General features: G+C 68.1%; 60 protein-coding genes and 3 pseudogenes (1 of these 63 running past the window's edge). 54 read left to right on the top strand and 9 right to left on the bottom strand.

Annotated elements, in window-relative coordinates; translation table 11 throughout:
• From rplV to FGL15_RS14490, 39 genes and pseudogenes are all read left to right on the top strand, one after another.
• Positions 1 to 108 carry the 3' end of a 50S ribosomal protein L22 gene (gene rplV / locus FGL15_RS14305; protein ID WP_056008137.1) on the top strand. The gene continues 285 nt to the left of window position 1, outside the view, so only the last 108 of its 393 coding nucleotides appear in the window; the start codon falls outside the window, past its left edge; its stop codon occupies positions 106 to 108.
• Positions 108 to 896, top strand: a complete 789-nt coding sequence (rpsC, locus tag FGL15_RS14310; RefSeq protein ID WP_064296699.1) for a 30S ribosomal protein S3 — start codon at positions 108 to 110, stop codon at positions 894 to 896. Before rplV ends, rpsC begins: the two co-directional genes overlap by 1 nt.
• Before the next feature lie 2 nt (positions 897 to 898).
• Positions 899 to 1,318 carry a 50S ribosomal protein L16 gene (gene rplP, locus FGL15_RS14315; protein WP_056008131.1) on the top strand — a complete coding sequence of 140 codons (420 nt, stop codon included), beginning with the start codon at positions 899 to 901 and terminating at the stop codon, positions 1,316 to 1,318.
• Positions 1,318 to 1,653 (top strand): 50S ribosomal protein L29, encoded by a 336-nt coding sequence (gene rpmC / locus FGL15_RS21355; protein WP_079705264.1) that lies wholly within the window; start codon positions 1,318 to 1,320, stop codon positions 1,651 to 1,653. Before rplP ends, rpmC begins: the two co-directional genes overlap by 1 nt.
• 2 nt (positions 1,654 to 1,655) lie before the next feature.
• Complete coding sequence (gene rpsQ, locus FGL15_RS14325) at positions 1,656 to 1,976, top strand: 30S ribosomal protein S17 (RefSeq protein ID WP_056008125.1); 321 nt, start codon at positions 1,656 to 1,658, stop codon at positions 1,974 to 1,976.
• 31 nt (positions 1,977 to 2,007) lie between these two features.
• Positions 2,008 to 2,376 (top strand): 50S ribosomal protein L14, encoded by a 369-nt coding sequence (gene rplN, locus FGL15_RS14330; protein WP_064296696.1) that lies wholly within the window; start codon positions 2,008 to 2,010, stop codon positions 2,374 to 2,376.
• A gap of 3 nt (positions 2,377 to 2,379) precedes the next feature.
• A complete protein-coding gene (rplX, locus tag FGL15_RS14335) occupies positions 2,380 to 2,739 on the top strand; it encodes a 50S ribosomal protein L24 (protein ID WP_056008121.1) in 360 nt (119 codons plus the stop codon).
• Positions 2,739 to 3,323: a 50S ribosomal protein L5 gene (gene rplE, locus FGL15_RS14340; protein ID WP_056008119.1), complete on the top strand. Its 585-nt coding sequence runs from the start codon at positions 2,739 to 2,741 to the stop codon at positions 3,321 to 3,323. The genes rplX and rplE overlap by 1 nt, the downstream gene beginning before the upstream one ends.
• Before the next feature lie 145 nt (positions 3,324 to 3,468).
• Positions 3,469 to 3,867, top strand: coding sequence for a 30S ribosomal protein S8 (gene rpsH / locus FGL15_RS14345; RefSeq protein ID WP_064296695.1), 399 nt, complete (start codon positions 3,469 to 3,471; stop codon positions 3,865 to 3,867).
• A 6-nt stretch (positions 3,868 to 3,873) separates the two neighbouring features.
• Entirely contained in the window at positions 3,874 to 4,410 is a 537-nt protein-coding gene (gene rplF / locus FGL15_RS14350; protein WP_064296694.1) for a 50S ribosomal protein L6, read from the top strand.
• Positions 4,411 to 4,412: 2 nt separating this feature from the next.
• Positions 4,413 to 4,772, top strand: a complete 360-nt coding sequence (gene rplR / locus FGL15_RS14355) for a 50S ribosomal protein L18 (protein WP_064296693.1) — start codon at positions 4,413 to 4,415, stop codon at positions 4,770 to 4,772.
• Positions 4,773 to 4,810: 38 nt separating this feature from the next.
• Entirely contained in the window at positions 4,811 to 5,479 is a 669-nt protein-coding gene (gene rpsE, locus FGL15_RS14360) for a 30S ribosomal protein S5 (protein WP_229939737.1), read from the top strand.
• A complete protein-coding gene (gene rpmD / locus FGL15_RS14365; protein WP_079001710.1) occupies positions 5,479 to 5,661 on the top strand; it encodes a 50S ribosomal protein L30 in 183 nt (60 codons plus the stop codon). Before rpsE ends, rpmD begins: the two co-directional genes overlap by 1 nt.
• The gene (gene rplO, locus FGL15_RS14370; protein WP_079705265.1) at positions 5,661 to 6,257 is read left to right on the top strand and encodes a 50S ribosomal protein L15; all 597 of its coding nucleotides are present in this window, start codon (positions 5,661 to 5,663) and stop codon (positions 6,255 to 6,257) included. Before rpmD ends, rplO begins: the two co-directional genes overlap by 1 nt.
• A gap of 93 nt (positions 6,258 to 6,350) precedes the next feature.
• The gene (gene secY, locus FGL15_RS14375; RefSeq protein ID WP_064296691.1) at positions 6,351 to 7,679 is read left to right on the top strand and encodes a preprotein translocase subunit SecY; all 1,329 of its coding nucleotides are present in this window, start codon (positions 6,351 to 6,353) and stop codon (positions 7,677 to 7,679) included.
• Complete coding sequence (locus FGL15_RS14380) at positions 7,676 to 8,284, top strand: adenylate kinase (protein WP_240773554.1); 609 nt, start codon at positions 7,676 to 7,678, stop codon at positions 8,282 to 8,284. The genes secY and FGL15_RS14380 overlap by 4 nt, the downstream gene beginning before the upstream one ends.
• Before the next feature lie 21 nt (positions 8,285 to 8,305).
• Complete coding sequence (map, locus tag FGL15_RS14385) at positions 8,306 to 9,145, top strand: type I methionyl aminopeptidase (protein ID WP_138946524.1); 840 nt, start codon at positions 8,306 to 8,308, stop codon at positions 9,143 to 9,145.
• A 57-nt stretch (positions 9,146 to 9,202) separates the two neighbouring features.
• Complete coding sequence (locus tag FGL15_RS21055; RefSeq protein ID WP_240773555.1) at positions 9,203 to 9,415, top strand: hypothetical protein; 213 nt, start codon at positions 9,203 to 9,205, stop codon at positions 9,413 to 9,415.
• Complete coding sequence (locus FGL15_RS14390) at positions 9,361 to 10,086, top strand: aminotransferase class IV (protein ID WP_240773967.1); 726 nt, start codon at positions 9,361 to 9,363, stop codon at positions 10,084 to 10,086. The genes FGL15_RS21055 and FGL15_RS14390 overlap by 55 nt, the downstream gene beginning before the upstream one ends.
• Before the next feature lie 149 nt (positions 10,087 to 10,235).
• On the top strand, positions 10,236 to 10,457 hold the full coding sequence (gene infA / locus FGL15_RS14395) for a translation initiation factor IF-1 (RefSeq protein ID WP_017885304.1): 222 nt from the start codon (positions 10,236 to 10,238) through the stop codon (positions 10,455 to 10,457).
• 80 nt (positions 10,458 to 10,537) lie between these two features.
• Positions 10,538 to 10,651 (top strand): 50S ribosomal protein L36, encoded by a 114-nt coding sequence (gene rpmJ, locus FGL15_RS14400; protein ID WP_021759549.1) that lies wholly within the window; start codon positions 10,538 to 10,540, stop codon positions 10,649 to 10,651.
• A 162-nt stretch (positions 10,652 to 10,813) separates the two neighbouring features.
• Positions 10,814 to 11,188: a 30S ribosomal protein S13 gene (gene rpsM / locus FGL15_RS14405; protein WP_064296688.1), complete on the top strand. Its 375-nt coding sequence runs from the start codon at positions 10,814 to 10,816 to the stop codon at positions 11,186 to 11,188.
• A gap of 41 nt (positions 11,189 to 11,229) precedes the next feature.
• Positions 11,230 to 11,627: pseudogene (gene rpsK / locus FGL15_RS14410) on the top strand (30S ribosomal protein S11).
• 157 nt (positions 11,628 to 11,784) lie between these two features.
• Complete coding sequence (locus FGL15_RS14415; RefSeq protein WP_056008091.1) at positions 11,785 to 12,777, top strand: DNA-directed RNA polymerase subunit alpha; 993 nt, start codon at positions 11,785 to 11,787, stop codon at positions 12,775 to 12,777.
• A gap of 44 nt (positions 12,778 to 12,821) precedes the next feature.
• A complete protein-coding gene (rplQ, locus tag FGL15_RS14420; protein ID WP_085510253.1) occupies positions 12,822 to 13,379 on the top strand; it encodes a 50S ribosomal protein L17 in 558 nt (185 codons plus the stop codon).
• Positions 13,380 to 13,473: 94 nt separating this feature from the next.
• A complete protein-coding gene (locus FGL15_RS14425) occupies positions 13,474 to 14,487 on the top strand; it encodes a GNAT family N-acetyltransferase (RefSeq protein WP_138946526.1) in 1,014 nt (337 codons plus the stop codon).
• On the top strand, positions 14,477 to 15,421 hold the full coding sequence (truA, locus tag FGL15_RS14430) for a tRNA pseudouridine(38-40) synthase TruA (protein WP_138946527.1): 945 nt from the start codon (positions 14,477 to 14,479) through the stop codon (positions 15,419 to 15,421). Before FGL15_RS14425 ends, truA begins: the two co-directional genes overlap by 11 nt.
• A gap of 176 nt (positions 15,422 to 15,597) precedes the next feature.
• Positions 15,598 to 16,043: pseudogene (rplM, locus tag FGL15_RS14435) on the top strand (50S ribosomal protein L13).
• A 28-nt stretch (positions 16,044 to 16,071) separates the two neighbouring features.
• Positions 16,072 to 16,557 carry a 30S ribosomal protein S9 gene (rpsI, locus tag FGL15_RS14440; RefSeq protein ID WP_064296683.1) on the top strand — a complete coding sequence of 162 codons (486 nt, stop codon included), beginning with the start codon at positions 16,072 to 16,074 and terminating at the stop codon, positions 16,555 to 16,557.
• A 25-nt stretch (positions 16,558 to 16,582) separates the two neighbouring features.
• The gene (gene glmM, locus FGL15_RS14445; protein ID WP_138946528.1) at positions 16,583 to 17,944 is read left to right on the top strand and encodes a phosphoglucosamine mutase; all 1,362 of its coding nucleotides are present in this window, start codon (positions 16,583 to 16,585) and stop codon (positions 17,942 to 17,944) included.
• Between the two features lie 46 nt (positions 17,945 to 17,990).
• Entirely contained in the window at positions 17,991 to 18,944 is a 954-nt protein-coding gene (coaA, locus tag FGL15_RS14450) for a type I pantothenate kinase (RefSeq protein WP_064296681.1), read from the top strand.
• Between the two features lie 126 nt (positions 18,945 to 19,070).
• Positions 19,071 to 20,918: a glutamine--fructose-6-phosphate transaminase (isomerizing) gene (glmS, locus tag FGL15_RS14455; protein ID WP_138946529.1), complete on the top strand. Its 1,848-nt coding sequence runs from the start codon at positions 19,071 to 19,073 to the stop codon at positions 20,916 to 20,918.
• 74 nt (positions 20,919 to 20,992) lie between these two features.
• Positions 20,993 to 21,349 (top strand): holo-ACP synthase, encoded by a 357-nt coding sequence (locus tag FGL15_RS14460; RefSeq protein WP_064296680.1) that lies wholly within the window; start codon positions 20,993 to 20,995, stop codon positions 21,347 to 21,349.
• The gene (gene alr, locus FGL15_RS14465) at positions 21,346 to 22,506 is read left to right on the top strand and encodes an alanine racemase (RefSeq protein ID WP_138946530.1); all 1,161 of its coding nucleotides are present in this window, start codon (positions 21,346 to 21,348) and stop codon (positions 22,504 to 22,506) included. Before FGL15_RS14460 ends, alr begins: the two co-directional genes overlap by 4 nt.
• Entirely contained in the window at positions 22,503 to 23,003 is a 501-nt protein-coding gene (tsaE, locus tag FGL15_RS14470; protein ID WP_124768828.1) for a tRNA (adenosine(37)-N6)-threonylcarbamoyltransferase complex ATPase subunit type 1 TsaE, read from the top strand. Before alr ends, tsaE begins: the two co-directional genes overlap by 4 nt.
• A gap of 10 nt (positions 23,004 to 23,013) precedes the next feature.
• Positions 23,014 to 23,643, top strand: a complete 630-nt coding sequence (tsaB, locus tag FGL15_RS14475; RefSeq protein WP_138946531.1) for a tRNA (adenosine(37)-N6)-threonylcarbamoyltransferase complex dimerization subunit type 1 TsaB — start codon at positions 23,014 to 23,016, stop codon at positions 23,641 to 23,643.
• A complete protein-coding gene (rimI, locus tag FGL15_RS14480; RefSeq protein WP_168223410.1) occupies positions 23,640 to 24,176 on the top strand; it encodes a ribosomal protein S18-alanine N-acetyltransferase in 537 nt (178 codons plus the stop codon). Before tsaB ends, rimI begins: the two co-directional genes overlap by 4 nt.
• A complete protein-coding gene (gene tsaD / locus FGL15_RS14485) occupies positions 24,173 to 25,231 on the top strand; it encodes a tRNA (adenosine(37)-N6)-threonylcarbamoyltransferase complex transferase subunit TsaD (RefSeq protein WP_138946532.1) in 1,059 nt (352 codons plus the stop codon). The genes rimI and tsaD overlap by 4 nt, the downstream gene beginning before the upstream one ends.
• Positions 25,232 to 25,325: 94 nt before the next feature.
• A complete protein-coding gene (locus FGL15_RS14490) occupies positions 25,326 to 26,096 on the top strand; it encodes a DUF4190 domain-containing protein (protein ID WP_138946533.1) in 771 nt (256 codons plus the stop codon).
• 39 nt (positions 26,097 to 26,135) lie between these two features.
• Here FGL15_RS14490 and FGL15_RS14495 read toward each other — a convergent pair whose 3' ends face one another.
• A complete protein-coding gene (locus FGL15_RS14495; RefSeq protein ID WP_138946534.1) occupies positions 26,136 to 27,341 on the bottom strand; it encodes a class I SAM-dependent methyltransferase in 1,206 nt (401 codons plus the stop codon).
• Positions 27,342 to 27,499: 158 nt separating this feature from the next.
• On the opposite strand from FGL15_RS14495, the gene groES reads away from it, so the two are divergent.
• The 3 genes from groES (at position 27,500) to FGL15_RS14510 (ending at position 30,394) form a co-directional block, all read left to right on the top strand.
• A complete protein-coding gene (gene groES / locus FGL15_RS14500) occupies positions 27,500 to 27,796 on the top strand; it encodes a co-chaperone GroES (RefSeq protein WP_056008047.1) in 297 nt (98 codons plus the stop codon).
• Between the two features lie 201 nt (positions 27,797 to 27,997).
• On the top strand, positions 27,998 to 28,993 hold the full coding sequence (gene rarD / locus FGL15_RS14505) for an EamA family transporter RarD (RefSeq protein WP_138947327.1): 996 nt from the start codon (positions 27,998 to 28,000) through the stop codon (positions 28,991 to 28,993).
• Between the two features lie 516 nt (positions 28,994 to 29,509).
• A complete protein-coding gene (locus FGL15_RS14510) occupies positions 29,510 to 30,394 on the top strand; it encodes an ABC transporter substrate-binding protein (RefSeq protein ID WP_370281768.1) in 885 nt (294 codons plus the stop codon).
• Positions 30,395 to 30,739: 345 nt separating this feature from the next.
• On the opposite strand, the gene FGL15_RS14515 is transcribed toward FGL15_RS14510, so the two are convergent.
• From FGL15_RS14515 to FGL15_RS14535, 5 genes are all read right to left on the bottom strand, one after another.
• Positions 30,740 to 31,684, bottom strand: coding sequence for a hypothetical protein (locus FGL15_RS14515; RefSeq protein WP_138946535.1), 945 nt, complete (start codon positions 31,682 to 31,684; stop codon positions 30,740 to 30,742).
• 477 nt (positions 31,685 to 32,161) lie between these two features.
• Entirely contained in the window at positions 32,162 to 32,938 is a 777-nt protein-coding gene (locus FGL15_RS14520) for an ABC transporter ATP-binding protein (protein WP_138946536.1), read from the bottom strand.
• Entirely contained in the window at positions 32,935 to 33,906 is a 972-nt protein-coding gene (locus tag FGL15_RS14525) for an ABC transporter ATP-binding protein (RefSeq protein WP_138946537.1), read from the bottom strand. Before FGL15_RS14525 ends, FGL15_RS14520 begins: the two co-directional genes overlap by 4 nt.
• On the bottom strand, positions 33,896 to 34,876 hold the full coding sequence (locus tag FGL15_RS14530) for a branched-chain amino acid ABC transporter permease (protein ID WP_086474449.1): 981 nt from the start codon (positions 34,874 to 34,876) through the stop codon (positions 33,896 to 33,898). The genes FGL15_RS14525 and FGL15_RS14530 overlap by 11 nt, the downstream gene beginning before the upstream one ends.
• Positions 34,877 to 34,886: 10 nt before the next feature.
• A complete protein-coding gene (locus FGL15_RS14535) occupies positions 34,887 to 36,104 on the bottom strand; it encodes a branched-chain amino acid ABC transporter permease (RefSeq protein ID WP_138947328.1) in 1,218 nt (405 codons plus the stop codon).
• A gap of 315 nt (positions 36,105 to 36,419) precedes the next feature.
• On the opposite strand from FGL15_RS14535, the gene guaB reads away from it, so the two are divergent.
• The gene (gene guaB / locus FGL15_RS14540; protein ID WP_079705279.1) at positions 36,420 to 37,922 is read left to right on the top strand and encodes an IMP dehydrogenase; all 1,503 of its coding nucleotides are present in this window, start codon (positions 36,420 to 36,422) and stop codon (positions 37,920 to 37,922) included.
• Positions 37,923 to 38,201: 279 nt separating this feature from the next.
• Here guaB and FGL15_RS14545 read toward each other — a convergent pair whose 3' ends face one another.
• Positions 38,202 to 38,747, bottom strand: coding sequence for a hypothetical protein (locus FGL15_RS14545; RefSeq protein ID WP_138946538.1), 546 nt, complete (start codon positions 38,745 to 38,747; stop codon positions 38,202 to 38,204).
• 140 nt (positions 38,748 to 38,887) lie between these two features.
• On the opposite strand from FGL15_RS14545, the gene FGL15_RS14550 reads away from it, so the two are divergent.
• The 7 genes from FGL15_RS14550 to guaA all read left to right on the top strand — a co-directional run bounded on the left by FGL15_RS14550 (position 38,888) and on the right by guaA (position 46,818).
• A complete protein-coding gene (locus FGL15_RS14550) occupies positions 38,888 to 40,006 on the top strand; it encodes a GuaB3 family IMP dehydrogenase-related protein (RefSeq protein ID WP_064296664.1) in 1,119 nt (372 codons plus the stop codon).
• Positions 40,007 to 40,146: 140 nt separating this feature from the next.
• Entirely contained in the window at positions 40,147 to 41,880 is a 1,734-nt protein-coding gene (locus tag FGL15_RS14555) for a glycerol-3-phosphate dehydrogenase/oxidase (RefSeq protein WP_191940639.1), read from the top strand.
• A gap of 109 nt (positions 41,881 to 41,989) precedes the next feature.
• On the top strand, positions 41,990 to 42,517 hold the full coding sequence (locus tag FGL15_RS14560) for a cation:proton antiporter regulatory subunit (protein ID WP_056008027.1): 528 nt from the start codon (positions 41,990 to 41,992) through the stop codon (positions 42,515 to 42,517).
• Between the two features lie 43 nt (positions 42,518 to 42,560).
• Positions 42,561 to 43,895 carry a cation:proton antiporter gene (locus FGL15_RS14565; protein WP_138946539.1) on the top strand — a complete coding sequence of 445 codons (1,335 nt, stop codon included), beginning with the start codon at positions 42,561 to 42,563 and terminating at the stop codon, positions 43,893 to 43,895.
• Between the two features lie 64 nt (positions 43,896 to 43,959).
• On the top strand, positions 43,960 to 44,736 hold the full coding sequence (locus FGL15_RS14570) for an SURF1 family protein (RefSeq protein ID WP_138946540.1): 777 nt from the start codon (positions 43,960 to 43,962) through the stop codon (positions 44,734 to 44,736).
• A gap of 37 nt (positions 44,737 to 44,773) precedes the next feature.
• Positions 44,774 to 45,217, top strand: coding sequence for a DUF3817 domain-containing protein (locus FGL15_RS14575; protein ID WP_056778703.1), 444 nt, complete (start codon positions 44,774 to 44,776; stop codon positions 45,215 to 45,217).
• The gene (gene guaA / locus FGL15_RS14580) at positions 45,214 to 46,818 is read left to right on the top strand and encodes a glutamine-hydrolyzing GMP synthase (protein WP_138946541.1); all 1,605 of its coding nucleotides are present in this window, start codon (positions 45,214 to 45,216) and stop codon (positions 46,816 to 46,818) included. The genes FGL15_RS14575 and guaA overlap by 4 nt, the downstream gene beginning before the upstream one ends.
• A 180-nt stretch (positions 46,819 to 46,998) precedes the next feature.
• Here the strand turns inward: guaA and FGL15_RS14585 are convergent, their stop codons facing one another.
• Positions 46,999 to 47,856, bottom strand: a complete 858-nt coding sequence (locus FGL15_RS14585; RefSeq protein WP_064296659.1) for a Bax inhibitor-1/YccA family protein — start codon at positions 47,854 to 47,856, stop codon at positions 46,999 to 47,001.
• A 194-nt stretch (positions 47,857 to 48,050) separates the two neighbouring features.
• Here FGL15_RS14585 and FGL15_RS14590 point away from each other — a divergent pair, with 194 nt between their 5' ends.
• The 3 genes from FGL15_RS14590 (at position 48,051) to FGL15_RS14600 (ending at position 52,678) form a co-directional block, all read left to right on the top strand.
• Positions 48,051 to 49,130, top strand: a complete 1,080-nt coding sequence (locus tag FGL15_RS14590; protein ID WP_138947329.1) for a glycerophosphodiester phosphodiesterase family protein — start codon at positions 48,051 to 48,053, stop codon at positions 49,128 to 49,130.
• 13 nt (positions 49,131 to 49,143) lie between these two features.
• Entirely contained in the window at positions 49,144 to 51,612 is a 2,469-nt protein-coding gene (locus FGL15_RS14595) for an ATP-dependent helicase (protein WP_138946542.1), read from the top strand.
• A gap of 70 nt (positions 51,613 to 51,682) precedes the next feature.
• Entirely contained in the window at positions 51,683 to 52,678 is a 996-nt protein-coding gene (locus FGL15_RS14600; RefSeq protein WP_168223411.1) for an SseB family protein, read from the top strand.
• A 1,602-nt stretch (positions 52,679 to 54,280) separates the two neighbouring features.
• Here the strand turns inward: FGL15_RS14600 and FGL15_RS14605 are convergent.
• Positions 54,281 to 55,081, bottom strand: coding sequence for an oxygenase MpaB family protein (locus tag FGL15_RS14605; RefSeq protein ID WP_138946544.1), 801 nt, complete (start codon positions 55,079 to 55,081; stop codon positions 54,281 to 54,283).
• A gap of 160 nt (positions 55,082 to 55,241) precedes the next feature.
• Here FGL15_RS14605 and sucC point away from each other — a divergent pair.
• Positions 55,242 to 56,404 (top strand): annotated as a pseudogene (sucC, locus tag FGL15_RS14610) (ADP-forming succinate--CoA ligase subunit beta).
• The last annotated feature ends 5 nt before the right edge of the window (positions 56,405 to 56,409 follow it).

Genomic DNA, 56,409 nt, shown 5'->3' on the forward strand with positions numbered 1-56,409 from the left:
CAGGGCCGCGCGTTCCGCATCCTCAAGCGCACCAGCCACATCACCGTCGAGCTCTCGACGCCTGATGAGACTGCCGGCGCTGCCAAGGCCAAGAAGGTGAGCAAGTAATGGGTCAGAAAGTCAATCCATACGGCTTCCGTCTGGGAATCACGACCGACCACGTGTCGCGTTGGTTCTCCGACAGCACGAAGAAGGGTCAGCGTTACAGCGACTTCGTCGCGGAAGACGTCAAGATCCGCCGTCTGCTGGCGACTTCGCTCGACCGCGCTGGTGTCAGCCGCATCGAGATCGAGCGCACCCGTGACCGCGTCCGCGTCGACATCCACACCGCCCGTCCGGGCATCGTGATCGGTCGCCGTGGCGCCGAGGCCGAGCGCATCCGCGCCGACCTCGAGAAGCTCACGAAGAAGCAGATCCAGCTGAACATCCTCGAGGTCAAGAACCCCGAGGCCGACGCTCAGCTCGTCGCGCAGGGCATCGCCGAGCAGCTCTCCGCACGTGTGGCCTTCCGCCGCGCGATGCGTAAGGGCCTGCAGGGCGCTCAGCGCACGTCCACCGTCAAGGGTGTCCGCATCCAGGTGTCCGGCCGCCTCGGCGGCGCCGAGATGAGCCGTTCCGAGTTCTACCGCGAAGGCCGTGTGCCGCTGCACACGCTCCGCGCGAACATCGACTACGGCTTCTACGAGGCGAAGACCACGTTCGGCCGCATCGGCGTGAAGGTCTGGATCTACAAGGGCGACATCACCAACAAGGAGCTTGCTCGCGAGCAGGCCAACCAGAAGTCGACGCGTCCGGAACGTCGCGACGGTGGCGACCGCCCCCGTCGGAACGCCGGTCCGAGCAGCGCCCCCAAGGCAGCTGCTGAGGCGCCCGCCGCCGCAGGAGTTGAGGCATAACCATGTTGATCCCACGCAAAGTCAAGCACCGGAAGCAGCACCACCCCGGCCGTTCCGGCCAGGCGACCGGTGGCACCAAGGTGTCGTTCGGTGAGTACGGTATCCAGGCCCTGACGCCCGCTTACGTGACCAACCGTCAGATCGAGTCCGCTCGTATCGCCATGACGCGTCACATCAAGCGTGGCGGAAAGGTGTGGATCAACATCTACCCCGACCGTCCGCTGACCAAGAAGCCCGCTGAAACCCGCATGGGTTCCGGTAAGGGTTCGCCCGAGTGGTGGGTCGCGAACGTCAAGCCGGGTCGTGTGCTGTTCGAGGTCGCCGGAGTCGATGAGACCCTGGCCCGCGAGGCGCTGACCCGTGCAATCCACAAGCTGCCCCTCAAGGCACGCATCATCAAGCGCGAGGAGGGCGACGCATAATGGCGATCGGATCCAAGGAGCTCACCCCCGTCGAGCTCGACACCTTTGAAGACCAGCGCCTCCTCGAGGAGCTCCGCAAGGCCAAGGAAGAGCTGTTCAACCTGCGCTTCCAGTCGGCCACGGGGCAGCTCGAGAACCACGGCCGCCTGCGCGCCGTGAAGCGCGACATCGCTCGCATCTACACGGTCATCCGTGAGCGCGAGCTCGGCATCCGGGCCACGCCGACCGTCGAGGTCGTCGAGGCCAAGGCTGAGAAGAAGACCAAGAAGGCCAAGGCCGCACCGAAGTCCGAGGACACCGCTGCAGCCGACGCCGAGACCACGAAGGAGGCCTAGACATGGCTACCGCTACTGACAAGGCCCCCGAGGGTCACGAGTCGGCCGAGCACGACGTCAAGGACGCCGCTGCTCGTGGCTACCGCAAGACCCGCCGTGGTCTGGTGACCAGCGACAAGATGGAGAAGACCATCGTCGTCGAGGTCGAGGACCGCGTGAAGCACCCGCTCTACGGCAAGGTCATCCGCCGCACCTCCAAGGTCAAGGCTCACGACGAGGCGAACTCCGCCGGCATCGGCGACCTCGTCCTGATCAGCGAGACCCGCCCCACCAGCGCCACCAAGCGCTGGCGTCTGGTCGAGATTCTCGAGAAGGCCAAGTAGGCCTCGCGGCTTACTGAGAGGAAAGCGAACAATGCTTCAGCAAGAATCACGAGTCAAGGTCGCCGACAACACCGGCGCCAAGGAGCTCCTGACCATTCGCGTGCTCGGTGGCTCCGGCCGCCGCTACGCGGGCCTCGGTGACACCATCGTCGCGACCGTCAAGGACGCGATCCCCGGTGGCAACGTCAAGAAGGGCGACGTCGTCAAGGCGGTCATCGTCCGCACCCGCAAGCAGACCCGTCGTTCCGACGGTTCGTACATCAAGTTCGACGAGAACGCCGCTGTCATCCTGAAGGCTGACGGGGACCCCCGTGGTACCCGCATCTTCGGACCGGTCGGTCGCGAGCTTCGTGACAAGAAGTTCATGAAGATCGTCTCGTTGGCGCCGGAGGTTATCTAAGTCATGGCAAAGATCAAGAAGGGCGACCTGGTTCAGGTCGTCTCCGGCCCGAAGCAGGACCGCGGTGGTTACCGCGGCAAGCAGGGTCGCGTCATCGAGGTCCTGGCGGACAAGAACCGGGTGATCGTGGAGGGCGTCAACTACGTCACGAAGCACTCCCGTGTCGGCCAGACCCAGCGTGGAACGAAGACCGGCGGCATCGAGACCGTCGAGGCTTCGATCCACATCTCCAACGTCGCGCTCGTCGACCCGGAGACCAAGGGCCCGACCAAGGTCGGCCACCGCAACGAGGAAGTCACGAAGGACGGCGTCACCAAGACGGTCCGCGTTCGTTACGCCAAGAAGTCAGGTAAGGACCTGTAATGACCGACACAGAAGTGGCGACTGGCAAAATCCAGCCCCGTCTCAAGCAGAAGTACCGCGCTGAGATCCTTCCGCAGCTGCAGAAGGACTTCGGCTTCACGAACGTGCACCAGGTGCCCGGACTCGTGAAGGTCGTCGTCAACACCGGTGTGGGCGAGGCCGCTCGCGACAGCAAGGTCATCGACGGCGCTGTTTCGGACCTCACCAAGATCACCGGCCAGAAGCCGCAGGTCACCAAGGCACGCAAGTCCATCGCGCAGTTCAAGCTGCGCGAGGGTCAGCCCATCGGCGCCCACGTCACGCTTCGTGGCGACCGCGCTTGGGAGTTCCTCGACCGCCTGCTGAGCCTCGCTCTTCCGCGTATCCGCGACTTCCGCGGTCTCTCGGACAAGCAGTTCGACGGCAACGGCAACTACACCTTCGGTCTCCAGGAGCAGTCCATGTTCCACGAGATCGACCAGGACAAGATCGATCGTGTCCGCGGCTTCGACATCACCGTCGTGACCACGGCCAAGAACGACGACGAGGGTCGCGCGCTGCTCAAGGCGCTCGGCTTCCCGTTCAAGGCGGCTGAGTCCAAGTAGGCTGAGCTTCTGCCCGGTCCTCGGTGTATGTCGAGGACCGGGCTTCCGCCCGTTCGGGGCACTCCTGCCCAGAACGGTTCAACCACCACAGGTCGGCACCCTTGCACAGGATGTCGAAACCTGGTGAACAAAGGAAACACTCGATATGACCATGACAGATCCGGTCGCAGACATGCTGACCAGACTGCGCAATGCGAACTCGGCGCACCACGACACCGTGTCGATGCCGCACTCCAAGCTCAAGGTGAACATCGCCGAGATCCTCAAGTCCGAGGGCTACATCTCCGGCTGGGAGGTCGCTGACGCGGCCGTCGGACAGACGCTCTCGCTGAGCCTCAAGTTCGGCCCGAACCGCGAGCGCTCCATCGCCGGCATCAAGCGCGTCTCGAAGCCCGGCCTCCGCGTCTACGCGAAGTCGAACGAGATCCCCAAGGTCCTCGGCGGCCTCGGCGTCGTCATCCTGTCCACCTCCAGCGGCCTCCTCACGGACCGCCAGGCCGAGAAGAAGGGCGTGGGTGGGGAAGTCCTCGCCTACGTGTGGTAGCCAGTCATGTCTCGTATTGGAAGACTCCCCATCGACATCCCGGCAGGCGTCACCATCGACGTCGCCGGTCAGAACGTCACCGTCAAGGGCCCGAAGGGTGAGCTCCAGCTCACCGTCGCAAGCCCCATCGAGGTCAAGCTCGAAGACGCACAGCTGCTCGTCACGCGTCCCGACGACGAGCGCAACTCGCGCTCGCTCCACGGCCTGACCCGCACGCTCATCGCGAACCAGATCATCGGCGTCACCCAGGGCTACACCAAGGGCCTCGAGGTCGTCGGTACCGGTTACCGCGTCGCTCAGAAGGGCAGCGCCGTCGAGTTCGCGCTCGGCTTCTCGCACCCCGTCACCGTCGAGCCGCCGGTCGGCATCACGCTGACCGTCGAGGGCAACAACAAGCTCACGGTCGCCGGTATCGACAAGCAGGCCGTCGGCGAGGTCGCCGCCAACATCCGTAAGATCCGCAAGCCCGAGCCGTACAAGGGCAAGGGTGTGCGCTACGCCGGCGAGATCGTGCGTCGCAAGGCCGGAAAGGCTGGTAAGTAATCATGGCTCGTCCAACGAAGACTGCCGCACGTGGCCGTCGCCACACGCGTCTGCGCAAGAAGGTCGAGGGCACCGCGGTCCGTCCGCGCCTCGTCGTCAACCGTTCAGCCCGTCACGTGTTCGTGCAGGTTGTCGATGACACGAAGGGTCACACCCTCGTCTCCGCCTCGACCATGGAGGACACCCTCCGGACGTTCGACGGCGACAAGACCGCCAAGTCGCGCAAGGTCGGCGAACTCATCGCCGAGCGTGCCAAGGCAGCCGGCATCGACGATGTCGTATTTGACCGTGGAGGCAACCGCTACGCAGGTCGCGTGGCAGCAATTGCCGATGGTGCTCGAGAGGGCGGATTGAACCTGTGAGCGAAGACAACAAGCAGCAGCAAGAGCCTGTGGCGACCGTGGCCGAGGCCCCGGTCGAGACCGCGGCATCGACCGCGCCCACCGGCGACCGCGAGCCGCGCGAAGCGCGCCGCGGAGGCCGCGAGCGCAACCCCAACCGCGACCGCGGCAGCCGTGACAGCGACAAGAGCCAGTTCCTGGAGCGCGTCGTGACCATCAACCGTGTCTCGAAGGTCGTGAAGGGTGGTCGTCGCTTCAGCTTCACCGCCCTCGTGGTCGTCGGCGACGGCAACGGCATGGTCGGTGTCGGCTACGGCAAGGCTCGCGAAGTCCCGCTCGCGATCGCGAAGGGCGTCGAAGAGGCGAAGAAGAACTTCTTCCGCGTCCCGCGCGTCGGCTCGACCATCCCGCACCCCACCCAGGGTGAGGCAGCAGCCGGTGTGGTGCTCCTGCGCCCCGCCGCCGCTGGTACCGGTGTCATCGCCGGTGGTCCCGTCCGCGCCGTCCTCGAGTGCGCCGGCATCCACGACGTGCTGAGCAAGTCGCTCGGTTCGTCCAACACGATCAACATCGTCCACGCGACCGTCACGGCGCTGAAGCAGCTCGAGGAACCTCGTGCCGTCGCAGCCCGTCGTGGTCTCGAGTTCGACCAGGTCGCTCCGGCCCGCCTGCTCCGTGCAGAGGCAGAGGCCGTTCAGGCGGCCGCTGCTGCGAAGGTAGGTGCCTGATGGCCCAGCTGAGGATCACCCAGATCAAGGGCAGAATTAGTGAGAAGCAGAACCAGCGCGACACGCTTCGCAGCCTGGGTCTCCGTCGCATCGGTGCTGTCGTCGTCCGCCCGGACAACGCGCAGAACCGCGGCTACGTGAACACTGTTGCTCACCTCGTACAGGTTGAGGAGATCGACTAATGGCTGAGAAGAACGAAACCACTGAGGAGAAGGCCCCCAAGGCCGCTGCCAAGGCAGCTCCGAAGACGGCTGCCGCGAAGGCCGAGCCCAAGGCGAAGGCGGCCCCCAAGGCTGCTGCAGCCAAGAAGCCCGCGAAGGACGAGCCCGCTGAGAAGCGCGAGCAGGTCCTGAAGGTGCACCACCTGCGTCCGGCCGCCGGGGCCAAGAAGTCCCGGATGCGCGTCGGTCGTGGTGAGGCGTCCAAGGGTAAGACCGCGGGTCGCGGTACCAAGGGTACGAAGGCCCGTTACAACGTCAAGGTCGGCTTCGAGGGTGGGCAGATGCCGCTGCACATGCGCACCCCGAAGCTCCGTGGCTTCAAGAACCCCTTCCGCGTCGAGTACCAGGTCGTGAACCTGGAGAAGCTCGCCGAGCTGTACCCGAAGGGTGGCGACGTCACCACGGTGGACCTCGTCGCCAAGGGTGCCGTCCGGAAGAACGAGAAGGTCAAGGTTCTCGGAAACGGTGACATCTCGGTTAAGCTGAATGTCGCGGTTGACAAGGTCTCCGGCTCAGCTGAGCAGAAGATCGTGGCAGCCGGGGGCAGCGTCAAGTAGCCCTCGGCCGGCTCCGCACAGGAGCTCACTCGGGTGGCCGGCATCATGCCGGTCACCCGGGCCGACCCCGCAACATCTCACAGGAGGCCCCTTTTGTTCAGCGCCATCGGCCGGATCTTCCGGACCCCGGATCTTCGTCGCAAGATCGGGTTCACGCTCGGGATCATCGCCATCTACCGGCTGGGGTCCTTCATCCCCGCTCCGTTCGTGAACTTCCCGAACGTGCAGCAGTGCCTCGCGAACCAGCAGGCCGCCGGCGCATCAGGCCTCTACGAGCTCGTCAACCTCTTCAGTGGTGGCGCGCTCCTCCAACTCTCCATTTTCGCGCTGGGCATCATGCCCTACATCACCGCGTCGATCATCGTCCAGCTCCTCCGCGTGGTCATCCCGCACTTCGAGACGCTGCACAAAGAAGGCCAGGCCGGCCAGGGCAAGCTGACCCAGTACACGCGGTACCTCACGATCTTCCTCGGCATCCTCCAGTCGACGACGCTCATCACGGTCGCCAAGAGCGGTGCGCTGTTCGGCAACCAGGGCGGCGTCTGCGCCGACCTCATCACCGCCCAGGGCGGCACCTGGTACGGCATGCTCCTCATGGTCGTCACCATGACCGCAGGCACCGGCCTCGTCATGTGGATGGCCGAGCTCGTCACCGAGCGCGGTGTCGGCAACGGCATGTCGCTCCTCATCTTCACCTCGATCGCAGCCACCTTCCCGGGCTCGCTGGCCGCCATCTGGACCGCGAAGGGCCCGGAGGTCTTCCTCCTCGTGCTCGCCGTCGGCCTCGTGATCGTCGGACTCGTCGTCTTCGTCGAGCAGTCGCAACGTCGCATCCCGGTGCAGTACGCGAAACGGATGGTCGGACGCCGGACGTACGGCGGCAACAACACCTACATCCCCATCAAGGTCAACATGGCCGGTGTGGTGCCCGTCATCTTCGCGTCGTCGATCCTGTACCTGCCGGCCCTCATCGCGCAGTTCAACCAGCCGACGACCGGCACCCCGGCGCCCTGGGTCCTGTGGATCCAGCAGTACCTCACCAAGGGTGACCACCCGTTGTACATGCTCATGTACTTCCTGCTCATCGTCGGCTTCACCTACTTCTACGTCGCGATCACCTTCAACCCTGAAGAGGTCGCCGACAACATGAAGAAGTACGGCGGGTTCATCCCCGGCATCCGTGCCGGACGCCCGACCGCCGAGTACCTCGACTACGTGCTGACCCGCGTGACCCTGCCCGGATCGATCTATCTGGGGTTGATCGCGCTGCTGCCGCTCATCGCCCTGGCGCTGGTCGGCGCGAACGCCAACTTCCCGTTCGGTGGCGCATCGATCCTCATCATCGTGGGCGTCGGGCTCGAGACGGTCAAGCAGATCGACTCGCAGCTCCAGCAGCGCCACTACGAAGGGCTCCTGCGTTGAGCGCGGCGGCAGGTAAGCCCCGTCTGCTCATCGTCGGTCCTCCGGGATCCGGCAAGGGCACGCAGGCGGCCTTCCTCGCGGAGCGCTTCGGCATCCCCGCGATCTCGACGGGCGACATCTTCCGCGCGAACATCAAGGAGGGTACGGCGCTGGGTAAGCAGGTCCAGGCGATCGTGAGCGAGGGCGGGTACGTCCCCGACTCTTTGACGAACGAGATCGTCCGAGATCGGCTCCACCAGCCGGACGCAGTCGACGGGTTCCTGCTCGACGGGTATCCGCGGACCACGGACCAGGTCGTCGCGCTCGACGCCCTGCTCGCCGAGAGTGATGCACGCCTCGACGCCGTCGTGCAACTGCAGGCCGACACCGAGGAGGTCGTCGCACGACTCCTCAAGCGTGCCGCCGAGCAGGGCCGCACCGACGACACGGAAGAGGTCATCCGTCACCGGCTGGAGCTCTACGCGCAGGAGACCGCCCCGCTGATCGAGGTCTTCACCGCCCGGGGGCTCGTCGTGGCCGTCGACGGTCTCGGCGAGGTCGACGAGGTCACCGCGCGGATCGACGCCGCCCTCGCTGCCCGCGGCATCGTCGTCCCGGCCGTCTGACGCACCGACACATCCACCACGGTGTTCCGGAAGTCGATCTACAAGACCCCTGACCAGATCCGCGCCATGATCGCGCCGGGGCTGGCCACCGCGGCATCGCTCGATGCGGTTCGCGCGCTCGTCGCTCCCGGGGTGACGACGCTGCAACTCGACGCGGCTGCCGAGGCGGCCATCGTCGCGGCCGGCGGGCACTCCAACTTCAAGCTCGTGCCCGGCTATCGCCACACGGTCTGCACCTCGGTCAACGAGGACGTGGTCCACGGCATCCCCGGGTCTCGCGTGCTGCAGGCGGGCGACATCGTGTCGATCGACAGCGGCGCCGAGATCGACGGCTGGAACGGCGACTCCGCGATGACCATCGTGCTGCCCGATCCCTCGCGCCCGGAGCTCGTCACCGAGCGCGAGCGCCTCTCGGCGGTGACGGAGGGCTCGCTGTGGGCCGGGATCGCCGAGCTCGCGACCGCCCGACACCTCAACCAGGTCGGCGCCGCGATCGAGGAGTACGTCGAGGACCACTCACCCGAGGGGAAGCCCTACGGGATCCTCACCGACTACGTCGGGCACGGCATCGGACGCACGATGCACGAGGCGCCACCGGTGTTCAATTACCGGGTCCGCCAGCGTGGCCCCGAAGTGAAGCCCGGACTCGTGGTGGCCATCGAACCGATGGTGGTCGCCGGGAGCCCCGACACCTTCGTCCGCGACGACGAATGGACCGTCGCCACGCTCGACGGTGGCTCGGCGGCGCACTGGGAACACAGCGTCGCCGTGCACCGCGACGGCATCTGGGTCCTGACCGCTCACGACGGCGGCGCTGAGGCTCTCGCCGCGTTCGGCGTCACTCCCGTCCGTCCGGCCTGACCGAGCGGCCGCCCGGTCGCCGTCCGGACCTCGCACGTCCCGGTAGAGTTGCTCGGCATGAGCGTGCCGATCGTGTTCCTTCTCGACGTCCTCCCCGCAGACACCGTCATCGACGACGCCGACCTCACGGCAACGATCACGCCGGCCGGCGACGGGTCCGGCGTCTTGAGCGTCTTCGACCTCGGCCCCGCGCGGGGGACGGGATCTTCGAGACGATCGGTGTCGTCCGCCGGCACCCGCAGTCGGTCGAGGCGCACCTCGATCGACTGACCGAGTCGGCGGCGATCCTCGATCTGCCCGCGCCGAACTACGCTCAGTGGCGGCTCGCGATCGCGCGCGCGGTCGCGGAACTCCCCGATGTCGATCAGAGCGCCGTCCGACTCGTCTTGACGCGGGGGAGTGGCGGACGCCCGACCGGGTGGATCTCGGCGACGCCGGCGGACGGCTTCCCCGAGCGCGAGAACGGCATCGAGGTCGTCCTGCTCGACCGAGGCCTCCCGAGCGACGTGCAGGCGCGTTCGCCGTGGCTGCTCGCCGGTGCCAAGACGCTGTCGTACGCGGTCAACATGGCCGCGCTCCGTGAGGCGCACCGACGTGGAGCGGACGACGTGCTCTTCGTCAGCAGCGACGGCTTCGTCCTCGAGGGCCCGACCTCCACCGTGGTCGTGCGGATCGGCGGAACATTCGTGACGCCGCCACCGTCGAGCGGCATCCTGCCCGGCACCACGCAGCTCGCGCTCTGGGCCCACCTCGAGGAGCAGGGGCTCGCGCACGAGTACCGGATGCTGACACCGGAGGACATGCTCGACGCGGAAGCGGCGTGGTTGCTCTCCAGCGTCCGACTGGCCGCGCCGGTGCGTGCCGTGGACGGACGTCCGCTGCCGATGGACGCCGGTCTCACGGCGCGGATCAACGACGCGCTGCTCTCCCGCACCGACTGACGGGCCCTGGCCGACGTTGAGTTGGCGAAACCCGGAAACATAGCATAGAATCGATCTTTGGTGCTTTCTGCATGCCTTCGGCGAGCCGACATCCGCACCGCAATCCATCCGCACGACCAGTGCGACTCAACCTGAGCGACAGTGAGGCTATGGCCAAAAAAGACGGCGTCATCGAGATCGAGGGCCAAGTGGTCGAGGCTCTGCCCAACGCGATGTTCCGCGTTGAGCTGACCAACGGACACAAGGTACTTGCCCACATTTCGGGCAAAATGCGTCAGCACTACATCCGCATCCTCCCAGAGGACCGCGTGATCGTGGAACTGACCCCCTACGACCTGACCCGTGGTCGGATCGTCTACCGCTACAAGTAGGTCGCGCTGTAAGTAACGGCCGGACGCGCCGCCACCATCCGGTGGTGGGCCCGGCACGATGACAGCGAAAAGAGAGAACTATGAAGGTCAAGCCCAGCGTCAAGAAGATCTGCGACAAGTGCAAGGTCATCCGTCGCAACGGCCGCGTCATGGTCATCTGCGAGAACCCGCGCCACAAGCAGCGCCAGGGTTGATCTCAGAGGATCTGCAGCACGCAGCCCTGAGCACCACAGCACCACCCCTCTAACGGCAGTTCCAGATCCCGCAGCACATCGTGCACCGCGGGTGACACCTCGGGTCGGAGGCCCGAGCACCGGAACTGCTCCACACCTCCACAACTCCTAGGAGAAGCCACCATGGCACGTCTCGCCGGCGTAGACATCCCACGCGACAAGCGCGTGGAAGTTGCACTGACGTACATCTACGGTGTTGGCCGCACGCGGTCACTCAAGACCCTCGCCGACACCGGCATCAGCGGAGACATCCGCGTGAAGGATCTCACCGATGACCAGCTGATCGCCCTGCGCGATTACATCGAGGGCACCTTCAAGGTCGAGGGTGACCTCCGCCGTGAGGTCGCCGCCGACATCCGCCGCAAGGTGGAGATCGGGTCCTACCAGGGCATCCGTCACCGTCGTGGACTTCCGGTCCGCGGCCAGCGCACCAAGACCAACGCGCGCACCCGCAAGGGCCCGAAGCGCACCGTCGCCGGCAAGAAGAAGGCTCGCTAGGCCCCGCCTAGTCGCCTCGTCATAGGACTCAGGAGATATTCATGGCAGCACCAAAGTCGGCCGTTCGGAAGCCGCGTAAGAAGGAAAAGAAGAACATCGCCGTGGGCCAGGCTCACATCAAGTCGACGTTCAACAACACGATCGTCTCGATCACCGACCCCTCGGGCGCGGTCATCAGCTGGGCTTCGTCCGGTGGCGTCGGCTTCAAGGGTTCGCGTAAGTCGACCCCGTTCGCCGCACAGCTCGCCGCCGAGTCGGCTGCGCGTCAGGCGCAGGAGCACGGCATGAAGAAGGTCGACGTCTTCGTCAAGGGACCTGGCTCCGGCCGCGAGACCGCGATCCGTTCCCTCCAGGCCGCAGGCCTCGAGGTCGGCTCGATCAACGACGTCACGCCTCAGGCACACAACGGCTGCCGCCCCCGAAGCGTCGCCGCGTCTAATTCCTTCGGTTCACCGGCCGTGATCCGTCCGTAGCGATCGTCTGATCGCCGCGGACGGATCACGGCATGGTCCTGGTGACCAGGGCCAGCGAACACCATTCACTACCTCGCCAACGCAAGTGTCATATAGCGGACACTTAGCCGAAAGGAATCCATAGTGCTCATCGCACAGCGCCCTACGCTCACCGAAGAATCCATCTCGGAGTTCCGCAGCCGGTTCATCATCGAGCCGCTCGAGCCAGGCTTCGGGTACACCCTCGGGAACTCGCTCCGTCGCACCCTGCTGTCGTCCATCCCGGGTGCAGCTGTCACCAGCATCCGCATCGACGGCGTGCTGCACGAGTTCAGCACGATCCCCGGTGTCAAGGAAGACGTCACCGAGATCATCCTGAACATCAAGGGCCTCGTCGTCTCCAGCGAGCACGACGAGCCGATCACGGCGTACCTCCGCAAGACCGGCGCAGGCCAGGTCACCGCAGCCGACATCTCGGCTCCGGCCGGCGTCGAGGTCCACAACCCGGACCTCGTCATCGCGACCCTCAACGACAAGGCGAAGTTCGAGCTCGAGCTCACGATCGAGCGTGGCCGCGGCTACGTGTCGGCCACGCAGAACCGCAACGAGTTCAGCGAAGCCGGTCAGATCCCCGTCGACTCGATCTACTCGCCCGTCCTCAAGGTGACCTACCGCGTCGAGGCGACTCGTGCCGGTGAGCGCACCGACTTCGACCGCCTGGTCGTCGACGTCGAGTCGAAGCCGGCCATCACGCCGCGCGACGCCATCGCGTCGGCCGGTCGCACGCTGACCGAGCTGTTCGGTCTGGCTCGCGAGCTCAACACCGCCGCAGAGGGCATCGAGATCGGCCCCGCGCCGGTCGACGCCGTGCTGCCGGGCGAGCTCTCGATCCCGATCGAGGACCTCGACCTCTCCGTGCGCTCGTACAACTGCCTCAAGCGCGAGGGCATCAACAACGTCAGCGAGCTCGTCGCGCTGTCGGAGACGCAGCTCATGAACATCCGCAACTTCGGACAGAAGTCGGTGGATGAAGTTCGCGACAAGCTCACCGAAATGGGCCTCTCCCTGAAGGACTCGGTTCCCGGGTTCGACGGCGCCCACTTCTACAGCGGCTACGACGACGAGACCGTCTCCTAGCACGCGATCCACCTGACGACTTTCCAACCTGAAGAGAGACAAGAATGCCTACTCCCACCAAGGGACCCCGCCTCGGAGGCGGACCTGCCCACGAGCGTCTCCTGCTCGCCAACCTCGCTGCTGCGCTGTTCACCCACAAGCGCATCCAGACCACCGAGACCAAGGCGAAGCGCCTGCGTCCGCTCGCTGAGCGCCTGATCACCTTCGCGAAGCGCGGCGACCTGCACGCCCGCCGTCGGGTGCTCGCGACCATCACCGACAAGAGCGTCGTCCACGAGCTCTTCACGGAGATCGCGCCCCTCGTCGCCGACCGTCAGGGTGGCTACACGCGCATCATCAAGACCGGTTACCGCAAGGGCGACAACGCTCCGATGGCCGTGATCGAGCTCGTCCTCGAGCCCGTCACGCCGAAGGCGAAGCCGGCCAAGCAGTCCGCGAAGCACGCCGCAGCGCCGGTCGACGAGGCTCCGGCCGAGGAGACCCCCGCCGAGACCTCGGCCGACGCCGAGGCGACGGAAGCCGTCGAGGCGACCGAGACCGACGGCGAGTCCGTCGACGCCGGCGAGACCACCGACGAGGCTCCCGCGAAGGACGCCAAGTAGGTTCAGCGACACACGAACGGAACCCCGCTCTCCACCTGGAGGGCGGGGTTTCGTCGTTCCTGGCGGCGCTGCGACGGTGTCCTAGGCTGGAGACATGAGTACCACTCCCGCCGTTCCGGCCGGCCAGCCGGCCCTGCCACAGCACCCCGATGTCGTCCAGTGGCGTCCGGCGGTCCGCGCGGACATCGACGACATCGTGGCGCTGTGCCGCGCCATGGATCCGTTCGACAACCCCCACCGGGTGACGAGCCGTGACGAGATCGCGGACCAGTTCGACCACGCGTGGATCGACATGGCTGCGGACAGCCTGCTGGCGATCGCCGCCGACGGCACGCTGGTCGCCTACGCGATGGTGATCCTGTCGCCCTCACGAGACGTGTCCGTGTACTCGTACGTCTTCGGCGGCGTGCATCCCTCATGGCGTGAGCGTGGGATCGGCCGAGCGCTGCTCGCGTGGTCGCTGGAACGGTCCGAGCAGCAGCTGGCCTCCGTCGAGACGGGTGCTCCGGCTTCGTCCCGTGCCTATGTCGACGAACGGAACCCGGGGGCGGCGCGCCTGTTGGAACGGTTCGGCTTCGCCGTGGCGAGGTACTTCACGATCATGGAACGCGATCTCTCCGCACCCGTCGACGAGATCGACGTGCCCGACGGTGTCCGACTCGAGGCGTACCACCCGGACGTGGCCGAACGCACGAGGGAGGCTCGGAACGACTCGTTCCGGGATCACTGGGGCAGCCTGGAGACGGTCCCGGCGATGTGGGCGCAGTTCGTCGGCGGATCCCACTTCCGCGACGACCTCTCGGTGGTGGCGATCGACGGCGACGGACGGGTCGTCGGCTTCACGCTGGCCGAGGTGGACGAGGACAGCTGGTCCGCGCAGGGGTTCACCAGCGCGTACATCGCCCTCGTCGGGACCGTGCGCGACTGGCGTGGCCGACGACTCGCGCCGGCTCTGCTGGCCACCGCGCTTCGTCGGATCCAATCAGCCGGCCTCGAGCGGGCGACCCTGGAGGTCGACACGGCCAGTCCCACGGGTGCGCTCGGGCTGTACGAACGACAGGGCTTCGTCGCGACGACGCGTGATCTGGCGTACGTCCGTGAGCGCTGAGCAGGTCGCGGCAGCGGACGTCCTCCCGACCCGGCGGTTCCGGCTTGCGATCGCGTACGACGGCACGGACTTCGCCGGATGGGCGAAGCAACCGGGGCTCCGCACGGTCGAAGGGGTCCTGGAGGAGGCGCTCTACCGCGTGCTCGGGAAGACCGTCCCGCCCATGCCACGGTTCGTGGTGGCCGGACGGACGGATGCCGGGGTGCACGCGGCCGGTCAGGTGGCCCACCTCGATCTCACCGAGCCACAGCTCGCGAAGATCATGCGATTGCAGGGGCGCCACGCCGAGTTCCACGACGGGACGCCGCGGAACGAGACCGCGAGCTCCCTCCTCGTGCGTCGACTGAACGGCGTGCTCGGGATGGACCGCGACGTCGTGATCCACACGGCGGAACCGGCGCCCGAGGGTTTCGACGCGCGCTTCTCGGCGGTCTGGCGTCACTACCGCTACCGCCTCGCGGACGCCGACGTCCGCAAGGACCCGATCCTCCGGCGGACGACGAGCTGGACGACGGCGTCGCTCGACGTCGAGCTGCTCCACCGGGCGGCCACCTCGCTCGTCGGGCTCCACGACTTCCAGGCGTACTGCAAACCGAGACCGCGCGCGACGACCATCCGGACCCTGCAGTCCTTCAGCTGGGAGCGGGACGAGGCGGGCGTGCTCGTGGCGAGACTCACCGCCGACGCGTTCTGCCACAGCATGGTGCGGGCGCTCGTCGGCGCCTGCGTCGCCGTGGGGGAGGGGCGCATGTCGCTCGACGAGGTCGTCCGGCTCCGCGACGGCGGGCGGCGGGAGATCGACTTCCGGGTGATGCCGGCGCGCGGGCTCACCCTCGTCGAGGTCGGGTACCCCGAGCCGGGGCTGCTGCACGCGCGGGCCGCCGAGACCCGACAGCGGCGGAGCCACGAGCACGTGGAAGCGAGCGCCGAGTGAGGTTCCCGGTGGGAATTGACCGCCGGGACGTCGTCGCGTAGACTCTCCCGTTGGTGCCTGCGCCTTCTGCGGCGCGGTACCCGAAGTTGAGCCCTCCACCTCGGGCGTTCCGTTCGGAACACCCAACAGGAGCGGGATTCACGAACGACCAACTCCGACCAGAAAGCAGCACTATTGTGACGCGCACGTATTCCCCGAAGGCCAGTGAGATCACGCACGACTGGGTCGTCATCGACGCCACCGACGTGGTCCTCGGCCGCCTGGCCAGCCACGCTGCAGCGCTCCTGCGCGGCAAGCACAAGGCGACCTTCTCCCCCACATGGACGGTGGCGACTTCGTCATCATCATCAACGCCGACAAGGTGGCCCTCACCGGCGCCAAGCTCCTGCAGAAGAAGGCCTACCGCCACTCCGGTTACCCGGGCGGGCTCTCGGCCGTCACCTACGCCGAGCTCCTCGAGAAGAACCCGATCCGCGCCGTCGAGAAGGCGATCCGCGGCATGCTGCCGAAGAACACGCTCGGCCGCGACCAGCTGAAGAAGCTCAAGGTCTACACGGGCAGCGAGCACCCGCACGCCGCTCAGCAGCCCAAGCCGTTCACGCTCGACCAGGTCGCCCAGTAAGCACCGGACAAGAAAAAAGGATTACACAGTGGCGAACATCGCAGATTCCATCGAAGAGACCCCGCAGAGCTACTCCACCGAGTCGGCTCCTGAAGCAGCAGTCACCGCGCCTCGCGCCGTGCTGAGCGTCCCCGGCGCAGCCGTCGGCCGTCGCAAGCAGGCCATCGCCCGCGTGCGCCTCGTCCCCGGCAGCGGCACCATCACGGTCAACGGCCGCACGCTCGAGGACTACTTCCCGAACAAGCTGCACCAGCAGCTCATCAACGACCCGTTCACCGTCCTCGACCTGGCCGGCGGCTACGACGTCATCGCACGCATCTCCGGTGGTGGCCCTTCGGGCCAGGCCGGCGCGCTGCGCCTCGGCATCGCTCGCTCGCTGAACCAGATCGACGAGGAGAACAACCGCGCGACCCTGAAGAAGGCCGGCTTCCTCTCCCGCGACGCTCGCGTCAAGGAGCGCAAGAAGGCCGGACTCAAGAAGGCCCGTAAGGCTCCGCAGTTCTCGAAGCGCTAAGCGCTCTCAAGACAAGCGAAGCTCGATGCCTCAGCTGTTTGGTACCGACGGCGTACGCGGACTCGCGAACGCCGACCTGACGGCAGACCTCGCTCTCGGCCTTGCCCAAGCCACCGCAGTGGTGCTTGGGCAAGGCCGTAGTGCTGAGGCCCGCCGTGCCGCCGGGAAGCGCCCGGTCGCCGTGCTCGCACGCGACCCGCGTATCTCCGGCGAGTTCCTGTCCGCCGCCGTCGCGGCGGGCCTGGCGTCCTCGGGCGTCGACGTGCTCGAGGCCGGCGTGCTGCCCACGCCCGCGACGGCGTTCCTCATCGCCGACATCGACGCCGACTTCGGCGTGATGATCTCCGCCTCGCACAACCCCGCGCCCGACAACGGCATCAAGATCTTCGCCCGCGGCGGCACGAAGCTGCCCGACGCCGTGGAACGCCGGATCGAGGAGTACCTCGACCGCCCCAAGCTCAGCCCGACCGGCGCAGACGTCGGCCGGATCATCCGCTTCGCCGACGCCGAGGACCGCTACGTCCTCCACCTGCTCGGCAGCCTCCCGAACCGCCTGGACGGCATCCACGTCGTCCTCGACTGCGCACACGGCGCGGCCGCGGGTGTGTCGCCGGAGACCTTCCGCGACGCCGGGGCCAAGGTCACGATCATCGGCAACGACCCCGACGGCATGAACATCAACGACGGCGTCGGCTCCACGCACCTCGACCTCCTGTCCAAGGCGGTCCTCGAGCACGGTGCCGACCTCGGCATCGCACACGACGGCGACGCCGACCGCTGCCTCGCGGTCGACGCTGCGGGCAAGATCGTCGACGGCGACCAGATCATGGCCATCCTCGCGGTCTCGATGCAGGAGCGCGGCAAGCTCAAGGACGACACGCTCGTCGCCACGGTGATGAGCAACCTCGGCCTGCACGTCGCAATGCGCGAGCACGGCATCAACGTCGTCCAGACCGGGGTCGGCGACCGCTACGTCCTCGAGGCGATGAACGCGAACGCCTATTCGCTCGGCGGTGAGCAGTCGGGCCACGTGATCATGGCCGACTACGCGACCACCGGCGACGGCATCCTGACCGGTCTGCACATCGTGGCCGAGATGGCCCGCACCGGGAAGACGCTCGCGGAGCTCGCCGCCGTGATGCAGGTCTACCCGCAGATCCTCATCAACGTGACGGGTGTCGACCGCACGCGCCTCGCCGGCGACGAGGTCGTCGACGCTGCCGTGCAGGCTGCCGAAGCCGAGCTCGGAGACGACGGCCGCGTGCTGTTGCGGCCGTCCGGCACCGAGCAGCTCGTCCGAGTCATGGTCGAGGCGGCCGACCAGCCGACCGCCGATCGCCTGGCGCACCGCCTCGCCGACGTCGTCCGCGAGCGCCTCGCCATCTGAGTCGTCCGGCGGCGGGTCGGTACCTCAGCTGTGGAAGAGTGATCGCATGACTTCGACGACGACGGGCGGTGCCTCCGGGCAGCCGACGCCCTACGTGGAGATCGACCGTGCCGAATGGGCGCGACTCGCTCCAGAGACGGCCACACCGCTCAGCGAGACCGAGGTCGTGCAGATCCGTGGCCTCGGCGACCGCCTCGACATGCGGGAGGTCGAGGAGGTCTACGTGCCGCTCAGCAGGCTGCTGAGCCTCTACGCCAAGGGCACCCAGGACCTCGGGCGCGCGACCAGCCGGTTCCTCGGCGACCAGGCGCTCCGGACGCCGTTCGTGATCGGCGTGGCGGGTTCCGTGGCCGTCGGCAAGTCGACGATCGCGCGACTGCTGCGCGAACTGCTGTCGCGCTGGCCGGACACCCCGCACGTCGAACTCGTGACGACCGACGGCTTCCTCTATCCGAACGAGGAGCTCCAGCGGCGCGGCATCATGGATCGCAAGGGCTTCCCCGAGTCCTACGACCGGCGCGCGCTCCTGCGGTTCATCACCGCGGTGAAGAGCGGTGCCGCCGAGGTGCGGGCACCGTTCTACTCGCACCTGCGCTACGACATCATCCCGACGGCGCAGGTCGTCGTCCGGCGCCCCGACGTCCTGATCGTCGAGGGCTTGAACGTGCTGCAACCGGCTGCGACGGCGAGCGGACTCGCGATCAGCGACCTGTTCGACTTCAGCATCTACGTCGACGCACGGACGCGCGACATCGAGTCCTGGTACGTCGACCGCTTCATGGCGCTCAAGCGGGGCGCGTTCTCGAACCCGAACTCCTTCTTCAACGTGTTCGCCGAGCTCTCCGACGAGGAGGCGGCCGATCAGGCGCGCGGGTTCTGGCGCTCGATCAACGAACCGAACCTCATCGACAACATCCGCCCGACCCGCTCACGCGCGAAGCTCGTGCTGCGGAAGGACTCCGATCACACGGTGTCCTCGGTGCTGCTCCGCAAGCTCTGAGCAGCGGCAGGGGAAGGGCCCGGGAACCCGAGGATCCCGACAGGATCCTCCCGCTGTCGGGCTGAGCGGCGGCGCCTCGAGGTTGGTGCAGGATCCTCGCAAACTCGCGCGATTATGCTGCTCTACATGTGTGGAATCGTAGGGTACGTCGGGAACGACAAGACGGTGGACGTCCTCATGGGCGGACTCAAGCGGCTCGAGTACCGGGGGTACGACTCCGCCGGGATCGCCGTGCTCGACGCGACCGGTTCGCTGAACACCCGGAAGCGCGCCGGGAAGCTGGCCGTCCTCACCGAGGACCTCGCCGCGAACCCCATCGCGCCGGGCTCGACCGGTATCGGACACACCCGGTGGGCGACCCACGGTGGACCGACGGACCGCAACGCGCACCCGCACCTCGGTGACGAAGGACGCCTCGCGCTCATCCACAACGGCATCATCGAGAACTTCGCCGAACTGCGCGCGGAGCTCCTCGCGGACGGCTTCACCTTCGAGAGCGACACCGACACCGAGATCGCCGCCGTGCTCATCGGCCGCGAGTACCGTTCCACCGGCGACCTCACCGAAGCCTTCCGTCGCGTCGTCGCTCGCCTGGACGGCGCCTTCACGCTGCTCGCCATGCACCAGGACCTGCCCGGTGTCGTCATCGGTGCGCGTCGGAACTCGCCGCTCGTCATCGGGCTCGGCGACGGCGAGAACTTCCTCGGGTCGGACGTCGCCGCGTTCGTGCAGTACACCCAGCGCGCGGTCGCGATCGGTCAGGACCAGATGGTCGTCATCACGCCCGACGACGTGACGGTCACCGACTTCTCCGGCAACCACGTCGTGACCGAGCCGTTCGAGATCCAGTGGGATGCCTCGGCGGCCGACAAGGGTGGCTGGTCGAGCTTCATGGCGAAGGAGATCAGCGAGGAGCCCGACGCGGTCGCGAACACGATCCGCGGGCGGGTCGAGGGCGGCCAGGTCGTCATCCCCGAACTCGCCGGTCTCGATGAGCTCTTCCTCGACATCAACCGCATCGTGATCATCGCGTGTGGCACCGCCGCCTACGCGGGCACGGTCGGCACCTACGCGATCGAGCGCTGGGCCGGGATCCCGGTCACCGTCGAGCTGAGCCACGAGTTCCGCTACCGCGACCCGGTCATCGACGCGCGCACGCTCGTCATCTCGGTGAGCCAGTCGGGCGAGACCATGGACACGCTCATGGCGGTGCGTTTCGCGAGCGAGTCCGGCGCGAAGACCCTGTCGATCTGCAACACCCAGGGCGCCACGATCGCGCGCGAGTCGGACGCCGTGGTGTACACCCACGCGGGACCCGAGGTCGCGGTCGCGTCCACGAAGGCGTTCACCGCTCAGATCACCGCGCTGTACCTGTTCGGGCTGCACCTCGCGCGAGTCCGCGGCACCCAGACGCCGGCGTTCCTGGCGTCGCAGGTCGAGGAGCTGCAGGCCGTCCCCGACAAGATCGCCAGCATCCTCGGCGCCTCCGACAAGATCGCGCAGCTCGCCCACTGGATGGCTGACTCCCGCGCGGTGCTCTTCCTCGGCCGCCACGTGGGGTACCCGATCGCGCTCGAGGGTGCGCTGAAGCTCAAGGAGCTCGCGTACATCCACGCTGAAGGCTTCGCCGGTGGCGAGCTCAAGCACGGCCCGATCGCCCTGATCGAGCCGGGCCAGCCCGTCTTCGTCGTCGTCCCGAGCCCACGTGGCTCGGCGATCCTGCACCCGAAGGTCATCTCGACCATCGAGGAGATCCGCGCACGTGGTGCCCGGGTCATCGCGATCGCGGAGCAGGGCGACGCCGCCGTCCTGCCCTCGGCCGACGAGGTCATCCCGATCCCGCTCGCCGGTCCGCTGTTCGAGCCCCTGCTCGCCGTCATCCCGCTGCACATCTTCGCGATGGAGCTCGCGACGGCGAAGGGCCTCGACGTCGACCAGCCGCGGAACCTCGCGAAGTCCGTCACGGTCGAGTAGGGGCGGTCCGCGGGGTCCGAGGTGGCCCGTCGAGCGGGCCTCCGGGCCGCACACGACGGCCGTAGAGTAGAGGGATGATCATCGGCATCGGGGTGGACCTGGTCGACCTCGCACGGTTCGAACGGGCGATCACGCGCACCCCGAACCTGCTGGCCAGGCTCTTCGTCCCGTCGGAACGCGACCTCCCGCTGCGGTCGCTCGCCGGACGGTTCGCCGCCAAGGAGGCCCTCATCAAAGCGCTGGGTTCCTCTGACGGTATCCGGTGGCAGGAGATGGCGATCGTGAACGGCCCGGAGGGGAAGCCCGACTTCGCGCTGTCCGGCGTCACGGCGGGTGTCGTGGCCGAGCGGGGGATCACGAGCATGCACCTGACCATGACGCACGACGCCGGGGTCGCCGTCGCGTTCGTCGTCGCGGAGCGGGAGGGATGACGCCCGTGTCCGAGCACGACGAGCGACCGACCCGCGAGGCGATCATCGACCTCGACGCCCTGCGCCACAACGTCCGTCGCCTGCGCGAGCTGACCGGCGTCGGTGAACTCATCGTCGTCGTCAAGGCCGACGCCTACGGGCACGGTGCCGAGACGATCGCCCGCGCGGCGGTCGAGGCCGGGGCCGATCGCCTGGGTGTCGCCGACATCACGGAGGGCGTCGCGCTGCGCGCCGCCGGGATCACGGCACCGATCCTCGCCTGGCTGCACGGCCCGCAGGCTGCCTTCGGCGCCGCACTCGACGCCGGGATCGAGCTCGGTCTGTCGTCGATGGAGCAGCTCGACCGCGTGATCGAGGCCGCTCGGCATCGGCCGTCCGTCGTGCCGGTCGTCCAGTTCAAACTCGAGACCGGGCTCAGCCGGAACGGTGCGGCGGAAGCCGACTGGCCGGAACTCTTCCGGGCCGCCGCAGCCGCCGAGGCCGCCGGGCTCGTCCGGGTCGACGGGCTGTTCTCGCACGTCTCGAACACCTCCACCGACGACGACCGGGCGGCCGCCGTCCGCTTCGAACGCGGTGTGGCCCTCGCCACGGAAGCCGGTCTCGCTCCGCGGAGTCTGCACCTCGCCGCGTCGGCGGCAGCGCTCGGCGAGCCGTCCCTCCGCTACGACGCCGTCCGTCTCGGACTCGCCGTGTACGGCCTCTCGCCCTTCGAACCCACCGAAGACGCCGGCCGCTCGGCCGACGCCTTCGGCCTCCGGCCCGTCATGTCCCTCCGGGCGACGGTCGCAGCCGTGCGTCGGGTCGAGCCGGGCGCCGGGGTGTCCTACGACTACAGCTACCGCACCAGCACGGCGACGACGCTCGCCCTTATCCCGCTCGGATACGCCGACGGTGTGCCGCGGAGCGCCTCGAACGCCGGTCCGGTCGTGATCAACGGACGCCGCTACCGGGTGTGCGGGCGGATCGCGATGGACCAGTTCGTCGTCGACGTCGGCGACGACATGGTCGCCGTGGGTGACGACGCCGTGCTCTTCGGCGATCCGGCGTCCGGCGCGCCGCGCGTCGAGGAGTGGGCGGAGGCCGCCGGCACCATCAACTACGAACTCGTCACCCGGATCGGACCGCGCGTGGTCCGGACGACCAGGGAGCGGTCATGACCGATCACGTCCTCACCCCGGGCACCGTCGAGGTGGCGACGCCCGAAGAGATGCACGCGTACGGCGTCCGACTCGGCACGGAACTGCGTGCAGGGCAGCTCCTGGTCCTGACCGGGCCGCTCGGAGCGGGCAAGACGACCCTCACGCGAGGGATCGGCGAGGGACTCGGGGTCCGCGGCCCCGTCACCAGCCCCACCTTCGTACTCGCCAGGACGCACCCGAGCCTCGTCGGCGGTCCGCCGCTCGTCCACGTGGACGCCTACCGGCTCGGCTCGGCGCTCGAACTCGACGACCTCGACATCGACTTCGCCCGATCCGTCGTCGTCGTGGAGTGGGGAGCCGGATTGCTCGACGGCGTGGTCCCCACCTGGTTCGAGCTCGTCATCGAGCGTCCGACCGGAGCCGGCGACGAACCCGCGACGGACGATGCCGGCGAAGAGCCGATCGAGCGCCGGACCCTCACGCTCTCGCGGCACCCCGCCATCGACGCCGGGTAGGCTGGACGGCGTGCTGTTGGCGATCGATACATCCGCGGGTTCGAGCGTCGCCGTCGTCACCCTGGGTGGCGAGGTGCTGGCCGAACGGTCCTCCGACGACCCGATGCGGCACGCCGAGGTCATCGGCACGCTCATCGCCGGATCCCTCGACGACGCCGGCATCGAGGTCGCCGCGCTCGCCGGGCTGGTCGCGGGCATGGGCCCTGGACCGTTCACCGGACTCCGGATCGGGATCGCCGCGGCCCGCAGCTTCGGGATCGGCGCAGGCCTCCCGGTGCACCCCGTCGTGAGCCACGACGCGATCGCGCTCGACGCCTACCGTTCCGGTTCCGCCGCACCCGACGCCACGCTCCTCGTGGTCACCGACGCCCGCCGTCGCGAACGCTACTGGACGAGCTACGCCGGACTCGATGCAGCCGGCCTCCCGGTCCGCGTGCAGGGGCCGGCGCTCGCGAAACCCGACGACCTCCCGACCTCCGAATCCGTGCGCCTCGACGCGCTGGTCGTCCCCGCCGGGGCGTTGGGACAGGTCGCCGCCGCACTCCTCGCCACCGATGGCGCGTTCGCGGGGGAGGAGCCGTTGTACCTCCGCTCGCCCGACGTCACGATGTCCGCAGGCGCGAAGCGGGTGACGGCGTGAGCTGGTCGCTGCGCCGCGCCGGTGTCGCCGACCTCGACGCGATCATGGAGCTCGAGCACACCGTCTTCGTGAACGACGCCTGGTCGGCGGACATGATGAGCGCCGAACTGTCGTCGCCGCACGGGTACTACCTCGTCGCGACGGAGGTCGACGCCGACGACGCGGCACTCGCGGGCTACGGCGGTCTCTTCGCGCCTTCCCGGTCCGACGACGCCGACATCCAGACCATCGCCGTCGCCGGGCACGCCAGAGGACGAGGGCTCGGACGACTCCTCATGCAGGCGCTCATCGAGCAGGCCCGGCAGCAGGACGTCGCCCAGGTCTTCCTCGAGGTCAGGGCCGACAACCCCGTGGCGATCGCGCTGTACCGGAGCCTTGGCTTCGAGGAACTCGGCGTCCGCCCCGGGTACTACCAGCCGGACGACGTCGACGCCATCGTCATGCGACTCACGGTCCAGCCGAGGCCGCCCATGCCCGCCCACGGCCAGTCCCCGCTCGAACAGACCGATCAGCACCCCGGGAGCATTGCGTGAACCGTGCAGAACCGCTCGTCCTCGGCATCGAGACGAGCTGCGACGAGACCGGGATCGGCATCGTCCGCGGACACCACCTGTTGGCGAACACCATCGCTTCGAGCATGGACGAACACGCACGGTACGGCGGCGTCGTCCCGGAGGTCGCCGCACGAGCCCACCTCGAGGCGCTCGAGCCGACGCTCACGGCGGCGCTCGCCGAGGCCGGCATCGCGTTGGCCGACCTCGACGCGGTCGCGGTGACGAGTGGCCCCGGCCTGTCCGGTGCGCTCATGGTCGGCGTCGGCGCAGCGAAGGCGCTCGCCGTGTCCCTCGGCAAACCGCTGTACGCCGTGAACCACCTCGTCGGTCACGTCGGCGCGGACGTCCTCGACTCCGAAGACGGGATGATCGAGTATCCGACGATCGCGTTGCTCGTGTCCGGCGGGCACACCTCGCTGCTGCTCGTGCGGGATCTCGTGTCGGACGTCGAACTGCTCGGCGAGACCATCGACGATGCAGCGGGAGAGGCCTTCGACAAGGTCGCGCGCATCCTGGGCCTGCCCTACCCGGGCGGGCCGCAGATCGATCGGGCGGCCGTCGGCGGCGACCCGACGGCGATCCGGTTCCCCCGAGGGCTCAGCCTGCCGAAGGACATGGAGCGGCATCGCTACGACTTCTCCTTCTCCGGCCTGAAGACGGCCGTGGCACGCTGGGTCGAGGCGAAGCAGGACGCTGGGGAGCCGGTCCCCGTCGCGGACGTCGCCGCCAGCTTCCGCGAGGCCGTCGTCGACGTGCTCGTCTCGAAGGCGGTCAAGGCGTGCACCGAGCTCGGTGTGCCCCGCCTGCTGCTGGGGGGCGGTGTCATCGCGAACGCGCGGCTCCGCGAGGTGGCCGCCGAACGCACCGCCTCGGCCGGGATCGAACTCCGCATCCCGCCGTTGCAGCTGTGCACCGACAATGGCGCTATGATCGCCGCGCTCGCCGCGCAGCTCATCTCCGCCGGACACGAGCCGTCCTCGCTCGACTTCGGCGCCGACTCGACCCTGCCGGTCACCGAGATCCAGGTGCACTGACCGCTCGACGAGCCGTCTCCCGGCCGTCGACCGGGTGCGCGGACGTCGGCGCATAGGATGGGCCGGTACCCGGTCACGGATCGAAGGAGCGGCGATGGATCAGCACGAGCACCCCGACGGACGACCTCAGCACCAGGACGGTGCGGTGGACGGGCAGTCGCGCCCGCCGCAGGCTGAGCAGCCGAACGGGCAGCCGCAGCAGCCGTGGGGGCAGCAGCCTCCGCACCAGCCCCAGCAGCCGTGGGGGCAGCAGCCTCCGCACCAGCCCCAGCAGCCCTGGTCGCCGTACCAGCCGCCACAGCCCTCCCAGCAGGCCGGCGTCGGGCCGCAGGGTCAGCAGCAGCCGTATCAGCCTCAGCCCCAGGGCCAGCAGCCGTACCAGCCTCAGGGTCAGGCATCCCCGCCGCCCACGGACTGGCAGCGCGGCGCCGGCGCGCCCGTCACACCGCCGACGCGCCCTGCCCAGCAGGGGGCGTCCCCCTCGGCGCCTCCGGCGGGTTGGCAGGGCGATCACGCGACCTATCTCCAGACGGTGCCGACGGCGGTCTACCAGGCACCGAGCCAGGGAGGCTACGCCGCATACCAGCAGTCGCAGACGCAGACCCCTGCCGCTTCGACCGGGACCTCGCGGAGCACCTGGTCGCTCATCACCGGTGTCGTCGGGCTCGTCGTGTCGGTCTTTGTCGGTTGGGGCTTCCCTCTGTCGATCGCCGCGATCGTGCTCGGGTTCGGAGCCAGGCGTCGCGAGCCGCAGGGCCGAGGTCGCGCCCTCACCGGCCTCGTGACCGGGTTCGTCGGCCTCGCCTGCTCGGTCGGCTGGCTCGTCTACAGCGTCGTCGTGATCATCGGCTACGTCTCGACCTGATCCTCCTCGGGGCGCTGCGGCGCGGCGGACGCCGTCGGGTCAGGCGTCGGTGGCCGGCGTCACCCGTTCGACGAGCAGCGCACTGTGTTTGCCGGCGATCCTCGTGAGGATGATCGTGGCCGAGCCGTCGCCCTTCAGCGCGAGGCGCTTCCGGAACGCCGCGGGGTCGACGTCGACGCCGCGTTTCTTGATCTCGAGGACGCCGATCCCGCGATCACGCATCGTGCGCTTGAGGACCTTCTCGTCCATCGGCAGCCGTTCGAGCACCCGGAAGGTCGTGGCGAACGGCGAGCTCGTCGCCGTGTCGGAGGTCAGGTAGGCGATGCCCTGGCCGAGCATGCCGGCCTCCAACCGGATGGCGAGGTCTCCGATGAGTCGGGCCCGGATCACGGATCCGTCGGGTTCGTGCACGTAGTCGCCGAGCTCCCGCACGGGGGCGTCGTCGGCGTCGGCCTCGGCGTGCAACTCGTGGTGCACGCCGTCCGCGAGGAGGAGCGCGGACCGTCGGACGTCCGGACGGGCCAGCGGGCCGAACCAGAGCGCCATCTCGACGAGCTGTCCGTCGACCGACACCCACTGCGCCTCGGCGTCGTCGGGGATGAGGGAGCGGTCGAATCCGGGCCCGAGCTTGACGCCTGTGGGAAGGCGGGCCGCTGCACCGAAGACCAGGTCGAGGGACGGGGTGTAGTCGGCGGCACTCGACAGCCGCGCGGTGTCGGCGTGTCCTGCGGTGCGCCGCGCGGGATCGAACCAGACCGCGTCGAAGTCGTCCAGGGCGACGTCCTCGGCGGCGGCGTTCCGTACGGTCGCCGTGGGGAACGGAGCGAGGTTGTAGCTGGCGATGGCCGCGGTGACCTCGTCGATGTCGACCGCCGTGACCTCCAGGTCGAGCGAGGCCATGGCCATCGAGTCGGCGCCGATGCCGCTGCCGAGGTCGGCGATCCGCGTGAGGTCGGCCCGGGCGAACCGCCCGGCGTGCAATGCGGCGACGGGAAGGCGCGTGGCTTGTTCGAGCCCGGCCTCGGTGAACAGCATGCGGCCGGCGAACGGTCCGAACTTCCCGACGGCCTTCTGCCTGAGCCGTGACTGCGTGAGGACCGCCGCGACCAGCTCGGGGGAGTGGCCCTCCTTGCGCAGGCGCCCGACCAGGCGGACGGCTTCGTCCTTCGTCGGATAGGGCGGGAGGGAGTCGAGGAGCTTGAGGCCGTCGGCCGTGAGGAGTTCGACGAGTTCCGAACGGTCCATGGTCAGCGGGCCTCGGGCGGAGCAGGATGCATCCGGCAACGCTAGCAGTCGTTGATTGGCACTCGCATTGCATGAGTGCCAGAAGATGCCTACACTGGAATCAGCACTCTCGCAGTGTGAGTGCTAACCACGTCTTCGTTTCAAGAAAGAGGTCAACCGTGTCGGTCTCCATCAAGCCGCTCGAGGATCGCATCGTCATCAAGCAGGTCGAGGCAGAGCAGACCACCGCTTCCGGTCTGGTCATCCCCGACACCGCCAAGGAGAAGCCCCAGGAGGGCGAGGTCGTGGCGGTCGGACCCGGTCGCATCGACGACAACGGCAACCGCGTCCCGCTCGACGTCGCCGTCGGCGACAAGGTGATCTACTCCAAGTACGGTGGCACCGAGGTCAAGTACGCCGGTGAGGACTACCTCGTCCTGTCCGCGCGCGACGTCCTCGCAGTCGTCGTCCGCTAGTCACCAGCGCACGGATCCGGCGGCCCAGGCCGCTCAACAGCCCGAATGGCATTCGCCGTTCGGGCTGTGTCCGTTTCCGGAGGGTGTCGCGGGGAGTCGCGGGTCTAGCCTGGACCAGTGCAGAACCCCAGCGATCCAGCCGACGTCGACATCCACCCCGTCACCGTCGACGGGGGAGGGGATCGACGTGCGAGCGTCGCCGTGCCCCAGCAGGGGAGCCGGTCTGGGTTGCTCTCGGCGGTCGCCGCCTACTGCCTCTGGGGAGCGCTCCCGCTCTACTTCATCGCCCTCGCGCCGGCCGGGGCCTTCGAAGTGGTGGCGTGGCGGATCCTCTTCTCCCTCGTCTTCTGCGCCGTCCTCATCCTGGCGACCCGTTCCTGGCGTCGACTGTTCGGCATCCTCCGCCAGCGCCGCATCGTCCTGACGATGGGTCTCGCCGGAGCGCTCATCTACGTCAACTGGCAGACGTACGTCTACGGTGCGCTCAACGGCCAAGTGGTCGAGGCGTCGCTCGGGTACTTCATCAACCCGATCGTGACCGTCTTCCTCGGCGTCTTCTTCCTCCGCGAGCGGTTGCGTCCAGCCCAGTGGGCCGCGGTGGTCGTGAGCGTGATCGCGGTCCTGGTCCTCGCGATCGGGCACGGCAGCGTCCCCTGGATCGCCCTCATCCTTGCCTTCTCGTTCGGCCTCTACGGGTACATCAAGAAACTGGTGGGCGGCTCGGTCGACGCCGTGTCCGGGTTGACGCTCGAGACCGTGTGGCTGATGCCGGTCGCGATCGCCCAGCTCATCGCGGTCGGCGTGACCGGTGGGCTGACGATCGGCACCGCGGGCGTCGGGCACGCCCTGCTGCTCGTCGGCGCCGGCGTCATCACCGCTGTCCCACTCCTGCTGTTCGCGGCGGCGGCCCGCCGCCTCCCGCTCACCTGGATGGGTTTCATCCAGTACTTCGCACCGATCATCCAGTTCGTCGTCGGTGTCGCGGTCCTGCACGAGGCGATGCCGCCTGAGCGCTGGTTGGGCTTCGGTCTCGTGTGGCTGGCGCTCGCTATCCTCACCGTCGACATGCTTGTCGCCTCGACCCGGGGTCGTCGGGCCGCCGGGGCCGAACGGCGCCGCTCGACGAGGGTCGGAACAGCGGATTCCAGCGCTGATCGCGCGACCACTGCAGGAAAAGCGCGAAACAAGCCCTCCTGAGGTAACGATTTGGTCGTGTTACACGCTTGTAACGTCAACGACATTGTCCAGCGCACGTGCAGCGGATAACTTGACTCAACGGCAGCCCCTGGAGCTGCCACTCTTCTGACAAGCAAGGAGTACCATGAGCGTCTTTTCGAAGGCCACGGCCGCTCGCTCCCGCCCACGTTCCATCGTTCTCGGTGGTATCGCACTGATCGGAGCCAGCGCGCTGGTTCTGAGCGGTTGCGCCTCGAGTGGTAGCGGCGACAGCGGCAGCAGCAGCAAGCCTGCTGGCGACCTGACCCTGAAGCTCGGCACGGCGTTGCCGCAGACCGGTAACCTCGCGTTCCTCGGCCCGCCCGAGGAGGCCGGTGTCGGTCTCGCGGTCAAGGAGGTCAACGACGCCGACCTCGGCATCAAGATCGACCTGACGCTCGGCGACTCGGGTGACTCCGACAACAAGGCGTACGCGACCGAGGTCCCCGTCTGCTCTCCGAGGGTGTCACAGCCATCATCGGTGCAGCGTCCTCGGGTGTGTCGAAGCTCTTCATCGACGAAGTCACCGGCGCAGGCGTCATCCAGTTCTCCCCGGCGAACACCTCCGCGGACTTCACGACGTGGGACGACAACGGTCTCTACTGGCGGACGGCGCCGTCCGACGTGCTGCAGGGCGAGGTCCTCGGGAACCTGATCGCGGAGGACGGCAACGCCACCCTCGGCATCATCTACCTGAACGACTCGTACGGCACCGGCCTCGCGAAGTTCACCAAGGAGGCGTTCGAGAGCGCCGGCGGTGAAGTGGTCGCCGAGCAGTCGTACAACACCGGTGACACCTCGTTCGACGCGCAGATCAGCGCGGTCAAGGCGGAGAACCCCGACGCGATCGCGATCATCGCGTTCGAGGAGACCAAGACGATCGTCCCCGGTCTCGCCGGCTTCCCGTCGGACAAGCTCTACTTCGTCGACGGCAACCTCGCCGACTACAGCGCGGACTTCGCTCCGGGCACCCTGACGGGCGCCAAGGGAACGCTGCCCGGTCTCGACACCGCGAAGCTCGGTGACTTCACCGACCGCCTCCAGGCGTTCGTGAAGGACGAGGGTGGCGAGCCGCTGAAGGACTACAGCTACGCGGCTGAATCCTACGACGCCGTCATCCTGCTCGCCCTCGCTGCGCTGCAGGCCGGTTCGACCGAGGGTGCCGACATGGCGGCCCAGCTCCAGTCCGTGTCCGGTGGTAAGGACAAGGGCGACAAGGTGACCACCTTCGAAGAGGGTGCGAAGGCCATCGCCGACGGCAAGAAGATCGACTACGACGGCAACTCCGGTCCGATCACGTTCGACGAGAACGGCGACCCGACCGAGGCGACCATCGGTATCTACCAGTACGGTGACGACAACAAGTACACCCGCACCAACTAGTCGCCCACGCGACTGACGAGGCCCCGGAGCGATCCGGGGCCTTCGTCGTGTCCGCCCCCCGATGCACCCCGCCCCCTGTGTGGTCCCTCGTATGTGGTAGCGCCAGCGCGATGCGCTGACGCGAGCGCGGGTCCAGCGCGTGGGCGCGGGTCTCCAGAGACCCGCGCCCACGCGCCTGCGGCGCGCTCACGCCGATTCCGAGCCCATGCGGCACAGCGGAGCGCGCTCACGCCGGCGCACCGCGCTGGCGACGTGAGGGGCGCCTGCCAGCGCACCGCGCCGACGGAGGGTGCGGTGCGGTCACGTCGGCGCACCGCGCTGACAGCGACCAGTTGGGCGCCCGGGTCAACGGAACGCGCGTTGCAGTCCAGCGCGCTCGAGCTTCGCGGCGAGCCGGCTCGGATGGACGAGGTCCTCCCAGGTGGCGCGGACGACGGTGTAGCCGAGCGCGCGCAGCCGATCCTCCCGATGCTTCTCCGCCAGGACGATGTCGGCCACGTCCCGTCCCTGGGTGAACTCCTCCCGCACATACTTCTGCCGGCCATCGAGTTCGAGGATGATGCGCTCGTCCGGCCAGACCGCATCGACCACACCGACCGGTCCGTCCGCGTCGGAGAAGGCCTGCTGCAGCACCGGCAGGGCGAAACCGAGCTGCGCGATCACGACCCGCATCTTCGATTCGCCACCGTTCGCGGCGAGGGGGTCCGCGAATTCGATCGCAAAGCGCACCTGCCGTCCTCCCCGACGGCCCGGCAGGTCTCGTGCGAGCGAGCGGAGCGCCGTCTCGTCGGTGAGCTTGAGCCGGAGGGCAGCGTCGGCGACGGCGACGGCATCCTCGAGGCGGGCGATCCGAGCGAGATCGACGACGGTCCGAGCCGGGTCCGTGACCGCGAGCCCGTGCCGCATCCGTCGGGCGACGGAGCCCTGCGTCGTGTGACGGATGATGCCGGGTGCCGAACGCCCTCCGCGATCACCGCTCGTCAGCGTGTGCACCTCGGGAGGCCACGGACCCACGATCGGGAGTCCCCACAACCGCGCCGCCGAGTAGTGGCTGAACAGAGCGTCCTTCCGGAGCGCGACGGCCGCCGCATCGATCCGGACCCGGTAGCGGTCATCGGGGGACAGGGAACTCCATATCGGTTCAGGGACGTAGATGCCCTTCCGCAGACGCACCAGGTCGCCGTCGCGGTGGGCGGCGCTCACCAGGCGCTCGGCACCGACCCGACGTGCGTCGCGGACGAGGAGGAGTCCGTTCGGGCGGAGGAGCAGGTTGAGATCGAAGGATTCCATCGCCTCACCGTGCCCGTTCGCCTCCGCCGTCACCTCGTGTCATGGAAGCGATGTGGAGAACTACTCCCATCCAGCCTCCGGTGGAGCGAGGGTGGAGCGGCCCCCAGCGCGGTGCGCTGACGCCAGCGCGGGTCGTCGGCCTCAGGGCGGGTCGCTGTGCCGCGGGGGCGGGGATTCGGCGTGAGCGCGGGTCCAGCGCGTGAGCGCGCGCCTCCGGAGACCCGCGCTCATGCGCCAGGACCGCGCTCGCGTCAGCGCACCGCGCTGGCGAAAGGGGGAGGGAGAATGCACAACTCCTCCGTCCCCGTCTCAGGAGGCCGTCTTGGTACGACGGTGCCCCTCGGGGGAGGGAGGAGTTGTGGTTCGTTCACCGGTCGGGATCCGGTGGCTTCTGGCCCGTCGCTCGGCACGCGGCCGGGACGAGCATGTTCGAGGGTACCGAAGTACCCGCCGACCCGCGAGTGGGGAACGCCCTGATCAGTCCTCGTCCTGGCCGAGCGTGCCCAGGTAGAGGCCGATCACCTTGTCATCCGAGAGGAGCTCGCGGCCCGTCCCGGTGTAGGCGTCACGACCCTGGTCGAGCACGTACCCGCGGTCGCAGATCTGCAGACAGCGACGCGCGTTCTGCTCCACCATGATCGTGGTGACGCCGGCCTTGTTGATGTCCGAGACCCGGATGAACGCGTCGTCCTGACGCACGGGCGACAAGCCCGCGGACGGCTCGTCGAGGAGCAGCACGTGCGGATCCATCATGAGGGCCCGCGACATCGCGACCATCTGGCGCTCACCACCCGACAGTGAACCGGCGCGCTGCTTGAGCCGCTTGCCGAGTTCGCTGAAGATCCCGGTGACGAACTCGAGGCGCTCGTTGTACTGCTTCGGCTTCTGGAACAACCCCATCTTGAGGTTGTCCTCGATGGTGAGGCTCGGGAACACGTTGTTCGTCTGCGGGACGAACCCGACGCCGCGGGCCACGAGCTTGTTCGCCCGGAGCCCCGTGATGTCCTCGCCGTTCAGGAGCACCTGTCCGCTGCGCACCTTCACCTGTCCGAAGATCGCCTTCAGCAGCGTCGACTTCCCCGCACCGTTCGGTCCGATGATGCCGATGAGCTCGCCCTTCCGGGCGGTCAGGTTCGCACTGTTCAGAATGTTCACACCGGGGAGGTACCCGGCGGTCAGGTCAGTGACCTCCACGACCATCTCGGCGTCCTTGACCGCGGTGCCACCGACCGGGGCACCCTTCACCTCGCTCATTTCCGCTCCTCCTCGGGCTCGGCACCAGCCGCGAGCCGTTCGTCCTCGATCTCGGCGAGCAGCTCCTCGGCCGCAGCTCTGTCCTCTCCGGCGATCCGGCCGGTCACGACCCCGAGGTCGACGTCCTGGTGGCTCCCGAGGTAGGCGTCGATGACGGCGGGATCCTCCATGACGGTGTCCGGCGGACCCTCGGCGACGACGCGACCCTCGGCCATGACGACCACCCAGTCGGCGATGTGCCGGACCATCTGCATGTCGTGCTCGACGAACAGCACGGTCATGCCCTCGTCCTTCAACGCCAGGATGTGGTCGAGCAGGGACTGCGTGAGCGCCGGGTTGACGCCGGCCATCGGCTCGTCGAGCATGACGAGCTTCGGATCGCTCATGAGCGCCCGCGCCATCTCGAGGAGCTTCCGCTGCCCACCGGAGAGGCTGGCCGCGTAGTCGTCGCGTTTCGTGTCGAGCTTGAAGCGGCGGAGGAGATCCATCGCCTTGACCTCGAGGTCGGCTTCCTGCTTCCGCCAAAGCGGCTTCACCAGGCTCGAGAAGATGCCCTCACCGGTCTGGCCGGTCGCGCCGAGCTTCATGTTCTCGAGCACCGTGAGCAGGCCGAGCGCCTTCGTCAACTGGAAGGTCCGGACCTGACCCATGCGGGCGACCTTGAACGCCGGGACGCCCCCGAGGCTCTTGCCGTCGAAGTTCCACGTCCCGGTGTTCGGCTTGTCGAAGCCGGTCAACAGGTTGAACAGCGTGGTCTTGCCGGCACCGTTCGGGCCGATGAGGGCGGTGATCGCGTTGCGGGGCACCTCCAGGTGCTCCACGTTCACCGCCTGCAGGCCGCCGAAGGTCCGGGTGACCTGATCCGCGATGAGGATCGGGTCGACCTTCTTGACGCCCGGGACGATCTCGCCGACGTGGAGGCCGGTGGTCTTGACCGGTCGCGAGGTGGGTGAGCTGTTACTTGACAAAGGTCAGCTCCTTCTTGTTTCCGAGGATGCCTTGCGGCCTGAAGATGACGATCAGCATGAGCGCGACACCGACCAGCACGTAGCGGAGCGTCGACGCCTGCGTCGAGCTCATGAACGGCAGGACGTCCGCCTTCACGAGCGCCGGGAGGACGTTCGAGAGGAACGCCATGATCACCCAGAAGATCACCGAGCCGAGCAGCGGCCCGAAGACCGTCGCGGCTCCACCGAGCAGGAGGATCGTCCAGATGAAGAAGGTGAGGCTCGTGACGTACACGCTCGGCACGACCGCGGAGGGGAGTGCCAGCACCACCCCGCCGAGTGCGCCGAAGACACCACCGACGACGAGCGCCTGCATCTTGTAGGCGAACACGTTCTTGCCGAGGGCGCGCACGGCGTCCTCGTCCTCGCGGATACCCTTCAGCACGCGGCCCCACGGGCTGCGCATGAGGAGGAACACGAGGAGTGCGGCGACGGCGAGCAGCAGGATGCCGAAGATGCGGACCCACCACTGGTTCGCGTTGAGCTCCCACGGGCCGAAGCCGTAGATGCCCTCCGGGATCGGGTTCGCGGCGCGGAAGCCCTCGTGGTAGTTGCCGAGGCCGTCGGCCGAGTTCGTGAACTCGTCGAAGACCTGCGTCGTGAAGAGCAGTCGGACGATCTCCGCCGCGGCGATGGTCACGATGGCCAGATAGTCCGCCCGCAGTCGCAGGGTCGGGATGCCGAGGATGAAAGCGAAGACCACCGAGGCCAGACAGCCGACGATGATGCCCGCCCACCACGGGAGGTTGAAGCTCAGGATCGAGATGGCGTAGCCGTAGGCGCCGAGCGCCATGAACCCCGCCATACCGAAGTTCAACAGACCGCCGTAGCCGAAGTGCACGGCCAAGCCGAGTGCTGCGAGCGCGTACGCGATCGTCTCCGGGCTGATGACCCAAGCGAGCGTGTTCGAGAGAATGCTTCCCCAGTCCATGCGCGTGCCCCTAACCGATTCTCTCGCGACGTCCGAGGATGCCCTGCGGTCTCACGAGGAGCACCGCGATGAGCACCACGAGGGCGCCGACGTACTTGATGTCAGACGGGATCCAGAGCGTCGAGACCTCGACGAGGATGCCGATGATGAGGGCGCCGACCATGGCGCCGAAGGCGGTTCCGAGCCCGCCGAGGGTGATGGCCGCGAAGATGAGGAGGAGCAGCTGCGCTCCCATGTCCCACTTGATGCCCGGTCGGAAGTACGCCCACAGGATGCCGGAGAGGCCGGCGAGGGTCGCTGCGAGGATCCAGACGATGCGGACCACGCGGTCGACGTCGATACCGCTGGCCGCTGCGAGGCTCGGGTTGTCCGAGATGGCTCGCGTCGCCTTGCCGGTCTTCGTCTTGATGAGCCACCAGGCCACGCCGAGGAGCACCACGACGCTGACCGCCATGCTGATCATGTCGGTGACGCTGAGCGAGACCGTGCCGAACAGCTTGATGTTCTCCTCTCCCGAACCCGGCAGCTGGAACGTGCCGCCGCCGACGAAGTAGAGGAAGACGTAGCGGAGCGCCAGCGACAGGCCGATCGAGACGATCATCACCTGCACGATGCCGACGCCCTTGCGTCTCAAGGGTCTCCAGATGCCGGCGTCGAGCGCGAAGCCGAACGCGGCACTCAGGGCGAGGGCGATGATGATGGCAAGCCAGATCGGCCATTGGAGGAACACCCCGAACACGAGCGCCATGATCGCGCCGAAGGTCACCATCTCTGCGTGGGCGAAGTTGCTGAGTCCTGTGGTGCCGAACACCAGGGAGGCTCCGATGGCGGCGAGCGCCAGCATGAGTCCGAAGTTCAGACCGTTGACGAGTCGTTCGGCGAGTTGATCCCAGAAGCTGACGGTGACGCGGACGCCTTCGCCGAGGAAGAAGTTCACGGACTTCGATTGGGTGAGGCCGAACTTCGCCTCGATGGTCGAGCCGCCCTCGGCGACGATGACGCCCTTCGGGAGGGTCTCCTCGTCGAGCGTTACCTTGTACGTACCTTTCTCGGGGACGCCGATCTTCCACTTGCCGTCGGCGTCGGTGTCGACATCGGCCTTGTAGCCGTTGCCGTCGACCGTGATGTTCACGCCTTCGAGTGGTTTGTCGTCGTACTTGACGTTCCCAGCGAAGTAGAAGTCGTACTCCTCGCCCACCTCGTCAGCATGAGCCGGGACGGCGCTCATGACGGACGTGAGGGTGATTGCCCCGAACAACAGGGCGATGAGGAGCACGAATCTCCGTGCCAGTCTCGGGTTTCGGGTCGTTCCAGCGAACTTCACTGCACCTCCAGTGCCGGGCCACTTCCGTGGACCGTTCTCCTGCGTCGGACAACGCTGTTCGACGATAGAACCTGATTATTGCCTACATGTTTCGCCCGTGCGTATTTCTCCGCATCGATTTGTCGGGATCGTGGAATAGGGGTAGGCCGTGCTCGGTTACGATGGTGATACCGGCAGGTCTGCGTTTCTCCGGTGTGTTCGTGGCTATGAGAGGGATAAATGGACCAGCCTGATCCGTTCGGATTCGTAGGACTCACGTATGACGATGTGCTGCTGCTGCCCGGGCACACCGACGTCATCCCGAGCGAGGCGGAGACCTCGTCCCGCCTGACGAAGCGGATCACCGTGAACACGCCGCTGCTGTCGAGCGCGATGGACACCGTGACCGAGGCTCGCATGGCGATCGCGATGGCTCGCGAGGGCGGCATCGGCATCCTGCACCGCAACCTGTCGATCTCCGACCAGGCCGAACAGGTCGACCGCGTGAAGCGGAGCGAGTCGGGCATGATCACGAACCCGATCACCACCACGGCCGACGCCACCGTCGCCGAGGTCGACGAGCTGTGCGGCCAGTTCCGCATCTCGGGCCTCCCGGTCGTCGACGACAAGGGTGTGCTCGTCGGCATCATCACGAACCGCGACATGCGCTTCGTGTCGCCGTTCGAGAAGGCCACGACCCGCGTCAGCGAGGTCATGACGAGCACCGGTCTCGTGACCGCTCCCGTCGGCACCGACCGCAACGCGGTGATGGCGCTCCTCGCGCAGCACCGCATCGAGAAGCTGCCCCTCGTCGACGAGGCGGGCAAGCTCAAGGGCCTCATCACCGTCAAGGACTTCGACAAGAGCGAGAAGTACCCGCTGGCCACGAAGGACGACACCGGTCGTCTGCGGGTCGGAGCGGCCATCGGCTTCTTCGGCGACGCCTGGTCCCGTGCGGGCCAGCTGCTCGACGCCGGCGTCGACGTCATCGTGGTCGACACGGCCAACGGTGAGAGCGCAGGCGTGCTCGACATCATCCGCAAGCTCAAGGCCGACCCGGCGTTCGCCGGTGTCGACGTCATCGGCGGCAACGTCGCGACCCGCTCCGGCGCGCAGGCCCTCATCGAGGCCGGTGCGGACGCGATCAAGGTCGGCGTCGGTCCGGGTTCCATCTGCACCACGCGCGTCGTCGCGGGTGTCGGTGTCCCGCAGGTCACCGCCGTCTACGAGGCGTCGCTTGCGGCGCGCGAGGCGAACGTCCCGGTCATCGCCGACGGCGGTCTGCAGTACTCGGGCGACATCGCCAAGGCACTCGTCGCGGGTGCCGACACCGTCATGCTCGGCTCGCTCCTGGCCGGCACCGACGAGAGCCCCGGCGACCTCGTGTTCGTGGGTGGCAAGCAGTTCAAGAACTACCGCGGCATGGGATCGCTCGGAGCCATGCAGACGCGAGGCGAGAAGACCTCGTACTCGAAGGACCGCTACTTCCAGGCCGACGTGCCGAGCGACGACAAGCTGATCCCCGAGGGCATCGAGGGCCAGGTGCCCTACCGCGGCCCGGTGTCGGCCGTCGCGTACCAGCTCATCGGCGGGCTGCGTCAGTCCATGTTCTACGTCGGCGCGCGCAACATCGGCGAGCTGAAGGCCAAGGGCAAGTTCGTCCGCATCACCTCCGCGGGCCTCAAGGAGTCGCACCCGCACGACGTGCAGATCGTCGTCGAGGCGCCCAACTACCGCAAGTAGGCACCCGCACGAACACCGACGGTCCGGCAGGCTTCCGCCTGCCGGACCGTCGGCGTAGGTGTGGTCAGCGCATCCGACGTTTGTTCAGAGCGGTTAGCGTCGCCCACATGACCAGGGCGAAGCCTCCGATCCACAGGGCGTATAGCAGGTAGCCATCGAGGCCGAATCCCAAACGGACCGCCGTCGTGCCACAGATGACGATCCCGACAATGGTGCTGGCGAGGACTGATTGGCGGACGCGAAGCGGTCGCTTAGGAGGAACGTTGTGGGTCTCAGGGCTCATACGTAGACGCAGCGGCCTTGGTTGCCGCCGATGTAGATCTTCATCTCTCGTCCTCCTTGGCAGATGCCGTTCGTCGCGAGAGCGGTGGATGCGACTAAGAGGATGGCTCCGAAGACGACGCACAGCGCGGCGCCGACCCCTGGGAGGAGGCACAACGCTCCTTGAAGGGCCATCGCGCCTCCACCGATGATGAGGCCTTGGTCGAAGGCATTGAACAGGACATAGATCCCACCGGAGTCCTGCCCTCCGCCGAGACGCGTCTCGGAAGGGCCTTGTCCCACCGAGAAGCTGAACCCGTTCTCGAATACGAATGTCTCGATCGTGTCCTCACCTACCCGCTGTGTGGTGAACGGGACTTGTGCTGCCTTCAACTCATCGACGGCCAGTCGAAGCTGTTCGGGAGTGATCTCGTGCTGAGCTGCTGTGCTCAGGGGCGTCGCGGTAACAGGTGGAGGAGCAGCGTTGGCTGTTGCCGGCGCAGCGAGAGCGATGACGACCGCCAGGATTGTTCCGAGACTGAAGGCCCGTGAAGTGGTGAGCATGACTTGGTATCCCCTTCTCTGATTGGTGCGCCGCGGTGCGAACCTGGTCGTTAATATAGATATTTCTGAATCAAACGTCCAGAGTTTTGACGGGATCCGGTGTTCGTCCACCAGGCGACCGGTAGGCTGGTGCGGTGAGCATGGATATTGAGATCGGCCGGTCAAAGCGCGCACGGCGCGCCTACGCGTTCGACGACATCGCCGTCGTCCCGTCGCGGCGGACCCGCGACCCACAGGACGTCTCGGTGTCCTGGTCGATCGACGCCTACCAGTTCGAGATCCCGGTGCTCGCAGCACCGATGGACTCCGTCGTCTCGCCGACGACCGCGATCATGATGGGCCAGCTCGGCGGCGTCGGCGTCCTCGACCTCGAGGGCCTCTGGACGCGGTACGAAGACCCCGAGCCGCTGCTCGCCGAGATCCGGTCGTTGCCGGTCGGCCGAGCGACCGCGCGCATGCAGGAGATCTACTCGGAGCCCATCAAGCCCGAACTCGTCACCGCCCGGCTCGCCGAGATCCGCGCGGCCGGAGTCACCGTCGCCGCAGCCCTCTCGCCGCAGCGCACGCAGGAGCTCTACGAGACCGTCGTCGCCGCAGGGGTCGACCTCTTCGTCATCCGCGGCACGACCGTGTCCGCCGAGCACGTCTCCAAGAACCAGGAGCCGCTCAACCTCAAGAAGTTCATCTACGAGCTCGACGTCCCCGTGATCGTCGGCGGCGCGGCCACCTACACCGCGGCCCTGCACCTCATGCGGACCGGGGCGGCCGGTGTGCTCGTCGGCTTCGGCGGCGGTGCCGCCTCCACCACGCGGGCCTCGCTCGGCATCCACGCCCCGATGGCGACCGCCGTGGCCGACGTCGCCGGTGCGCGTCGCGACTACCTCGACGAGTCCGGCGGCCGCTACGTGCACGTCATCGCCGACGGCGGTCTCGGAACCTCGGGCGACATCGTCAAGGCCGTCGCGATGGGTGCCGACGCCGTCATGCTCGGGACCGCATTGGCCCGCGCCACCGACGCACCCGGTGGTGGCTGGCACTGGGGTGCCGAGGCGCACCACCTGCACCTGCCGCGCGGTCGCCGTGTCGAGGTCGGCACCGTCGCGACCCTCGAGGAGATCCTCTACGGCCCGTCGCCGAAGTCGGACGGCACGGCCAACCTCATCGGCGCGCTCCGTCGCTCGATGGCCACCACCGGCTACTCCGACCTCAAGGAGTTCCAGCGGGTCGAGGTCGTCGTCGCGCCGTACCAGGGCGCCTAGCCCTGCCGGAAGCGAGTCGCTTCCGCAAGCGGTTGTCGGGTCGCATCGCGCCGACTAGCCTCTGAGGCAGAGCCTCGTGGACGAGCACCTGCCTCCGGCAGGATCATCGCGAGGGCGGTTCCAGCGAGCGGAGTTCGACGATGGCCACCACCCACAACAACGTGTCACGTTCCACCAAGCTGGGGATGGAGGAGCGCGACGCCGCGATCGAAGCGTTGAAGTCGAAAGAGCTCGACATCCTCGTCGTCGGTGGTGGCATCGTGGGCACCGGTGCTGCGCTCGACGCCGTCACGCGCGGTCTGAGCACCGGTCTGCTCGAGGCACGCGACTGGGCGAGCGGTACCTCGAGCCGCTCCTCGAAGCTCGTGCACGGCGGTATCCGCTACCTCGAACAACTCGACTTCCGACTCGTCCGGGAGGCGCTCATCGAGCGCGGGTTGCTGCTGCAGCGCATCGCGCCGCACCTCGTGAAGCCGGTCCGGTTCCTGTACCCGCTCAACAAGCCGGTCTTCGAACGCCTCTACATCGGCGCCGGCATGCTGCTCTACGACCTCTTCAGCTGGAGCGGTGGCCGTCCGCCCGGCGTCCCGCACCACCGGCACCTGTCCAAGCGTCAGGTCCTGACCTCGATCCCGAGCCTCAAGTCGGACGCGTTCGTCGGCGGACTCACCTACTACGACGCCCAGGTCGACGACGCCCGCTACGTCTCGTCCCTCGCGCGGACGGCGTCCGCCTACGGCGCGCACGTCGCGAGCCGCGTACGGGTCGAGGGGTTCGTCAAGGTCGGACAGCGCGTCGTGGGCGTCAAGGCGCACGACCTGCAGACCGACGAGCGCTTCGAGATCCGTGCCAAGCAGGTCGTCAACGCGACCGGGGTGTGGACCGACGACACGCAGTCGATGGTGGGGGAGCGGGGCCAGTTCAAGGTCCGCGCGTCGAAGGGCATCCACCTCGTCGTCCCGCGCGACCGCTTCCAGTCGAACATGGGCCTCCTGCTCCGCACGGAGAAGAGCGTCCTCTTCGTCATCCCGTGGGGCCGGCACTGGCTCATCGGCACGACCGACACGGACTGGCACCTCGACAAGGCGCACCCGGCGGCGACGGCGGCCGACATCGACTACCTGCTCGACCACGTCAACACGATCCTGGCCGTGCCGCTGACCCGAGAGGACGTCGAGGGCGTCTACGCCGGACTCCGTCCGCTGCTGGCCGGCGAATCGGAGCAGACGTCGAAGCTCTCTCGCGAGCACCTGGTCGCGCACTCCGTGCCCGGTCTCGTGGTCATCGCCGGCGGCAAGTGGACCACCTACCGGGTCATGGCGAAGGACGCGATCGACGCCGCGGTGGACGCACTCGACGGCAAGATCCCGGCCAGCGCGACGGAGAACATCGCCCTCCTCGGAGCCGAGGGGTACCAGGCGGCCTGGAACAAGCGTGGCAAGATCGCGCGGGCCTTCGGGGTGCACACGGCGCGCATCGAGCACCTGCTGAACCGTTACGGCGTCCTGACGGACGAGCTGCTCGACCTCATCAAGGAGGACCCGACGCTCGCCGAAGCGCTGCCGGGGGCGGACGACTACATCGGGGCGGAGGTCGTCTACGCGGCCTCCCACGAGGGTGCCCTCCACCTCGACGACGTCCTCGCCCGTCGGACCCGCATCTCCATCGAGGCCTGGGACCGCGGTGTCTCGGCGGCCCCGGTCGCGGCGAAGCTCATGGGTGGGGTCCTCGGGTGGGACGAGGAGCGCATCGAGAAGGAGGTCTCCTACTACCTCACGCGCGTCGCAGCGGAGCGGGCCTCGCAGGAACAGCCGAACGACGAGGCCGCCGACCGCGTGCGCCTGGAGGCACCGGACATCGTCCCAGGGGCCTGAACCGGCGGTGATCGCCCGCAGCGCAACGGCTGCGGGCGCCTCGGGCGAGCGGGCCAGGTGTGGCGGATAGACTAGGAGGACTGCCACAACAAGCCTGAGGAGTACAGCCATGGTGGATGTTCGGCGGGTCAAACTTCCCGGGGTCGGTGTGCTCCACACCTTCGTCACGGACGACGGCGGCAAGGTCGGCGTCATCGCCCACCGGTCCGGCCACAGCGACCTCATCACCTTCGCCGACCACGAGGACGGTGCCGATGCCGGCAAGGTGTCGCTCCGGCTCAACGAGGATGAGGCGCACACGCTGGCCGAACTCCTCGGTGGCACGCAGATCACCGAGTCGCTCAGCGCGCTCGACCAGATCCCCGGCCTCAGCATCGACTGGTTCACCGTCGACTATGAAGACCACATCGCCGGGCAGCCGCTCGGCAACCCCGCCGAGAAGGGCATGGTCGGGCTGACCGTCGTCGCCGTCGTGCGCGGCGACTCCGCAAACCCGGCCCCCGCGGCGGACTTCCGGGTCTTCCCGGGGGACACCCTCGTCGTCGCGGGCAGCCCCGAGAAGGTCGCCAAGGCCTTCGCCTACTTCCGTTCGGGCGCCGTCAAGAAGGTCGCCGTCGACGCTCCGCCCGGAGGGTAGGCATGCTGCACGCCGCGACCGATAACCCCACCTCGGCCAGGATCTGCTCATCCTCGGCGTCCTGTTCGTCATCGCCTACATCCTCGGCCGCCTCGGCAAGCTGATCGGCCTCCCGTCGATCCCCGTCTACATGCTCGTGGGCCTGCTCGCGAGTCCGTACACGGGCTGGTTCCCGCTCGACTTCGCCAGCGCACAGATCGAACTCATCGCCGTCTTCGGCCTGGTGCTCCTGCTGTTCAACCTCGGCCTGGAGTTCGATCAGGACGAGTTCTTCGGCAACGCCGGGAAGCTCATCGTCTCCGGCGGCTCCTACATCCTCGTCAACATGGCCGCCGGGCTGGTGTTCGGGTTCCTGGTCGGGTGGGGCACGCGGGAGGCGCTCATCATCGCCGGCATCACGGCGACGAGCTCGAGCGCGATCGTCACGAAGCTCCTCATCGAGCTCAAACGGCTGACGAACGACGAGACGCCGATGATCCTGGGCGTCACCGTGGTGGAGGACATCTTCATCGCGATCTACCTCGCCATCGTCGGTGTCGTCCTGAGCGGCGAGACCGAGGTGTGGCCCGTCATCGGCAAGCTCGCGATCGCCTTCACGTTCATCCTCGTGATGTTCGCGATCGCGCGGTTCGGCGGACGGTTCGTGTCGCGGCTGTTCCGCACCAAGGACGACGAGCTCTTCACGATCCTGTTCTTCGGCCTCGCGGTCGCGTTCGGCGGCATCGGCGAGCTCCTCGGGGTCACCGACGCGATCGGCGCCTTCCTCATCGGGCTGGTCCTCGGTGCTACCCGGTTCCGCAACAAGATCGAGCAGATCGCGATCCCGCTCCGCGACGTGTTCGGTGCGTTCTTCTTCCTGAACTTCGGGCTCGCGCTCGACGCGACGAAGTTCGGCAGCGTCCTCGTCCCGGTCCTCCTCGCCGTCCTCATGACGGTGGTCCTCAACGTCCTGGCCGGTCAGTTCGTCGCCTGGCTCAACGGACTCGGGCCGCAAGCGGGGATCAACGCCGCGGTCATCCTGCAGAATCGCGGCGAGTTCGCCCTCATCCTCGCGACGCTCTCGCTGAGCGCGGGTCTCAACCCGCTCATCCAACCGTTCGCCGGGCTCTACGTGCTCATCATGGCCGTGATGGGCCCGATCGTCGCCGGTCGGTCCGAGCAGATCGGCGCCGTCATCCTGCGTCCGCGTCGCCGGAAGGCGCGCCGAGCGGAGCAGGTCGACACGACGGCGGAGGAGGCCATCGCGCTCGTCGAGGGCGCGGGCGACGACCAGGACACGACGCCCGTCGACACCGATCAGGCGGCCATCGACCGACTCGTCGAGCAGGCGATGAACGACCAGGAACCACCAGCACGAAAGCGAGAGCCCGATTACTAGCACCGCCCCGTCGGCACCAGGCCCCGACAACCACGGACAGGTCCGTCCGACGCTCCGCTCCGTCATGCTGCGTCCCCGGTGGATCGGCGTCCTCATCCTCTGTCTCGCCGTCGCGGGCGCGTTCGCCGCGCTCGGGCAGTGGCAGCTCGCTCGCGCCATCGAATCCGGGCAGGTGGTACCGACTGAGACCGAGTCGGTCCGGCCGCTCGCAGACGTCCTCGAGCCGGGCGTCGGCATCCGAGAGGCGGACGCCGGCCAGCGGGTGAGCGTCTCAGGTACGTGGGTACCGGAGGACTATCTGGTGGTGGGCAACCGGGTGAACGACGGCACGCTCGGGTACTGGGTGACGGGCCACCTGGCGACCGACCGCTCCGACCAGGCCGGTCTCGCCGTCGCGCTCGGGTGGACGAAGGACCGCGAGACCGCCGACCGTGTCGCGGAGGTCCTGAACGCGGACGCCCCCACCGGCGCTGTCGAGCTCGAAGGGCGACTGAACCCGCCGGAGGGCCCGGAGGAGCCGGCTGCGGACGCCGCACCGACCGACCTCGACAACATGTCGGTCGCCGCCCTGCTGAACCGCTGGAACGACGCCGACGGCCTGCGGGTGTTCAGCGCGTTCGTCGTGGACGACGTCGCCGTCGACGGACTCGAGCCCATCTCGTCACCCGCGCCCAGCCAGGAGATCCAGCTCAACTGGTTGAACATCTTCTACGCAGCCGAGTGGGTCGTCTTCGCGTGCTTCGCCGTGTTCCTCTGGTTCCGGCTCGCCAAGGACGCTTGGGAGCGCGAGATCGAGGAGCTCGAGGACGCCGAGGAGGAAGCCGCAGCGCTCCGTCCGTGATGTCCGGTCGCAGGGCGGCCGCGGGTAGGATGGGGGCATGCCCCTCCAGCCGAAACCGTCGACGTTTCCCGCGATCCGAGGCGCGCTGAAGTTCTACCAGGTGGCCGCCCCCATCACCGGTGTGCTGCTCCTGTCGCTCTGCGCCGAGATGCTCATGAAGTACGCGTTCGGCCTCGAGCTCGAGCTCGGCGGTGCCTACGGCTTCCTCGCCTTCGTGCCCTCCGGCACCGCCACCGCGGTCAACCTCAGCACGGGCATCCTCATCATCCACGGCTGGTTCTACGTCGTGTACCTGTTCGCCGCGTTCCGGCTCTGGAGCCTCATGCGGTGGAACGTCCTGCGTCTGCTCTGGCTCGCGCTCGGCGGCATCATCCCGTTCCTGTCCTTCTTCTTCGAGAGCCGCATCCCGCGGGAAGTGAAGGGCTACCTCTCCGGCCGCGAAGCAGCAGCGGCCGCCGAACCCGTGGAGTCCATGCAGTGAGTGAAACCACCCCCGCCGCCGCAGCGGAGCAGACCGCCGCCCGACCGGTCCTCGTCGTCGACTTCGGCGCGCAGTACGCGCAGCTGATCGCGCGGCGCGTCCGCGAAGCCGGCGTGTACTCCGAGATCGTGCCGCACACCGTGTCCGCCGCCGAGGTCGCCGCCAAGAACCCCGTCGGGATCGTGCTGTCCGGCGGTCCGTCCAGCGTGTACGAGCTGGGCGCTCCGTCGCTCGACGAGGGCATCCTCGAGCTCGGCGTCCCGACCTTCGGCATCTGCTACGGCTTCCAGGTCATGGCCAAGCAGCTCGGCGGAGAGGTCGCGCACACCGGTCTCCGGGAGTACGGCGCCACCGACGCGACCAGCGTCGTTGACGTCCCGGGCACCCTCCTGCACGGCGTCCCGACCGAGCAGAACGTCTGGATGAGCCACGGCGACTCCGTCTCCAAGGCCCCCGAGGGCTTCGAGGTCCTCGCCTCGACCGCCTCGACCCCGGTCGCCGCCTTCGCGAATGCGGAACGCGGCCTCTACGGCGTCCAGTGGCACCCCGAGGTCAAGCACACCGCCTACGGTCAGCAGGTGCTCGAGAACTTCCTCCACCGGGCGGCGGGCATCCCGGCCGACTGGAACAGCGGCAACGTCATCGCCGAACAGGTCGACCGCATCCGCGCCCAGGTGGGCGACGCCAAGGTCATCTGCGGGCTCTCCGGCGGTGTCGACTCGGCCGTCGCCGCGGCGCTCGTGCACAAGGCCGTCGGCGACCAGCTCGTCTGCATCTTCGTCGACCACGGCCTGCTCCGGAAGGACGAGCGACGCCAGGTCGAGGAGGACTTCGTCGCCTCGACCGGCGTCCGGCTGGTCACGGTCGACGCCCGCGAGCAGTTCCTGTCGGCCCTCGCCGGTGTCAGCGACCCGGAGCAGAAGCGCAAGATCATCGGCCGCGAGTTCATCCGGTCCTTCGAACAGGCCGAGATCGACCTTGTGAAGGAGGCCCAGAGCGAGGGCGAGCCCATCCGCTTCCTCGTCCAGGGGACGCTGTACCCGGACGTCGTCGAGTCCGGTGGCGGATCCGGTACGGCCAACATCAAGAGCCACCACAACGTCGGCGGCCTGCCGGAAGACCTCCAGTTCGAACTCGTCGAGCCCCTGCGTACCCTGTTCAAGGACGAGGTCCGGGCGATCGGCCGCGAGCTGGGCCTCCCGGAGGAGATCGTCGGCCGTCAGCCGTTCCCTGGTCCCGGACTCGGTATCCGCATCGTCGGTGAGGTCACGGCCGAGCGTCTCGACCTCCTCCGCGACGCCGACGCGATCGTCCGCGAGGAACTGACCGCGGCCGGGCTCGACCAGGAGATCTGGCAGTGCCCCGTGGTCCTGCTGGCGGACGTCCGTTCCGTGGGCGTCCAGGGCGACGGCCGCACCTACGGTCACCCGATCGTGCTGCGACCGGTCTCGTCTGAAGACGCCATGACCGCCGACTGGACCCGCTTGCCCTACGACGTCCTCGCGCGCATCAGCAACCGCATCACCAACGAGGTGAAGGATGTCAACCGCGTCGTGCTCGACGTCACGTCGAAGCCACCGGGGACCATCGAGTGGGAGTGATCGCTCCCTGAGTCATCGGAAGGCCGTCCCGTTCGCGGGGCGGCCTTCCGTCGTCCGCGCCCTTCGACAAGCTCAGGGACCGCGGTGGGTGGCTCAGGACCGGGGAAAACTCGGCGTCCGGCCCGGCGAACGACGAAGGCCCGCCCCGCGAACGGGACGGGCCTTGCCATGCGTGGGCTCCTAGTTGCGGGAGATGGCCAGCAGACGCAGGATCTCGACGTAAATCCAGATGACCGTGACCATGATGCCGAAGGCGCCGGTCCAGCCGTACTTGGCAGGTGCGCGGTTCTGCACGCCGCGCTGGATGAAGTCGAAGTCGAGCACCAGCGAGTACGCACCCATCAGCACCGCGAAGATGCCGATGACGATCCCGAGGGGGATGCCGAAGATCGTCGCGCCGTAGAGGCCGAACGGGTTGTTCAGCACGCCCGTGAACATGAGCACGAGGTTGAGGAGCTGGAAGACGCCGTAGCCGATTATGGCGACGAGGAAGACCTTCGTCAGCTTCTTGGAGGCGCGGACCTTGCCGCTCGCGAAGAGCGCGAGGGTCACGCCGACGACGGCGAGGGTCGCGAGGACCGCCTGGACGACGACACCGGACCAGGCCGGGTTCGCCTCGAAGACGCGCGAGATGCCGCCGACGAAGAGTCCCTGGAACACGGCGTATCCGAGGATGAGCGCCGGGACCGGTTCCTTCTTGAAGGAGTTGACGAGGCCGAGGCCCAGGCCACCGATCATGCCGATGATCATGGGGAGGGCGTAGCCGCTACCTGCCTGCAGGAGGGAGGTCGTCCACATCCAGGAGATGACGGCGAACACGACGAGGACGGCGAACGAGCCGAGCGTCTTGACGAGCGTGTTCTCGATCGTCATGCGGTCGGCGGTGCCGACGCCCGCCGGTGCGGTGGGCTGCTCGTACATCTTGCGGAGCTGTTCGGCGGTCAGCGAGGGGTTCGCTGCTTGAGCTGCCTGCAGCGTCCCGCCTCCCTGCTTCGCGAATGCCGGGTTCTTCGAGAACGCGGGATTGTCGAGGGCCATGGCTGATTCCTACTCTCAGTCGTGGAGGCTGTGTCGCGCCAAGCGGCGCTGCTGACACCCAGAGTATCCGAGTTCCCTTTGAATCAGCCGGGTCGCGCGTGGAAAACCCCGAACGGACGCCGATGTTCGCGGCGGGCTGACAGCCGGCACCCTGCGCGCACGCCGGAGCGTCGTCCTAGGCTGATGGCGTGCGCATCGACTCCCTGCCCAACCCGCTCGTCATCGGACATCGCGGGGCTCCCGGTTACCGCCCCGAGCACACCGAGTCCTCCTACCGCTTGGCCGTCGCGCTCGGTGCGGACGCCGTCGAGCCCGATCTCGTCGCGTCGAAGGACGGAGTCCTCGTGGTCCGACACGAGAACGAGATCTCCGGGACGACCGACGTCGCCGCCCGAGCGGAGTTCGCCGACCGGCGGACGACGAAGCGAGTCGACGGCCACGAGCTGACCGGGTGGTTCACCGAGGACTTCACCTGGGCCGAGCTGTCGACCCTGACCGCACGTGAGCGGATCCCCGAGGTGCGGACAGTGAGTGCGGGATTCGACGGCACCGAGGGCATCCTGCGGTTCGCCGACCTCGTCGCGGTCGTGCGCAGTGCCTCCGGAACGCACCGACGACCCGTCGGCATCGTGGCCGAGGTGAAACACGCCGACTACTTCGCGTCGATCGGCCTCCCGCTCGATCGACTCCTGGCCGAGGAGCTTGCCGCCCTGGGCTTCGGCACCGATCCCGATGCCGAGCCGCTCATCATCGAGTCGTTCGAGCAATCGGTCCTCATGGCGTTGCAAGCCCGCCGGGTGCAGGCGGAGTTCGTGTACCTCATCGAGCGGTCCGGCAGGCCGAGTGACCTCGTCGCCCGGCTGGGGGATTCGGCCCCGTCCTACGCCGACGCGATGACCGACGCCGGACTCGCTGCGCTCGCCCTCGAGGTCGACGCCATCAGCGTGGACAAGGCGATGCTCATCGACCTGGGCGACGACGACGGTCCCCGGCCGACGGACCTCGTGGAGCGCGCCCACGCGGCTGGCCTGCGTGTCTACACCTGGACGCTCCGCCCCGAGAACCGGTTCCTCGCGCCACCCTTCCGGGACGGGGCCGATCCGGCGGCGGTCGGCCGCTGGCTCGAGGAGTTCGTCCTGGTGCTCTCTTCGGGGGTCGACGGCTGCTTCGTCGACCAGGCCGATCTCGGTGTCGCCGCACGGTCGGCGGCCGGCGACCGTCCGGATCACCGCGACGGCGGTGCTCGGCCGAGCGATGTCGGAGGCAGCGCCTAGACTTGCAGGCGATATGGCGAGCTCTCCTTCTTCGAACGCCGACGCCGTGCAACCGGTGATCGTCGGCTGGCCCACGGCAACCGTCCCCGAGTCGTCCTCCGACGAGCATGCCGGCGGGAGTCGGCTGCTGGAAGGGCTCAACCCGCAGCAACGGATCGCGGTGGAGTACCGGGGCCAGGCCCTGCTCATCGTCGCCGGTGCCGGGTCCGGCAAGACGAGTGTGCTCACCCGCCGCGTCGCGCTGCTGCTCGAACAGCGCGAGGCCTGGCCGAGCCAGATCCTGGCGATCACCTTCACCAACAAGGCCGCCGCCGAGATGCGCGAGCGCGTGCAGGCGCTCGTCGGCCAGGCCGCGCAGGGCATGTGGATCTCCACCTTCCACTCCGCCTGCGTCCGCATCCTCCGCCGCGAGGCCGAGCACTTCGGCTTCACCAAGAACTTCACGATCTACGACAGCGGCGACCAACGTGCCCTCCTGAAGCGCATCATCAAGGAGCTCGAGGCCGACGCATACGGCTTCACGCCGTCGAACACCTCGGCGAAGATCTCGAAGCTCAAGAACGAGCTGTCGGACGTCGAGTCGTACTCCCGCACGATCAACACGAACGACCCGCAGGAACTCGTGTTCCTGCAGGTCTTCCGGAAGTACACGCGCGCGTTGGCCGACGCGAACGCCTTCGACTTCGACGATCTCATCAGCCAGACGGTGTTCCTCTTCCGGGCGTTCCCGCACGTCGCTGCGCAGTACCAGCAGCGGTTCCGCCACATCCTCGTCGACGAGTACCAGGACACCAACCACGCCCAGTACTCGCTCATCCGGGAGCTCACCCGCGCGCCCGAGGCAGGCACGGATCAGCTCGCCGTCACACGCACCGAGGGTGCCTCGCTGACCGTCGTCGGCGACTCGGACCAGTCGATCTACGCGTTCCGCGGGGCCGACATCCGGAACATCACCGAATTCGAGCGCGACTTCCCGGGCGCCAAGGTGGTGCTGCTCGAGCAGAACTACCGCTCCACGCAGAACATCCTCTCGGCGGCGAACGCGGTCATCTCCAACAACTTCGACCGCAAGGACAAGAAGCTCTGGACGGCCGTCGGCGACGGGGAGAAGATCGTCGGCTTCACGGGATACTCCGGCCACGACGAGGCGCAGTTCATCGCCGACGAGATCGAGAAGCTCCGGAACGCCGGTACGGCCTACAGCGACATCGCCGTGTTCTACCGGACGAACGCCCAGACGCGTGCGCTCGAAGAGATTTTCATCCGCGCGGCCCTCCCGTACCGGATCATGGGCGGCACCAAGTTCTACGAACGCGCCGAGATCAAGGACGCCCTCGCCTACCTCGTGTCGGTCGCGAACCCGGCCGACATCATGGCGTTGCGGCGCATCCTGAACACGCCCAAGCGTGGCATCGGGCCGGCGACGGAGACGGCGCTCGCGAGCTTCGCGGAGAACAACGGCGTCACGTTCCGCGAGGCGATGCGGCGCGCCGACGCGCTCGGGCTCGGGCCGAAGGTCACGAGCGCGATCCTGCAGCTGTCAGCCCTCCTCGACGAAGCGCAGGCCGCGCTCGACGACGCCGCTGCAGCCGACCGCCCGACGGCGTCCGCGACCGCGGTCGGCGACGTCCTGTCGCTCCTCATGACGAAGAGCGGCTACCTCGACTCCTTGCGCAACAGTCGCGACCCACAGGACGAAGCACGCGCCGAGAACGTCGACGAGCTCATCGCTGTCACCAAGGAGTTCGCCAAGAACAACCCTGACGGCGGCATCGTCGACTTCCTGACCGAGGTCTCGCTCGTCGCTGCGGCCGACGACCTCGACGACGCGACGGGCAGCGTGTCGCTCATGACCCTGCACACGGCGAAGGGGCTCGAATACGACGCGGTCTTCCTGACGGGCATCGAGGAGGACCTCCTCCCGCACCGGATGTCGGCGAACGAGCCGGGCGGACCAGCCGAGGAGCGGCGCCTGTTCTACGTCGGCATCACGCGCGCCCGCAAGCGCCTGTACCTCTCGCTGGCGATGACGCGTGCGCAGTACGGCGAGACGGCCGTCGCGATGCCCAGCCGCTACCTCCAGGAGATCCCGGCGGAACTCATCGAGTGGCGCCAGTCGCCCGGTAACGTCAACGGTCGTGGTGGCACGCAGTCGCGTGCGTTGAACGCCCGTCGTGCCCCCTCGAGCGACCGCTGGTCGGTCCGCTCCCTCCCCGAGGGCGCCTCCGCGGGCGACACCCGGTTCTCCGGCGGTTCGAGTAAGCCGGAGACGGCCTGGGCGAACCGCATCACGGCGAAGGTCCGCGACAACGGCGATCTCGAGCTCGCTCCCGGCGACCGCATCTCCCACGCGGACTTCGGACCGGGCCGGGTGAACGCGGTGACCGGCGAGGGCGCGAAGCGCATCGCCCACGTCCAGTTCGAGTCAGCCGGGGCGAAGAAGTTGCTGATCAAGATCGCACCCATCGAGAAGCTCGACTGAGACCGCTGAGGCGCGTGCCGTCGGTCCGGGCGGTTCCCTGCGCCGGATCGAGCATCTAGGCTGATGCACCATGGGTCTGTTCTCCAAGCGCAACGCGTCCGATGCCCGATCTGCAGCCGTGGAGGCCGAGACCTCGGCACCTGAGGATGAGGTGGATCCGGCTGCCGAGGCGACGGAGACCGTGCCGCAGGTGTCGATCTCGGTCACGACGGTCAACGCGGCCGCTCGGACTCCGGAGGCGCCTGTCTCCGTGCCTGCTGCGTCGCCGGCCCCGGCGCCCGCACCCGTCGAGCCTGATTCCAACGTCGACCTCGCGCAGGCGCTCACGGCGCTGGCGGAGGGTGGCGATGAACGGGCGATGATGCACGTGTTGCGGCAGAGCATCCAGGGCAAGCTGCTGTTGTCCACGAGCCTCGACGGCGTCTCCGAGGAGGACAAGGCCGCCGGGCGCATCCCGCTCGGCGTCCACCGCGACCCGGAAGGAGCCGTCTACCTCCTCGCCTTCACCTCGTCGCGTGAGCTCGAGAAGACGCGGACGGCGGACGGGCCCGTCACCGGGGTCGCGGTGGACGCCGTCTGGGCACTCCGTCAGGCGACCGGCGACGGGTACGCCGGCATCGTCCTGAACCCCGCCGACGGTAAGGCGAGTGCGGTCGTCCCGAAGACGCTGATCGTGCGTCTGTTCGGGGATGGTCGGAACAACGACCTCGCGAAGCAGGCGCTCGCCCAGCCGCGGGAACCCGATGCCCTCCAGCGGTTGGTCGCCGCCCTCGCCGCGCACGGCGGGTTCGTGGCCGGTCGCGCCGAGGTCGACGAGGACGGCAACCGCAAGACCGTCGGCATCGCTGAGACCCGCCTCGGCGAGCGTCGTCTGCTGGAGGTCTTCACCTCGCCCATCGAGATCGCGGCGCTCGGCCGTGGCGACGACGCGTATCCCGTGACCGCCGCGGAACTGGCGGCCGCGCTCCGCAGCGACGAGGGCATCACCGGGATCATCGTGAACCCGGCAGCGCCCTGGCTCGACGTCAACCGCGCGCAGCTCGCACCCCTGCTCGACGTCCGCTGAGCCCCGCACCCGATCCACTGGGAACCAGCCGACGTCGGAACGCGAGCAGGACACCACCGAGGGCCAGTGCTCCGATCGCCGCCGAGCCAGCGAGGAGCAGAGACCGGTCGTCGGCACCGGTCTCGGCGAGGCGCTCCTCGTGGACGGGCGGTGTCGACGCGAGCGTGATCTCCGATGCGACCCCGAAGGCGGACCGCCAGGGACGGATCATCGTGCCACCGTCCTCCGGCAGGGTGTCACTCGGTTCGATGCGCTCGACCCAGACGTAGTAGCCGTCCGCGGGCAGGACACAGGACGGCGTCGTGTACTCACCGGGGCCGGCGTCGACGAGGGTCTCGACCTCGCAGACCACGGGCGCGCCGAGCGGTACCTCCGGCGATTCGACCGGCCGCTCCGTGAACGGTCCGAGGAGTTGGCTGCGAACGGTGACCGGGATCGGCGTGTACGGTCCGCCCTCCGGGCCGACGAGGCCCCACTCCGCGGCCAGGCCGGCGCCGGTCGCGATCCCGACCGACAGCCGGTCGGTGATCTCCGCTCCCGGAGTCGCCGTCGCGTGCGAGGTCGTGGTGGCGACGATCGGCTGGAAGGGGAGTGGCGTCGGCCGTTCCCGGTCGGCACTCGCCCCGGCCGAGACCGTGATGGGGCGGGCGACGAGGACACTCTGCACGTTGGCCGCGCTGCGGGCGATCGTGAGCCCTGAACCGTACGGCAGCTCGCCGAAGGTCGCACTCGCCGAGAACGACACGACGGCCCCGTCGGTGGCGGGCAGGATCCGCTGGCTCTCGCCGTTCCCGACGACCCGTTCGGTGGTGCCGTCCTCGAAGGTCGCGCCGTCGAGGGAGACCGTCCCGGTGTGGGTACCCGGCGGCAGCGTGGTGACCCCGGATGAGATGAAGTCGACGGCGAGTTCCGTTCGGACGAGGTCGAATCCGTCCTCGCCGCGTTCGATCGACATGGTGGCGCTCGCTCCCCGGCTCGCGCCCCCGGGGCCGTCCGCCTCGGCGAGCATCTGCTGGGCGAGGGAGAGCACCCGGTCGGCGCTCGCTCCGGCTCTCGCGGCGATCTGCGCCGGTGTCATGCCGTTCAGGCCGGTGATCATCCAGGTGGCGAGCTGACCGGCGGCCGCTTCGTCGGCGTCCTGGCTGGCACCCCAATGACGCGAGAGGTAGGCCAGGCGTGCGGCATCCTCCGGGGTGAACCACCCGAGCGAGTCTCCGTCGACGTGTTCGTAGGCGTGACCCGGCGGGATCGGGAGGTCGAGGTTGATGCAGAATCCGACCGTCCCGTCGTCGAAGGCCCACGAGCCGAGCCAGCGGCCGTTCGAGGCGTCGCGGTGGCCGTAGGCCGCACCGGTGGCGGTCAGTGCGGAGGACGCGGTGGCGCCGCCGAGGACGATGCCGAGGATGAGCGTCAGCAGGATCGGGACGGCGGCGAGGAGACGGAGTATCCGTGGTCTGCCGTCGAAGATGCGGCTGGTCTGGGGAGGTGGTGTGTTGTCATGCCCCCATCGTGCGAACCTCGGTACCGCGGTCAGCCGGGCGGGGATCCGAATGTGGACGGGAGGGCTCCGCCAGTGGGCTGTGGAGCGGTGCTGGAACGTCGTCAGCCGCGTTGGCGGACCGCTTCCGTGCGATCGCGCTCTCGCATCGCGCGGAGGTACCAGGCGGAGGGTGCCGCGCGCAGCCGCTGCGGAAGACGCGGCCAGACGGCTCGCGCGACGGCGACCCGCCGTGCGAAGCGACGCTGCTGCCGCGGCGTCCACCGGAACCCGTACGCGGCCCGCAAGTCGTCGGGTAGCAGCCCCGCCGTCACGAGCCGGACGAGCGGGAGCAGGCACCGGACGGCGACCGGTGCCGCGCGCGCGGTCATGAGCTCGACCGAGACGCCATGCGCCTCCGCGGTGACCTCGAGTCCGGCGACCCGGGCCGCGAAGTACTCGTCGAACGCGGCGCGGGTCGGAGGCCAACGGTCGGGCGGGAGCTGCAGACTCGTCCCCACGATCGCGTACTCACGGTGCAGGCGCTCCCGCGACTCCTCGTCGAGCGGGCCGAACACGAGCTCGTAGACCTGGACGGCGGTGTCGTACAGCGTGGCCGCGACCCAGAGCTGCGCATCGTGGTCGAACGCCGAGTACCCGGGAGCCGCCTCACCGGGCTGGGTGCGCACCGGTCCATGGGCGTGGTTCACCCGGCGGGCCGCGCTGCGCTGCTCGTCCGGTGTGCCGAGGGCGAGCGCGTAGACGAAGGTGAGGGTGGCGTGCAGCCGGTCGAGCGGACGGGAACTGAAGTCGCTGTGCCGGGCCACCCCGGCGGCGACCGAGGGGTCCGCGATCTGCAGCAGGATGGCCCGCCCGGCGCCGGCGACGAGGATGCCCTCGCGCGCGAGGTCCGCCATGCCGGTCATGGACCCGACCTTAGTCGTTCACTGTGAACGTCCGGTTGCGGCGCAGCGCTGGGGGTAGAGTCGTCACTGGCCCTTTTTCTCTCGCCGCCGAGATAACGCGCGGCCGAAAATCGCCACGACAATCACAGCAGAACGCGCGAAGCGCGGATGGGAATGACACGTGGATCTTTACGAGTATCAGGCACGAGACCTGTTCGAGCAGTACGAGGTGCCGGTCCTCGCCGGCATCATCGCCGACACTCCGGACGAGGTGCGGGCCGCGGCCGAGCGTCTCGGCGGCGTGGTCGTCGTCAAGGCACAGGTGAAGGTCGGAGGCCGCGGAAAGGCCGGCGGTGTCAAGGTCGCCAAGACCCCCGACGAGGCCTACGAGGCGGCGAAGGCCATCCTCGGACTCGACATCAAGGGTCACGTCGTCAAGCGCGTGATGGTCGCGGCAGGCGCACGCATCGCCCAGGAGTTCTACTTCTCGGTGCTGCTCGACCGCGCCAACCGGTCCTACCTGTCGCTCACGAGCGTCGAGGGCGGCATGGAGATCGAGCAGCTCGCGGTCGAGAAGCCCGAGGCGCTCGCGCGCATCGAGGTGAACCCGCTCACCGGTGTCGACAAGGCTGCCGCGGTGGAGATCGCGAAGGCCGCGAACTTCCCCGAGGAGCTGGTCGACCAGGTCTCCGACGTCTTCGTGAAGCTCTACGACGTCTACAAGGGTGAGGACGCGACGCTCGTCGAGGTCAACCCGCTCGTCCTCACGGAGGAGGGGCGCATCGTCGCCCTCGACGGCAAGGTCTCGCTCGACGAGAACGCCGCCTTCCGTCACCCGAACCACGCCGAACTCGAAGACACCGCAGCCGAGGACCCCTGGAGCTCAAGGCCAAGGAGAACGACCTCAACTACGTCAAGCTCGACGGCGAGGTCGGCATCATCGGCAACGGGGCTGGACTCGTCATGTCCACGCTCGACGTCGTCGCGTACGCGGGCGAGCAGCACGGCGGCGTGAAGCCGGCCAACTTCCTCGACATCGGCGGCGGCGCCTCTGCGGAGGTCATGGCCGCGGGTCTCGACGTCATCCTCGGCGACGCCCAGGTGAAGAGCGTGTTCGTCAACGTCTTCGGTGGCATCACCGCCTGCGACGCGGTCGCGAACGGCATCGTGAAGGCGCTCGAGATCCTCGGTGACGCAGCGACGAAGCCGCTCGTGGTCCGCCTCGACGGCAACAAGGTCGCGGAGGGCCGCGAGATCCTCGCCGCGGCCGCGCACCCGCTCATCACGCTCGCCGCAACCATGGACGAAGGCGCCGACAAGGCCGCCGAGCTGGCTTCGAAGTAAGGGAT

Source organism: Plantibacter sp. M259 (genome assembly GCF_006065115.1).
Classification (GTDB): Bacteria; Actinomycetota; Actinomycetes; order Actinomycetales; family Microbacteriaceae; genus Plantibacter; species Plantibacter auratus.

Coding starts and splice junctions, on each gene's coding strand:
- rpsC (WP_064296699.1), top strand. CDS start 108: ATGGGTCAGAAAGTCAATCCATACGGCTTCCGTCTGGGAATCACGACC.
- rplP (WP_056008131.1), top strand. CDS start 899: ATGTTGATCCCACGCAAAGTCAAGCACCGGAAGCAGCACCACCCCGGC.
- rpmC (WP_079705264.1), top strand. CDS start 1,318: ATGGCGATCGGATCCAAGGAGCTCACCCCCGTCGAGCTCGACACCTTT.
- rpsQ (WP_056008125.1), top strand. CDS start 1,656: ATGGCTACCGCTACTGACAAGGCCCCCGAGGGTCACGAGTCGGCCGAG.
- rplN (WP_064296696.1), top strand. CDS start 2,008: ATGCTTCAGCAAGAATCACGAGTCAAGGTCGCCGACAACACCGGCGCC.
- rplX (WP_056008121.1), top strand. CDS start 2,380: ATGGCAAAGATCAAGAAGGGCGACCTGGTTCAGGTCGTCTCCGGCCCG.
- rplE (WP_056008119.1), top strand. CDS start 2,739: ATGACCGACACAGAAGTGGCGACTGGCAAAATCCAGCCCCGTCTCAAG.
- rpsH (WP_064296695.1), top strand. CDS start 3,469: ATGACCATGACAGATCCGGTCGCAGACATGCTGACCAGACTGCGCAAT.
- rplF (WP_064296694.1), top strand. CDS start 3,874: ATGTCTCGTATTGGAAGACTCCCCATCGACATCCCGGCAGGCGTCACC.
- rplR (WP_064296693.1), top strand. CDS start 4,413: ATGGCTCGTCCAACGAAGACTGCCGCACGTGGCCGTCGCCACACGCGT.
- rpmD (WP_079001710.1), top strand. CDS start 5,479: ATGGCCCAGCTGAGGATCACCCAGATCAAGGGCAGAATTAGTGAGAAG.
- rplO (WP_079705265.1), top strand. CDS start 5,661: ATGGCTGAGAAGAACGAAACCACTGAGGAGAAGGCCCCCAAGGCCGCT.
- FGL15_RS21055 (WP_240773555.1), top strand. CDS start 9,203: ATGAGCGTGCCGATCGTGTTCCTTCTCGACGTCCTCCCCGCAGACACC.
- infA (WP_017885304.1), top strand. CDS start 10,236: ATGGCCAAAAAAGACGGCGTCATCGAGATCGAGGGCCAAGTGGTCGAG.
- rpmJ (WP_021759549.1), top strand. CDS start 10,538: ATGAAGGTCAAGCCCAGCGTCAAGAAGATCTGCGACAAGTGCAAGGTC.
- rpsM (WP_064296688.1), top strand. CDS start 10,814: ATGGCACGTCTCGCCGGCGTAGACATCCCACGCGACAAGCGCGTGGAA.
- rplQ (WP_085510253.1), top strand. CDS start 12,822: ATGCCTACTCCCACCAAGGGACCCCGCCTCGGAGGCGGACCTGCCCAC.
- FGL15_RS14425 (WP_138946526.1), top strand. CDS start 13,474: ATGAGTACCACTCCCGCCGTTCCGGCCGGCCAGCCGGCCCTGCCACAG.
- glmM (WP_138946528.1), top strand. CDS start 16,583: ATGCCTCAGCTGTTTGGTACCGACGGCGTACGCGGACTCGCGAACGCC.
- coaA (WP_064296681.1), top strand. CDS start 17,991: ATGACTTCGACGACGACGGGCGGTGCCTCCGGGCAGCCGACGCCCTAC.
- glmS (WP_138946529.1), top strand. CDS start 19,071: ATGTGTGGAATCGTAGGGTACGTCGGGAACGACAAGACGGTGGACGTC.
- FGL15_RS14460 (WP_064296680.1), top strand. CDS start 20,993: ATGATCATCGGCATCGGGGTGGACCTGGTCGACCTCGCACGGTTCGAA.
- alr (WP_138946530.1), top strand. CDS start 21,346: ATGACGCCCGTGTCCGAGCACGACGAGCGACCGACCCGCGAGGCGATC.
- tsaE (WP_124768828.1), top strand. CDS start 22,503: ATGACCGATCACGTCCTCACCCCGGGCACCGTCGAGGTGGCGACGCCC.
- FGL15_RS14490 (WP_138946533.1), top strand. CDS start 25,326: ATGGATCAGCACGAGCACCCCGACGGACGACCTCAGCACCAGGACGGT.
- FGL15_RS14495 (WP_138946534.1), bottom strand. CDS start 27,341: ATGGACCGTTCGGAACTCGTCGAACTCCTCACGGCCGACGGCCTCAAG.
- FGL15_RS14515 (WP_138946535.1), bottom strand. CDS start 31,684: ATGGAATCCTTCGATCTCAACCTGCTCCTCCGCCCGAACGGACTCCTC.
- FGL15_RS14520 (WP_138946536.1), bottom strand. CDS start 32,938: ATGAGCGAGGTGAAGGGTGCCCCGGTCGGTGGCACCGCGGTCAAGGAC.
- FGL15_RS14530 (WP_086474449.1), bottom strand. CDS start 34,876: ATGGACTGGGGAAGCATTCTCTCGAACACGCTCGCTTGGGTCATCAGC.
- FGL15_RS14535 (WP_138947328.1), bottom strand. CDS start 36,104: ATGAGCGCCGTCCCGGCTCATGCTGACGAGGTGGGCGAGGAGTACGAC.
- guaB (WP_079705279.1), top strand. CDS start 36,420: ATGGACCAGCCTGATCCGTTCGGATTCGTAGGACTCACGTATGACGAT.
- FGL15_RS14545 (WP_138946538.1), bottom strand. CDS start 38,747: ATGCTCACCACTTCACGGGCCTTCAGTCTCGGAACAATCCTGGCGGTC.
- FGL15_RS14550 (WP_064296664.1), top strand. CDS start 38,888: ATGGATATTGAGATCGGCCGGTCAAAGCGCGCACGGCGCGCCTACGCG.
- FGL15_RS14555 (WP_191940639.1), top strand. CDS start 40,147: ATGGCCACCACCCACAACAACGTGTCACGTTCCACCAAGCTGGGGATG.
- FGL15_RS14560 (WP_056008027.1), top strand. CDS start 41,990: ATGGTGGATGTTCGGCGGGTCAAACTTCCCGGGGTCGGTGTGCTCCAC.
- FGL15_RS14570 (WP_138946540.1), top strand. CDS start 43,960: ATGCTGCGTCCCCGGTGGATCGGCGTCCTCATCCTCTGTCTCGCCGTC.
- FGL15_RS14575 (WP_056778703.1), top strand. CDS start 44,774: ATGCCCCTCCAGCCGAAACCGTCGACGTTTCCCGCGATCCGAGGCGCG.
- FGL15_RS14585 (WP_064296659.1), bottom strand. CDS start 47,856: ATGGCCCTCGACAATCCCGCGTTCTCGAAGAACCCGGCATTCGCGAAG.
- FGL15_RS14595 (WP_138946542.1), top strand. CDS start 49,144: ATGGCGAGCTCTCCTTCTTCGAACGCCGACGCCGTGCAACCGGTGATC.
- FGL15_RS14600 (WP_168223411.1), top strand. CDS start 51,683: ATGGGTCTGTTCTCCAAGCGCAACGCGTCCGATGCCCGATCTGCAGCC.
- FGL15_RS14605 (WP_138946544.1), bottom strand. CDS start 55,081: ATGACCGGCATGGCGGACCTCGCGCGCGAGGGCATCCTCGTCGCCGGC.